General features: G+C 68.8%; 38 protein-coding genes and 2 pseudogenes. 13 read left to right on the top strand and 27 right to left on the bottom strand.

The annotated features are described in order from the left end of the window. The 3 genes and pseudogenes from AB0F10_RS09910 to hflX form a co-directional block, all read right to left on the bottom strand. Positions 1–331 (bottom strand): annotated as a pseudogene (locus AB0F10_RS09910) (Ppx/GppA family phosphatase); the annotation flags it as partial. 406 nt (positions 332–737) lie between these two features. Beyond that, positions 738–1,574, bottom strand: coding sequence for a SigB/SigF/SigG family RNA polymerase sigma factor (locus AB0F10_RS09905; protein ID WP_360621999.1), 837 nt, complete (start codon positions 1,572–1,574; stop codon positions 738–740). A gap of 235 nt (positions 1,575–1,809) precedes the next feature. Next, positions 1,810–2,937, bottom strand: a complete 1,128-nt coding sequence (hflX, locus tag AB0F10_RS09900; protein ID WP_360621997.1) for a GTPase HflX — start codon at positions 2,935–2,937, stop codon at positions 1,810–1,812. A 524-nt stretch (positions 2,938–3,461) separates the two neighbouring features. On the opposite strand from hflX, the gene AB0F10_RS09895 reads away from it, so the two are divergent. The 3 genes from AB0F10_RS09895 to AB0F10_RS09885 all read left to right on the top strand — a co-directional run bounded on the left by AB0F10_RS09895 (position 3,462) and on the right by AB0F10_RS09885 (position 4,260). Further along, complete coding sequence (locus AB0F10_RS09895) at positions 3,462–3,779, top strand: hypothetical protein (RefSeq protein ID WP_360621995.1); 318 nt, start codon at positions 3,462–3,464, stop codon at positions 3,777–3,779. Further along, entirely contained in the window at positions 3,776–3,910 is a 135-nt protein-coding gene (locus AB0F10_RS09890; RefSeq protein WP_360621993.1) for a hypothetical protein, read from the top strand. The genes AB0F10_RS09895 and AB0F10_RS09890 overlap by 4 nt, the downstream gene beginning before the upstream one ends. 185 nt (positions 3,911–4,095) lie before the next feature. Continuing rightward, positions 4,096–4,260 (top strand): hypothetical protein, encoded by a 165-nt coding sequence (locus AB0F10_RS09885; protein ID WP_360621991.1) that lies wholly within the window; start codon positions 4,096–4,098, stop codon positions 4,258–4,260. 34 nt (positions 4,261–4,294) lie between these two features. Here AB0F10_RS09885 and AB0F10_RS09880 read toward each other — a convergent pair whose 3' ends face one another. After that, the gene (locus AB0F10_RS09880) at positions 4,295–6,256 is read right to left on the bottom strand and encodes an acyltransferase family protein (protein ID WP_360621989.1); all 1,962 of its coding nucleotides are present in this window, start codon (positions 6,254–6,256) and stop codon (positions 4,295–4,297) included. Between the two features lie 48 nt (positions 6,257–6,304). Continuing rightward, entirely contained in the window at positions 6,305–6,955 is a 651-nt protein-coding gene (locus AB0F10_RS09875; RefSeq protein ID WP_360621987.1) for a GNAT family N-acetyltransferase, read from the bottom strand. Positions 6,956–6,988: 33 nt separating this feature from the next. Between AB0F10_RS09875 and AB0F10_RS09870 the strand changes: the two genes are divergently transcribed. Further along, the gene (locus AB0F10_RS09870; RefSeq protein ID WP_360621985.1) at positions 6,989–7,585 is read left to right on the top strand and encodes a hypothetical protein; all 597 of its coding nucleotides are present in this window, start codon (positions 6,989–6,991) and stop codon (positions 7,583–7,585) included. 489 nt (positions 7,586–8,074) lie between these two features. Here the strand turns inward: AB0F10_RS09870 and AB0F10_RS09865 are convergent. The 3 genes and pseudogenes from AB0F10_RS09865 to AB0F10_RS09855 form a co-directional block, all read right to left on the bottom strand. Continuing rightward, positions 8,075–8,479: pseudogene (locus AB0F10_RS09865) on the bottom strand (FAD-dependent oxidoreductase); the annotation flags it as partial. A 1,111-nt stretch (positions 8,480–9,590) separates the two neighbouring features. Next, positions 9,591–11,558 carry a glycosyl hydrolase family 28 protein gene (locus AB0F10_RS09860; protein ID WP_360621983.1) on the bottom strand — a complete coding sequence of 656 codons (1,968 nt, stop codon included), beginning with the start codon at positions 11,556–11,558 and terminating at the stop codon, positions 9,591–9,593. Positions 11,559–11,643: 85 nt separating this feature from the next. Beyond that, positions 11,644–13,833 (bottom strand): discoidin domain-containing protein, encoded by a 2,190-nt coding sequence (locus AB0F10_RS09855; RefSeq protein ID WP_360621981.1) that lies wholly within the window; start codon positions 13,831–13,833, stop codon positions 11,644–11,646. A gap of 479 nt (positions 13,834–14,312) precedes the next feature. On the opposite strand from AB0F10_RS09855, the gene AB0F10_RS09850 reads away from it, so the two are divergent. Beyond that, the gene (locus tag AB0F10_RS09850; RefSeq protein ID WP_360621979.1) at positions 14,313–15,857 is read left to right on the top strand and encodes a glycoside hydrolase family 88 protein; all 1,545 of its coding nucleotides are present in this window, start codon (positions 14,313–14,315) and stop codon (positions 15,855–15,857) included. A 78-nt stretch (positions 15,858–15,935) separates the two neighbouring features. Here the strand turns inward: AB0F10_RS09850 and AB0F10_RS09845 are convergent, their stop codons facing one another. The 3 genes from AB0F10_RS09845 to AB0F10_RS09835 form a co-directional block, all read right to left on the bottom strand. Further along, the gene (locus AB0F10_RS09845) at positions 15,936–17,978 is read right to left on the bottom strand and encodes a PQQ-dependent sugar dehydrogenase (protein ID WP_360621977.1); all 2,043 of its coding nucleotides are present in this window, start codon (positions 17,976–17,978) and stop codon (positions 15,936–15,938) included. Positions 17,979–18,114: 136 nt separating this feature from the next. Beyond that, positions 18,115–19,863 (bottom strand): alpha-galactosidase, encoded by a 1,749-nt coding sequence (locus AB0F10_RS09840; protein WP_360621975.1) that lies wholly within the window; start codon positions 19,861–19,863, stop codon positions 18,115–18,117. A gap of 417 nt (positions 19,864–20,280) precedes the next feature. Then, positions 20,281–21,432, bottom strand: coding sequence for a BNR-4 repeat-containing protein (locus AB0F10_RS09835; protein ID WP_360621973.1), 1,152 nt, complete (start codon positions 21,430–21,432; stop codon positions 20,281–20,283). A 160-nt stretch (positions 21,433–21,592) separates the two neighbouring features. Between AB0F10_RS09835 and AB0F10_RS09830 the strand changes: the two genes are divergently transcribed. Continuing rightward, positions 21,593–22,336, top strand: coding sequence for a FadR/GntR family transcriptional regulator (locus tag AB0F10_RS09830; RefSeq protein WP_360621971.1), 744 nt, complete (start codon positions 21,593–21,595; stop codon positions 22,334–22,336). A 26-nt stretch (positions 22,337–22,362) separates the two neighbouring features. Here AB0F10_RS09830 and AB0F10_RS09825 read toward each other — a convergent pair whose 3' ends face one another. The 3 genes from AB0F10_RS09825 to AB0F10_RS09815 all read right to left on the bottom strand — a co-directional run bounded on the left by AB0F10_RS09825 (position 22,363) and on the right by AB0F10_RS09815 (position 25,393). After that, entirely contained in the window at positions 22,363–23,172 is an 810-nt protein-coding gene (locus tag AB0F10_RS09825) for a carbohydrate ABC transporter permease (RefSeq protein WP_360621969.1), read from the bottom strand. Further along, positions 23,169–23,975, bottom strand: a complete 807-nt coding sequence (locus AB0F10_RS09820) for a sugar ABC transporter permease (protein WP_360621967.1) — start codon at positions 23,973–23,975, stop codon at positions 23,169–23,171. Before AB0F10_RS09820 ends, AB0F10_RS09825 begins: the two co-directional genes overlap by 4 nt. A gap of 107 nt (positions 23,976–24,082) precedes the next feature. Continuing rightward, the gene (locus tag AB0F10_RS09815) at positions 24,083–25,393 is read right to left on the bottom strand and encodes an extracellular solute-binding protein (protein WP_360621965.1); all 1,311 of its coding nucleotides are present in this window, start codon (positions 25,391–25,393) and stop codon (positions 24,083–24,085) included. 330 nt (positions 25,394–25,723) lie between these two features. Between AB0F10_RS09815 and AB0F10_RS09810 the strand changes: the two genes are divergently transcribed. Together AB0F10_RS09810 and AB0F10_RS09805 are read left to right on the top strand one after the other, a co-directional pair. Further along, positions 25,724–26,779 carry a LacI family DNA-binding transcriptional regulator gene (locus tag AB0F10_RS09810; RefSeq protein ID WP_360621963.1) on the top strand — a complete coding sequence of 352 codons (1,056 nt, stop codon included), beginning with the start codon at positions 25,724–25,726 and terminating at the stop codon, positions 26,777–26,779. Between the two features lie 97 nt (positions 26,780–26,876). Beyond that, on the top strand, positions 26,877–29,045 hold the full coding sequence (locus AB0F10_RS09805; RefSeq protein ID WP_360621961.1) for an alpha-galactosidase: 2,169 nt from the start codon (positions 26,877–26,879) through the stop codon (positions 29,043–29,045). A 19-nt stretch (positions 29,046–29,064) separates the two neighbouring features. Here AB0F10_RS09805 and AB0F10_RS09800 read toward each other — a convergent pair whose 3' ends face one another. From AB0F10_RS09800 to AB0F10_RS09790, 3 genes are read right to left on the bottom strand one after another with little or no spacing between them, the layout of a single operon-like run. Further along, positions 29,065–30,639: an aldehyde ferredoxin oxidoreductase N-terminal domain-containing protein gene (locus AB0F10_RS09800; protein WP_360621958.1), complete on the bottom strand. Its 1,575-nt coding sequence runs from the start codon at positions 30,637–30,639 to the stop codon at positions 29,065–29,067. Further along, positions 30,630–30,947: a hypothetical protein gene (locus AB0F10_RS09795; protein WP_360621956.1), complete on the bottom strand. Its 318-nt coding sequence runs from the start codon at positions 30,945–30,947 to the stop codon at positions 30,630–30,632. The genes AB0F10_RS09800 and AB0F10_RS09795 overlap by 10 nt, the downstream gene beginning before the upstream one ends. A gap of 51 nt (positions 30,948–30,998) precedes the next feature. Continuing rightward, a complete protein-coding gene (locus tag AB0F10_RS09790) occupies positions 30,999–31,586 on the bottom strand; it encodes an aquaporin (protein WP_360621954.1) in 588 nt (195 codons plus the stop codon). A gap of 155 nt (positions 31,587–31,741) precedes the next feature. Between AB0F10_RS09790 and AB0F10_RS09785 the strand changes: the two genes are divergently transcribed. Further along, positions 31,742–32,635, top strand: coding sequence for a SulP family inorganic anion transporter (locus AB0F10_RS09785; protein ID WP_360621952.1), 894 nt, complete (start codon positions 31,742–31,744; stop codon positions 32,633–32,635). Here AB0F10_RS09785 and AB0F10_RS09780 read toward each other — a convergent pair. The 10 genes from AB0F10_RS09780 to AB0F10_RS09735 all read right to left on the bottom strand — a co-directional run bounded on the left by AB0F10_RS09780 (position 32,601) and on the right by AB0F10_RS09735 (position 47,853). Further along, positions 32,601–34,154 (bottom strand): alpha-L-arabinofuranosidase B, encoded by a 1,554-nt coding sequence (locus AB0F10_RS09780; protein ID WP_360621950.1) that lies wholly within the window; start codon positions 34,152–34,154, stop codon positions 32,601–32,603. The genes AB0F10_RS09785 and AB0F10_RS09780 overlap by 35 nt on opposite strands. A gap of 42 nt (positions 34,155–34,196) precedes the next feature. Next, positions 34,197–35,777: a ricin-type beta-trefoil lectin domain protein gene (locus AB0F10_RS09775; RefSeq protein ID WP_360621948.1), complete on the bottom strand. Its 1,581-nt coding sequence runs from the start codon at positions 35,775–35,777 to the stop codon at positions 34,197–34,199. 245 nt (positions 35,778–36,022) lie between these two features. After that, complete coding sequence (locus AB0F10_RS09770) at positions 36,023–37,363, bottom strand: AGE family epimerase/isomerase (protein WP_360621946.1); 1,341 nt, start codon at positions 37,361–37,363, stop codon at positions 36,023–36,025. 139 nt (positions 37,364–37,502) lie between these two features. Further along, positions 37,503–38,768, bottom strand: coding sequence for a cellulase family glycosylhydrolase (locus tag AB0F10_RS09765; protein ID WP_360621944.1), 1,266 nt, complete (start codon positions 38,766–38,768; stop codon positions 37,503–37,505). Between the two features lie 55 nt (positions 38,769–38,823). Next, a complete protein-coding gene (locus AB0F10_RS09760; RefSeq protein WP_360621942.1) occupies positions 38,824–40,188 on the bottom strand; it encodes a lectin in 1,365 nt (454 codons plus the stop codon). Positions 40,189–40,278: 90 nt separating this feature from the next. Next, complete coding sequence (locus AB0F10_RS09755; RefSeq protein ID WP_360621940.1) at positions 40,279–41,703, bottom strand: ricin-type beta-trefoil lectin domain protein; 1,425 nt, start codon at positions 41,701–41,703, stop codon at positions 40,279–40,281. A gap of 26 nt (positions 41,704–41,729) precedes the next feature. Continuing rightward, positions 41,730–43,103 carry a PHB depolymerase family esterase gene (locus tag AB0F10_RS09750; protein WP_360621938.1) on the bottom strand — a complete coding sequence of 458 codons (1,374 nt, stop codon included), beginning with the start codon at positions 43,101–43,103 and terminating at the stop codon, positions 41,730–41,732. After that, positions 43,103–44,083, bottom strand: coding sequence for a GDSL-type esterase/lipase family protein (locus tag AB0F10_RS09745; RefSeq protein ID WP_360621936.1), 981 nt, complete (start codon positions 44,081–44,083; stop codon positions 43,103–43,105). Before AB0F10_RS09745 ends, AB0F10_RS09750 begins: the two co-directional genes overlap by 1 nt. Positions 44,084–44,114: 31 nt before the next feature. After that, positions 44,115–45,248 (bottom strand): glycosyl hydrolase, encoded by a 1,134-nt coding sequence (locus AB0F10_RS09740; protein WP_360621934.1) that lies wholly within the window; start codon positions 45,246–45,248, stop codon positions 44,115–44,117. A gap of 409 nt (positions 45,249–45,657) precedes the next feature. Continuing rightward, entirely contained in the window at positions 45,658–47,853 is a 2,196-nt protein-coding gene (locus AB0F10_RS09735) for an alpha-galactosidase (RefSeq protein WP_360621932.1), read from the bottom strand. Between the two features lie 158 nt (positions 47,854–48,011). Here AB0F10_RS09735 and AB0F10_RS09730 point away from each other — a divergent pair, with 158 nt between their 5' ends. Genes AB0F10_RS09730 through AB0F10_RS09715 form a run of 4 tightly spaced genes read left to right on the top strand, consistent with a single transcriptional unit; the run spans position 48,012 to position 52,411 of the window. Continuing rightward, positions 48,012–49,172 carry an ROK family transcriptional regulator gene (locus AB0F10_RS09730; RefSeq protein WP_360621930.1) on the top strand — a complete coding sequence of 387 codons (1,161 nt, stop codon included), beginning with the start codon at positions 48,012–48,014 and terminating at the stop codon, positions 49,170–49,172. Beyond that, positions 49,169–50,059, top strand: coding sequence for a sugar ABC transporter permease (locus AB0F10_RS09725; RefSeq protein ID WP_360621928.1), 891 nt, complete (start codon positions 49,169–49,171; stop codon positions 50,057–50,059). The genes AB0F10_RS09730 and AB0F10_RS09725 overlap by 4 nt, the downstream gene beginning before the upstream one ends. Positions 50,060–50,070: 11 nt before the next feature. Next, a complete protein-coding gene (locus AB0F10_RS09720; RefSeq protein WP_360621926.1) occupies positions 50,071–51,027 on the top strand; it encodes a carbohydrate ABC transporter permease in 957 nt (318 codons plus the stop codon). Between the two features lie 31 nt (positions 51,028–51,058). Next, on the top strand, positions 51,059–52,411 hold the full coding sequence (locus AB0F10_RS09715) for a sugar ABC transporter substrate-binding protein (protein WP_360621924.1): 1,353 nt from the start codon (positions 51,059–51,061) through the stop codon (positions 52,409–52,411). Positions 52,412–52,496 lie beyond the last annotated feature (85 nt).

Raw genomic sequence — 52,496 nt, 5'->3', positions numbered from 1 at the left:
GCCGCGCCGCCAGGAACGTCAACTTCGCCTCCTCCACCCCGGACAGCATGCCCAGGCGGATCCCGGTGGCCGACTCCACCGCGTCGAGCACCTCCCCACGGTTCGGTGCGTCCCGGACCGCGGCCGTGGCATACGCGAAGAGCTGATCGACATCGGTACGGCGGACCTCCTTCGCGGCCGCGGCCACCGCGGTGACGACGCGGCCCAGACCCTCCGCCGTGATCGTGCCGTCCCGCCGGACGGTCTGGGCCAGCAAGGTCCGCCGCTTCCACGCATGCGCCACCACCGGCAGGTCACCCCCGTGACCCACGTCCGTGTCCGCAACCACCATGTTGACGGCATTCGACCCGACATCAAGAACTGCCAGACGCATTGGCGCCGCATACCCCCGGACCGGCAGAACTCACGCCAGCCTTCAAGATCATCGACACGGCCGACCCGCCCCGCACAAGACGAGGCTTTCGTGCCGAGGCCGGTCGATCACACTGCCAGGCACCGAAGGTGGCGACGAGGCTGGACAGCACCGCGGCCACGCCGAGCACCGCAACCGGACCAGCGGCCCCCGCCGCGGCGCGGGCCACAGCAACCCCAGGAATCCGAAGATCAAATACGCCCCCCGACAGTCCGCACCGCACCTGTACGGCCTCAGGCGCGGTGCCACGACCGTGCGCCCGTGGCGCTCGTGGACCATCAGGTCAGGTGTGTTGATAGGACCCGACCGGTGACCACAGCGTGCGCTAACTCCGCAGGGCCGCGGCGCAGTCGGGGTCGAGGTGCTTGCGCAGCTTGGCCAGCGCACCCGCGAGCAGCCGGGAGACGTGCATCTGCGAGACGCCGATCTGCGCGGCGATGCCGCCCTGGGTCTGGTTGCCGTAGAAGCGCAGCGCGATGATCCGCTGTTCGCGCTCGGTCAGACAGGCCATCGCCGCCGGCATCGCGATGCGCAGTTCGGCCAGCTCGTAGCCGTGGTCCTCCGAGCCGATCATCTCGGACAGTTCGGAGCCGGGAGTCTCCCCGACCGGCGCGGACAACGAGACGGCCCGGTAGGCGCGTCCGCCCTCCAACCCTTCGAGCACCGCCTCCTCACAGACGCCCAGGTGGGCGGCGATGTCGGCGACGGTCGGTGACCGGCTCACGGTCTGGGTCAGCTCCGCCTGAGCGCGGTTGATCGCCAGGCGCATCTCCTGCAACCGGCGTGGAATACGCATCGACCAGGTGCGGTCGCGGAAATGCCGCTTGACCTCACCGAGGATGGTCGGGATCGCATAGCTGACGAAGTCGCTGCCATGGTCCGGGTCGAATCCGTCTATCGCCTTGATCAGTCCGACCGTCGCCGTCTGCAGCAGGTCGTCGAACGGTTCGCCGCGGCCCGCGTAGCGGCGGGTGAGCCGCTGTGCCATCGGCAGCCAGGCCTCGATCGCCCGGCCGCGGAGCGCGGGGCGGTCCGGGTGGTCCACAGGCAGTTCCGCCAGGGCCAGCACCAGGTCGGTCGCGTGGTTGTCGGCCTCGGTCGGACGGTGCTGGACGGCGCCCTGCGCCCTTGACCGGATCGCTGCGGTCTCGGACGTCGCCATGGTTGTGTGCATGGTGTCCTCTCGAATGCGAGAAGTCAGAAGATCTCGCGGGACAGCGAGCGGCACACGAACGTGGCTTGGGGGAACCGGCCAGGGTGCCACCGCTACGGCGTCACCGCGCGTCGGTAGTTCGGCACATTTCTTGACCGGTCCGTCCAACGTAGCCGACCGGTCGATCAATGACCAACCGAAAGTACGATTGTCATGAATCAATCTCGCGACCTGCGGTGCGAGATCAACAGACGCGCCAGTCCCCCGGACTCCGACTGCGTGCCGTCGGCCGCACATCGGCGCGCCGCCCGCGAGGGCCTCGACGGGACCCTGGTCGACCTGCGGCTCGCGGGGATGCTGCGACCGGCCTCGCGCAGGTGTATGCCGCGCCGATCCCCCGCAACACCTCATGCACCGTGGTGATCTGGCCAAGCGCATCGGGCGCAGACGCGTCGACGACGTGCAATGCCAGGTCAGCGCGGGTGACCTCGTCGAGCGTCGACCGGAAGGCCTCGATCAGCTGGTGCGGCAGGTTGCGGACGAAACCGACCGTGTCGGTGAGCGTGAACGTGACACCCTGGGCCGTCGTTCTGCACACCGTCGGGTCCAGCGTGGCGAACAGGGCATCCTGACTGAGCGCATCGGCGCCGGTGAGCCGGTTGAGCAACGCCGACTTGCCGGCATTGGTGTAGCCGGTGATCGCCACCGACGGAACCTGACGACGGGTACGGCGTCTCTGCGTACGTTCGCGGCGCCGACCCAGCTCGGCCACTCGTTCGCGCAGCCCGGCCGCCCGCCGACGCAGCCGCCGGCGCTGGATCTCCAGGCGCATTTCACCGGGACCACGCACACCCATGCCGGCGCCGCCGACCACCCGGCCACCACCGACCCGCGACATGGTGCGACCGGCGCGCTGCAACCGGGGCAGCTGATACGCGATCTGCGCCAGTTCGATCTGCATACGGCCCTCGCTGGTACGGGCATGCTCGGCAAAGATGTCCAGGATCAGCGCCGCACGGTCGACCACTGGCACACCCAGCCGGCCGTGCAGGTTGCGCGCCTGTCCCGGCGTCAGCTCACCGTCGACGATCACCACCTCGGCGGCACAGCGTCGCACCGCCGCGGCAAGCTCATCCGCCTTGCCCGAGCCGACATACGTCGCCGGATCGGGCCGGTTCCGACTCTGTACCACTGTCTCGACCGCGGTCAGCCCGTCGGTGTCGACCAGACGCTCCAGCTCCCGCAGCGACGTGTCCGTACCGGGTGCGCCTTCCTCCGTCCGGTCCTCCTGAGCGACTGCCACCAGCACCGCCCGGGGCGGCTCTTCCCGATTGTCACGGGCCTGGGCTCCCAGCAACCACGCACCAGCCATGAATTCCTCCGTCTGCCGTCGGGTCGCCACCGACTACCCATCCGGCAGCGCCTAATGCCAGACCACCGGCTCCGCGCTCCGGGCATCTGGCGCAGTTGCCCGACGAGCGCCGGCACCGGCTGGACGCGGACCTCGACCGTGAGAACCCACATCCGCCGGCTCGGCGCGACCGGGAGCATCAGCTGCAGGCCATGCCGCGCCGACCCGCCTGCGCCATGCAGCACGACCACCAATCGGTACGGCCCCGTGTCGACCGGCTCGGACACGTACGTCAGGGCCGGCAGCCCGCGACGGATCCCACGATCGGCACCAGCCCGGTGCGGGTGGCCGGTCGGAACTGGCGCGCTGAGACGAACGCTCAACCGGCCGTGCGCGTGCCCCGGTTCCTCGATGATCGGCACACTCCCTCGACGTCGCCGCACCGGGAACGAGTATCGCCAGAACGTCACGGTCCACTGACCGAAGCCATCATCGCCCTGGCGGAGACACCGAACCACGCTTCCGGCCTGGAGGAGCGCCTCACCGTGATCGCCGCCCTGGCCGCCGGCCGGGTCGCCGCTGCAGACTACGCGTCGATCACGACGCTGCACCTGGGCGGCCGTGCACCCCTCGCCCTGCTGCTGCGGCGGGTGCCGGTGCTGCCTTTGCCCCGGCCCGCCGCGGCACAGCTGGTCGCGGCGCAGGACGTTGCGGACCTGGTGGGCCGAGCCGTGCTCGCCCGCGCGGCGGGCACCTTCAACGTCGCCGGCGAACCGGTGCTGACTCCCGCGGTCCTGGCGCGCCTGCTCGGTGGCCGGCACCTGCCGGCCTCCCGCGAGGCCCTGAAGCGCTTGCCGCCGTGACGTGGCGGCTGCGGCTGCAGCGGCTGGACCCGTCCTGGGTGGATCTGATCATGGACACTCCGTTGCTCGACTGCGCCCGGGCCCGCGCCGAACTCGGCTGGCATCCCCGGTACGACGCACGCGCACGGTGATGGCGACCCGCCGGGCGGCCGCCGACGGCGCCGGTACCGCCAGTCCGCTCCTGCGCCCGTTGCAGCCGCGCGGGAGCCGGCCGCCGACATGGCGGTAACCGGGTCGCGCCCGCCGCCTGCTTCCCAGCTGAGGCGACCGGCCCGGCCAGGATGGGAGCCGGGTGACCACGAACCATGGAGGACAGATGTCGAGCAGTGCCGAGGAATACGAGGAACTTCGGGTCGCAGCGAAGGAGCGGATCGAGGACATGCCGGGTGAGACGGCGCTCGGCAACGCCGACCCGGCGGCCGGCGGGTACGGCGACCCCAGGGAGTACGAAGACGACAAGGCGTACAGCGAGGACGAATAACGATCGCAGGCAAGCGGGGAGCCGCCCTCGGTCTTCAGCTCTCCGGTCCCCGCACGGCGAGCCGGGCCAGTTGCGGGAGCAGCCACGGCGCAATGTGCCGGCGTACCCCGTCCGGAGTGAAGTGCAGGCCGTCGCTGCGGATCCGTACCTCGCCGGCCCGCCAGGTGAACTTCCCGTCCGGGCAGACCCGCCGGTTGAGGTCGAGGACCACGGCATCGTGGCGCTTGGCTGCCTCACGCAGCAGGGCGTTCCAGGAATCGGCCCGCTGCGGCTGGTCCTCCGGCCACAGCCCGCCGTCGGGCCGTTCCGCCCGGCGGGTGTAGGGCGCGGTGAGCAGCACCGGCAGCGCGCCCTGTGCGGTGACGATGTCGATCGCCAGATCCAGTTCCTTGCGCAGGTACGTGTCATAATCCGGCTGGCCGACATGCCGGTACCGACCGTTGAGCTTGCGGTCCATCAACTCCCAGCGGTCCAGCAGGATCACCGCCACGTCCGGATCGTCGGCGCGCACGTTCCGGCGCCAGCGACGGTCCCAGGTGTCGCAGCCGGGATAGTTGGTGTGCGCGAAGCCGATGTAGCGGATCTCCGGTAGCCGGGCGATGCCGCAGCCCTGCACGCCACGGGTCTCGACGTCGAGCTTCGTCTGCGGGGGCAGGTAGGTGCCGAGCGTCCAGGCGACGGAGTCACCGAAGATGCTGATCCGGGGCTTGGCGCCGGGACGGCGGCCGGGACGCCGCATCGGGGGTGGCGTCGTCGCCACGGTGCGCGGCGCGCGCGTCCGCGCTTCGGCGGTGGGCACGGCGAGGGCCTGATCGAGGTCGATGGCCGGGTTGGGAGGCACCGGCGGCGGTACGGTCGCCAGCACGGCGAGCACCGCGGTCGCCGCCATCGCGCCACCGGCCACCGTCGGTGTCAGCGCCGGCCGGTGACTCCACCGCGCGTGCCGCAACGGCTGCTCCACCAGCAGATACGACGCCGTGGCGACAGCCAGGGTGGCCCCGCACCGTGCCGCCAACAGACCTGGACCGGTCAAGTCGACACGTTCGGCGTTGAGCCACTGGAACAGCGGCCAGTGCCACAGGTAGACGCCGTACGAGATCCGCCCGAGCCAGACCAGAGGGGCGACGGCCAGCAACCGCGCCGTCGGCGAGCGGGGGCACATAACGGCGTGGGCGAGGACGGCGACGACGGCCAGCGCGGCGGCGGCGAAGCCACCGGGGTAAAGCCACGGATCGGCCCCGTCGGCGTTGACCCACAGCCAGCCGGTGACACCGGCACCGGCGCCGGCGAGCACGCCGAGCAGCCGCCCGGTCATCGGCCAGGTCTCGGTGTCGGCCGTACGCCCGGTCAGCGCGACGGCCAGCGCCGCCCCGGCCAGCAGGGCCATCGCCCGGGTGTCGGTCCCGTAGTAGGCCCGGTCCACGCCGGCCGCTTCGAACAGCCGCGCCGCGGCGAGGGCTGACCCGGCCGCACCGGCACCGCACACCACCAGCAGCACGGCTCGGCCGTGACGGCGGGCCAACACCAGCAACGCCACCACCAGCAGCGGCCAGCACAGGTAGAACTGTTCCTCGATCCCCAGCGACCAGGTGTGCTGCACCGCGGACGGCCCCGCCGTCTCCGCGAAGTAGCCGCCGCCGCGACTCAGCATCCGCCAGTTGGCGACGTAGGCGATCGCCGCGAGGACGTCCAGACGCAGCGCCGGGAGTTCCTCGGCGGGCAGCGTCCAGTGGCCGATGACCACCACAACGGCGAGGACGAGCAGCAACGCCGGCAGCAACCGGCGAGCCCGGCGCGCCCAGAAGGCGGGCAGATCGATACGCCCGGACCGCTGTTGTTCAGCGAGCAGCAAGGAGGTGATCAGGAAACCGGAGAGCACGAAGAACGCGTCCACACCCAGGAAACCACCGCCGAGCGCGCCGACCCCGCCGTGAAACAGCAGGACCGCGGCGACGGAAAGGGCTCGGACACCATCCAGAGCCGGATGATAGGACAACGATCGCGAGGATCCAGCCACGACGGTGACTTCCCCGTACGGCCGGTTCTACACCACCCGGACGCGGGCCGTCTCCGCCTGTTCGCCGGACAGGCGGTCAATCGGGTCGGTACTCTCGGTCTCGCCCGACCATGGCGAGGTAGTTCGGGTCGGAGGTGATCGGGACGGGCCCGAGCGGCGGCGGGTCGTCCGGTCCGTAGCCGGATCAGCTCGCGGGCCAGGGTGGAGACGGGCTGAGCGTAGACCCCTGGTAGATGTGTGCAGGAACGGGATTTCGCCGCGGGCACGGATACCTGCGACCGCCCGCACCAGGCGGGTGGCCAGGCCTTGGCCGCGGTGGGCGGGGTCGGTGCAGACCGCGCTGATCTCCGTCCAGCCGGGCGGGTGCAGCCGTTCGTCGGCCATGGCGACCAGCGCGCCGCCGGCGACGGCCTCGGTGCCCTTCGAGACGGGCAGGCTCTCGCCGGTCAGCGCGGACTCCGCGACGGCCGCGGCGGCCTTGCCCTCCTGCTGCAGCCCCAGGACCGCGTTGAACAGCGTCAACAGGATGCCGGTCTCAAGCTCCACCTTGCCCGCGGCGAACCTGTTCTGGCCGTACCGCGCGGTCCGCGCCTCGACCTCGGCCGCGGCACCCAGGCCCCTATGAGCGAAGACGCCGCCACCGATACCGGTCGAAGGGTAGCGTCCCTGGGGGAACATTTACTCCCATATACTCACTAGAGGAATTCGGCTATGCGTGCATCGTTCGATAAGTTGATCTCGGCTACCGGATTGTTGATCGCGGCCGTCCTTCTCGTTGCCGGGGGGCTGCTCGCCTACGCGTACGTCTACATCGGGAATGAGGTGGAGTCTCAGCTCAGCGTGCAGGACATCACCATGCCCGAGGGCGCCGCTCTGCAGTCACTCCCGCCAGCCGATCAAGACGCGCTGAAGCCCTATGCCGGCAGTCCGATGGACACCGGACCGGAGGCCAAGGCGTATGCGGACCACTACATCCAGGCCCACATGAACGCGGCCTCCGGCGGCAAGGCCTACTCGGAGGTCAGCGGCGCGTATACCGTGATGACTCCGGAGCAGAAGGCCAGCCCGGAAGGCCTGCAACTGGCAGGGCTACGCAATACCCTGTTCCAGGGCAACACCCTGCGCGGTCTGCTGCTTTACGGGGCCGCGTTCGCGACGATGGGCACGATCGCGGGTTTGGCGGCGATCGGCGCCTTCGTCGGGGCGGTGATCCTGCTGGCACTCGGGCTCATGGGCCTGCGACACGCGCGTCGCATGGAACAGGCGACCGCCGGGGATCGGCCAGACGGCAGCCTCCAAGCGTCGTGAGCCGTAAAGCGTGTGCTGTGACGGATCCGAGTTCTCGTACATGGCGTGAAGGACCCACGTGGACGCCGGCCAGCCGAGGGCAGCGAAGCCGGTCATGACCCGCCGACCCGGCATGCTGGATCATCGATTTAGCATCCGGTCCTTCCGAGGATGCCTTTTGACAGCGTGGCGTCTTCGCCGCTGAGGTGCAGGCGCAGGCCGTCGGGTTGGACGTCGACCGCCCCGTACGCGAGCCCAGCTGGCAGCGGCGGCAGCGGGTATGTGGTGGCGCCGGCCGTCACCTGGGCCAACACGTTCTTGGCGGGGAAGAGGACGCCGAACATCCGGATCTGCCGGGGCGACAGGTCGAGGGTGCTGCCGGTGATGGCGGGCTACGTGGAACACGGTGAACTCCCCCGGTAGGAGAGTGACGAAGCCCTGGTCCACCACCGCGCCGGGATGAATGCGCTCGGCCTGCAGCAGCAGGTCACGGGCCAGCCCGACGGCCTGCAACGCCTCCGGTATGCCGCGGAAGCCGTGCGCGTGGTCGGCTACGCCGGGGATCGGCAGCAACTTGTTGACGCTGCCCGCGGCCAGCACCAACCGGTGGTAGCCCAGTGTGCCCCGATTGCCTTCCGGGCCCGTCCACGACACCGTCCGGGCGTCGACGTCGACCCCGTCGGCCTGACCCAACACCAGCCGCACCCCCGGCAGCGTGTCGGCGAGCGGCACGGTGACCCGCCGCGGATCGAGGACCCCGCCGGCGACCTCCGGGAGCAGCGGCAGGTAGAGGAAGTAGTCCGTCGGGTTGAGCAGTGCCACCTCAGTGGCGCCGCGGGCCTTGCGCAGCAGGGTCCGGGCTGCGTGGAAGCCGGCGAACCCGGCTCCCACGATGACGATGCGCGCACGCCCCATTGTCCTGCTCTGATCTGTCGACCCGACCCGATACACCCTCGCGTACCCGTCGATCGGGGTGAGAAACAGCGGCCGGCCGCCGCACACCGTCGGCACAGGTCACCGCCGCGGCCGATGAACGGCGGCGACGGTGAACTACGGATGCGCCGCCCGTATCGGTGCGATGTTCCCGCCGCCATCGCGGATTCGTCGCGGCTGCCCGCTCGTCCGCGTCGGCCGCGCGATACAGGTGAGCAAGTTTGCACGCCGCCGAAAGCGTCGAGCCCCACATCGCGGAGCGCGGCGCCGAGACACATCCCGAGCACGACGGGACCGCAGCTGACGTCTCGCAGCGCGAGGGCCCCCTCCTCGCGGGGCCGGTCACGGTAGCGGCCGAAACACCATCGACGTCCGCGCCGGACACCGCGATGATCGCCAGTCGTTGCCACGGTGTGAGCGGCGGCCCGAACCGGACGTCCATCACATCATTCTGGCGACGCCGAAGCCGTCACAGGACGGCAAGGCAGCGAAGCAGCGTCGTTTCCCGCTTCGATACCCGGTCCTCACCGCTGATGGAATCGCATGCGGGGCAGGACATGCTCGCCGTAGAAATCGATCACGCGGTGCTGGTCGGCCTGCCCGGAATGCGCCATCGGGATACCGCCCGGTTCCTCGCAGCCTCGTACGGCCTCGTACGAGCTCATGCGTGGGCCAGCCAGGTGGTCACGATGCATTCTCATCGGCAATCGGGGTCGCGATCAGCCACCCGCCATAACGCTGTGTGATCAGTGGACTCGCGTCGCTTGGTGCTGGAACAGCGACAAGCTGGGCCCCTCTGACGCCGCCTCGCCCACAGGCCAAGCCGTTGCCACTGCTGGAGCTACCTAACGTCTACCTGCCGCCGCCTCCGGCACCCCGGTTGTACGGGTACGGCACGCCGGGATGCCGGCCGGCACCCGACTTCCGCCCACCGCCTGCTGTACGTACCGCCGGTCCGCCCGCCGGCCGTCTCCCGGCGCGCCCGCCGATACGGATCGTCCGTTCTTCTGAGGCTGTCCGGGACGCCACCGGACCTCCGCGGGGCCGGCGTGGCACGTGGGTGGTCCGGGGACCGCCCACGTGCCACGGTGATTCAGAGGGTCGGCACGAGGTTCAGATCGTTGGTGATGAGCACCCGGTCGAGCAGGGTGCCGTCTTCGCGGTAGGCGTAGCTGATGGTGTGCGCCCCGGCGGCGAGATTGACCACGACCGGGGTGTCGCTGCTCGCGTCGTCGGTGACGTTCGCCCAGTGCCAGGAGCCGCCCGGGGTGATGTCGTTCCAGTCGACCCAGGTGCCGCCGTCGACGCGTACCCAGAATGAGTCGTCCTTGTTGGTCGGCGCGATGACCCGGCCCCACAACTTGTACGTGCCGGCGGCCGTCACGGTGAAGGGGATCACCGACGAACCGTTGGACGGCGGCGCCGAGTTGCTGTTGTTGCCCGCCGTCACCGCGATGTACTGCCCGCCCGAGGCGTTGCTGTCGTTCTTGACCTGCATCGGCGCGATGATCGTGCCGCTCTCCGCCTCCGCCGTCACGGTGACCGTGTCCGGCGGGGTGCCGCACGACGCGGTGGAACCGGACGAGTGGATCCGGGGGGAGCCGCTGTTGGACACGCAGTACCCGGTGACCGACTGGAAGCCGAGGTCGTACGGGCTGTTGCTGCCGCGTTCCACGGTGAAGTGGTCGAACCTGAGGTTCCTGCCGTTGTCCGCGATGACCGCCGGACGGCCGTCGTTGGAGGCGAACCGTACCGAGCTGTTGTTGAACGTGATGTTGTTGGCGTTGTGGAGGTACCAGCCGTACGCCGGCCGCGTACCGATGCTGTTCGGGTTGTAGTTGTTCGGGTCGTTGCCAGGCACGCCGGTGGACATCGTGCCGTTGCCGCCGGGAACGGTCAGGTTGACGTTGTTGAAGGTCACGTCGCTGATCCGGTTACCGCCGGACTCGCCCCACAGGGTCGGGCTGAACGACGGGCTGACCCCGGTACCGGTGATGTTGTCGTAGGTGATGTTGCTGATGTGCCCGACTCCGGGACTGTTGCCGCAGCGTCGTCGGGTGCCGATCTTCTGCATGATGGGCGACCGGACGCCGGTCATCGTGATATCCCGGTAGTGCACGTCGGAGATGTCGGCGCCGTCCATCGAGACCATCCCGAGCCCGGACTTGTCGGCGCCGGTGATGGTGATCCGCTGGAATGTGTAGTCGGAGAAGTCACCGCACGTCTCAGAGCCGAACATCAGCGCGTTGCAGCAGCCCGCGGAGAGGTGTGAGTCGGTGACTCTCACGTGCCCGTTGGGCAGTTTGGCGCCCAGCGCGTAGTCGCTCTTGAACACGAGCGCGTCGTCGTTGCCGGCGATGTCGGCGTTGGTCACGGTGACGTTCGAGGCGCTGATGACGTTCCAGCCGTCCCGGTCGCTCGCGGTGTCGATGCGCAGCGCGTCGGAGGTGATGTTGTTGCAGCTGTTGGTGAGAATCGCGAAATGGCCGCCGCGGCGGAACCGGACACCGTTGAGCGTCAGCCGGTTGCACCGGGTCAACGACAGGATCTTGTCGGCCTGCCCGGAGTCGGGGTTGCCGGTGATCAGGTGGCCGCCGCCGTCGATCGTGCCGGAGCCGGTGAACGCGATGTCGGTGAGTCTGTCGCCCCACATCATCGCGTTGTGGAAGTGGCTGTGCCCGTAGTCCTGGTACTGGTCGAACGGGTTCGACTCCGGTGCGTCGTAGCCGGTACCGGACGCGCCGATGATCGTGGCACCCGCGTCGAGCTGGATCGTGATGCTGCTCTTCAGGTGGATCGAGTTGGACGACTTGTAGGTGCCCGACGGCGCGCGTACCGTGCCGCCGCCCGCTGCAGCGGCGGCGTTGATCGCCCGTTGGATGGCGGGGGTGTCGTTGCTCGAGCCGTTGCCGGTCGCGCCGTAGTCACGAATGTTGAAGGTGCCGGCCGCCGACGCGTCGCCGTCGGCGACGATCAGGGTGGCGCTGATCGCCAGTACCGAGAGCGCGGCCAGCCATCCGGCTGGGTGCCAGCCGGCGAGTCCGCGACTGTTTCTGCCCATGCTTCGCCTCCAGAGTGGATGGTTTGGTACCGGCTCCGGCGCGGTCGACCCGGCACCTTGCTGCGGGGCGAGTCGCGGCGGGCGCCTACCCGACGACGATCCGGTCGAGGTCGGGTGCGTTGGCGGTGTCGTTGAAGAACCTGATGCTGTTGGCGCCCGTGTTGAGCGAGACGTTGACCATGGCGGTCACCGGGGTCGCCCAGTCCGTTCCGGTGAGCGGGACCTGGATCGCGGGCCCGCCGTTGACCGAAACGAAGAACATCCTCGTACCGCTGACGACGCCGTGGATGGTGAGCTGGTGGCTACCGGCCGACGCGACCGTCACGCCGTTGACCGTCACCCAGTTGTTGGCGCTGTTGCCGATGAAGCGCACCTTCGAGCCGCCGGAGCATCCGGAGCACGTGTTCGTGGCGGCGTTGCCGTTCAGCGTGTTGCCGGACGCCTCCGCCTCGTACGAGCGCTGGGTCGGCGGTGTGGTTCCGCCTCCCGGGTAGTCCGAACCGATCCAGGCTTCGTCGATGCCGAGCCGCTTGTACCGCGTGCTGTCGGTGGACGCCGCATAGGTGTCGACGACCTCGAGCCGTACGTGGCGGGTGTTGGCGGCGGGCAGGTCGATGATGGCGACGCCGCGCGCGCTCGGCAGCGACCCGGTCTTGACGGGACTCCCCCAGTTGGTGCCGTCGGCCGAGAAGTAGACGCGATAATTCTTGATCCGCGCAGACTGCTCGGTCGCCGAACGGGCGTAGCTCACCGAGTCTTCCCGCTGGTTCACGCCGATGTACTGGACACGCTTGGTCGAGCCGAGGTCGAAGCTCAGCGACACCGGAGTGGTCTTGTTGCTGTTCCAGTAGGTCAGATAGTCGCCGTCGGCCGCGGCGGAAGCGGGGTGGCCGCTCGCCGACGCGCCGGCGCTCATCGTGTAAGAGGACGGCGGGTAGATCCCCGGCCGGCCGTTCGTCGTCACCGTGAACACAGTGTCGTAGGTGTCCCAGGAGCCGAGCGCGGAGAGCGTCAAGGTGCCGCCGCTCTGCGAGTAGCTGATCGCCGCTCCGGTGCGCAGATTGGTCACGCCGGTCACCACATACCCGTTGTCGCGAACCTTGAGCGTGTTCGTCGACGGCGGCGTGAGCACGTGCAGGTACTGCAGGTTGGGGTTGGCCTTGCTGATCGTGGTGACCCCGTGCGCACCGTCGTTCCAGAATCCCGGCTTGAGGCCGCCGTACATGTATCCGCCGCCCTCGGTGCCGTGCAACGAGGGCCAGATTCCCTCGAGGTACGTGTCGGCGAAGTTGTTGAACGACTCCTGGTTGCTCGGGAAGCGGCCGTTGACCTGTGCGGTCTCGGCCATCAGCGCCTTGACGGAGGAGCCGGCGTTGGTGATCAGCCGGCCCAGCGTGAGCTTGCGGTCGACGGACGGGTTGGACCCGTCGTACCACCAGGCCCCGGTCGCGGGCAGTTTGAAGTCGGCCTCGATGAGCCGCGGCGCCGCCGTGTAGACCGCCTGCGGATAGTCGTAACCGGGCGTCATGCCGCTCTTCTGCTCGTTGCTGATCATGTCCATGATCGGGGTGTCTTCGTTGTTGTTGCTGAGCGTGAAACTCGGCCGGTCGGCCCGGATCCGCTCGTAGAGTCCATGGTCGATCCAGTACTGGTTATCGTTGTCGATCCAGAAGCCGCCGAGGTTCGGATACCGCTGCATGACCTCGACGAAGTTGTCGTAGCTGAACTCACCGAAGCCGTCGCGGACGGTCAGGTCGACGGCGTGTCCCTTGTAGCTCGAGTAGGCCGACGAGTTGAGCCAGTCGCCCGACGGCAGCCCTTGGTTGTGCCACTGCGGGTCGTCGGTCATGTAGAGGATCACCTTCAGATGCTGGGTGTCGGCCGCCGTGATCAGCTCGCCGAGGAAGTCGCGTTTCGTGCTGCAGCTGCCCGGGATCGAGGAGGGCCAGGCGCGGGCATAGCCGAGGCGGCTGTGGAACGACGTGAGCACCAGGTACTGCGCGTGCAGCTTCTTGGCCTCGTTGACCCAGTAGTCAGCGGACCACCCGCCGTTGGTGACGTCGTTCTCCCACGTGGCGCAGTTCGTGTGCTGCGGCGACGTGCGCAGTCCCCAGTGCAGAAACAGCCCGGCGGTCGAGCCGCGGAGGAACTGCTGGCGCGGATGTTGCAGCTCGGCATGGGCCGCCGGGGCGCCGAACACCGCCAGCGAGCCAAGGAGGACAAGCGTGGCGATCGACGAGACGCGCAGCCTCGCCCAGAGGCGATTTCGTGTCACTGAACCCTCCCAGACGACCGTGTCACTGAGCCCTCCTGGACGACAAAGATCCGATCTATTTCGCCTTGTATCTCTTTAGGGATGGTACACATCGGTCTTATTCGATGGAAGACTTAAACATTGATCCGATGAATCGGTTGACTGTTCGGAGTCCTATCGATACGTTCCCCTCGTCGGCCCGGCTCGGACCCCTCGCCGGCCAGCCCTGGCGTGGACCTGGCACGGCGACGGGGTCCGAGCCGGCTGACCGCCGGTCGAGGGGCCACCGACCGGACGGGACCCGAACAGGGAGCGACGTCGCCGGCGCGGGCGAGACGCGGCCGGTCACGCCACGCCGTTGGGCACGGCGAGCGGTCCAGACCGCGCTCCCCGTAGCGGGAACCGTTCGATGGATGCCGGTGACCCCTCGGCCGCGCCGCCGAGCCTCGGTCCCGCGTTGCGCACACCGGGGCGTCACGACCATCGGAGAGGAACCCGGCATGACGCCCCACACCGTCGCCGTCCTGTGCGCCACCCTCCTGGCGGCCGCCGGTCCCGCGGCCGGCGCGCCCCCACCGGTTCGCGCCGCGGCGCCGTCCCCAGCCGTCAACTACGAGGCGGAGCACGCCACGATCTTCCACGGCACCGTCGACAGCGACCATGCCGGCTTCACCGGTACGGGTTTCGTGAACAGCACCAACGAGATCGGCAGCTACGTCGAGTGGAGTATGAGCGTCGCCGGGGCGGCATCCGTCACGCTGGCATTCCGGTACGCCAACGGCGGCGGCGCCGACCGCCCGGCCGCGATCACCGTCAACGGCGCCGCGGCGGGCACGGTGAACTTCGCCGCGACCGGCGACTGGACGACCTGGCGGACGGCAACGGTCAGCACGACTCCGGCCGCCGGCACCAACACGATCCGGCTGACGAGCACCGGCGCGAACGGCATGGCGAACCTGGACTCGCTCACCATCGACGACGGCACCGCCGGCACCGACTGGTCCGTCGAGATGGTGCGGTCCACGATGGCACGTTTCACGCCGAGCAGCATCGGCGGCTGGGGCTATCCGGTCGGGCTCTATCTGCTCGGCCAGTACGCGGTGTACAAACGCACCGGCAACCCGGCATACCTCACGTTCGTGAAGAGCTGGGTCGATCGATTCGTCGACAGCTCCGGGAACATCGGGCAGAGTTTCAACAACCTCGACAGCATGCTCGCCGGCCGGCTGCTCCTGATCCTGTACGCGGAAACCGGGCAGGTCAGGTACCGCACCGCGGCGACGATGATCCGGAACCGGTTGAACACCTATCCCCGTACCACCGACGGCGGTTTCTGGCACGCGACCAGCGACAGCCGGGCGTGGCAGCTGTGGTCCGACGGCGTGTTCATGGCGATGCCGTTCCTGGCCGAGTACGGCGGAATAGTGGGCGACAGCGCGTATTCGTGGGACGAGGCGACCAGGCAGCTCGTCGTCTACGCCTCGCACCTGCAACAGCCGAACGGCCTGATGAAGCACGCGTACGACGAGAAACGCGCGCAGAGCTGGGCCGACCCGGCCACCGGCCTGGCACCGGAGTACTGGTGCCGAGCGATCGGCTGGTTCGGGATGGCGACCGTGCAGATCCTCGACATCATCCCGGCCGACCACCCCAGGCGTGCCGCGCTGATCGGCATCGTGCGGAACCTGGTGCGCGGTTTCGCCACGTATCAGGATCCGGCGACCGGACGGTGGTTCCAGGTCGTCGACAAGGGCAGCCGCTCGGACGACTGGACCGAGACGTCGTGCTCGAGCATGTACACGTACACCATCGACCTCGCCGTGCAGCGCCGCTACGTCGGCGCCGGGTACCAGGTCAGCGCCGACCGTGGCTATCAGGGTGTGTTGAACCGGATCTCGCTCGGCAGCGACGGCCGCACGGATCTCACCGACATCTCGATCGGCACGAACGTCGGCGACTACGGGTACTACGTGGGCCGCACCCGGGCGACCAACGACTTCCACGGCTTGGGCGCCTTCCTCATCATGAACGAGCAGATGCGGTAGGAAAGGCCGTTCGGGTCCGGCGTCCCGCGGGATGCCGGACCCGCCCTTCTCCGGTGGTACGACAGAGCGGTACGCCGGTCAGGCGATCGTGATCCGAAAGACCTTGTCCGATCCGTCGGCCGCGCCTCCGTTGTTGTCACAGTTGGTGGTGCTCAGCCAGAGCTGGTCGGCGCCCGGCACCTTGACAACCGTGCGCAGCCGCCCGTACGTGCCGACGTAGTACGACGTCGGCGTGCCGGTGTTCTCGCCGTCCTGCAGCGGGATCCGCCACATCCGCTCGCCACGCAGCGCCGCCATGTACACCACGTCACGCACGATCGCGATCCCGCTCGGCGAGGCGGAGTTCACCGACCACTGGCGCTTCGGGTTCTCCATGCCCGAGACGCTGCAGGTGCCCTCGCAGGCCGGCCAGCCGTAGTTGCGGCCCGGCTTGACGAGGTTCAGCTCGTCGAACTGGCTGTTGCCGAACTCGGCCTCCCACAGGCGCCCCCGGGAGTCCCACGCGAGGCCCTGCGGATTGCGGTGGCCGTAGCTGTACACCAGCGAGCCGGGGAACGGGTTGCCGGGCGCCGGCGTGCCGTCCGTCTTCATCCGCAGGACCTTGCCGTTGAGCGAGTTCCTGTCCTGCGCCAGAGCGGGCGTCTGCGCCTCACCGGTGGTCGCGTAGAGGCGCCCGTCCGGACCGAAGGCCAGCCGGCCACCATTGTGGTAACGGTTCTTCTTGATCCCGGTGACCAGCGCGGTGTACCCGGTGAGCGTGCTGCCGTTGTATGTCATCCGCGCGATGCGGTTGCCCTCCGACGCGGTGTGCATGAGGTACACGAAGTGGTTGGTACTCCAGTTCGGGTCGACCGCCACGCCAAGCAGGCCGCCCTCCCCGTCGGTCTGTACGCTGTTCGGCACGGTGCCGACCCGGGTGCGTACTCCGGCGAGGGTGACCTTGAAGACCGCGAACGAGTCTCGTTCGGTGGCGATCGCGGTCTGCCCGTCCGGCATCCAGGCGATGCCCCAGGGGATCGTCCAGCCGGTGGAGATGGTGGTGATGCTGGACGGCACGCCCCCGGTACAGCCGGACGTGTGGATGGACCGGGCGTTGCTCGGCGCCGACACGTTGCCAGCCGCGTCCTTCGCGACCACGGCCAGCGTGTACGCGGTGTTACAGGCCAGTCCGGTCACCGTCGTCGAGGTCACGTTGCCGACCGTTTTGAGCACCGAGCCGCCGCTGCGTACCTCGTACCCGGTCACCCCGACGTTGTCCGTCGACGCCGTCCAGGAGGTGTCCACGCTGCTTCCCGCGGCGTTGGCGGTGGTGAAGTCGGCCGGCGCCGACGGCGCCTGCGGGTCGGAGCCCGGCAGGGTCGTGCAGGTCGCCTGCGGGCTGCTCGTCGAGACGTTGCCCGCGGCGTCGCGGCCGAAGACCGACAGCCGGTACTCGACGTGCGGTTGCAGACCGGTCAGCGACTTCGAGGTGGCGGTCCCCGCGGCCTCGCTGATCTTGTTGCCGTCGTGGTAGATGTCGTACGCGACCACGCCGACGTTGTCGGTCGACGCACCCCACGTGAGCGTCAGGCTGTTCTCGGTGACGGCACTGCAGGCGGGCTGCCCGGGCGCGGCCGGCGGGACCGTGTCGCCCGGTACCCCGGTGTCGAGTACGTCGACGTTGGGTCCGCCGTTGGCCGTGACCGCGGTGGCCCGGATCCGGTTGGTGCCGGCCGAGAGCCCGACCGTGAACGTCACCGTCTGCCAGGTGTCCCAGTCACCGGTGCTCGGGAACGACAGCCCGGTGCGCACCAGAGTGCCGTTGACGGAGATGTCCATCGGGCGGTCGACGCTGGCGCCGTTGGCCACCCCGTTGGCGTAGCGGATCGCGATGCTGAGGTTGCCCGCGGTCGTCGCCGGTACCGACCACTCGACGAAGCCGCCGACCGCGTTGTCGTAGTTGACGAACCCGGTGCCGGTGTAACCGGCGTGGTTGGACTCGACGACGCCGTGCGAGATCGTCGCGTTCTCCGCCTGATACCGGACGGCCGCCGCGTGCGCCGGCTGTCCCAGCGGAAGGATCGCGGCCACCGCGACGGCGGCCGGCAGAGCGTGGAACCAGAGTCTCGTCCTTCGTTGCATGCGCTCCTCCAAGACCTGATCTGATGTGGATGGCGTGGAGCTTGCACCGGGACAACGCGTGGCCCGGCCGACGACGGACCGGCACGAACAGCGTCCGCCGGCCCGCCATCGGCGGGTGACCGGTCCCGTCGCCGGGTCAGCCGATCGCGATCTTGTCGAGGTCGGGGGCGTACCCGGTGTCGTTGAAGAATCTGATGGTGTTGTCGCCCGCGTTGAGCGAGACGGTGGTGGTGGCACTGACCGGAGTCGACCAGCTGGCGCCGGTCAGTGCCACCTGGCCGGCGGCGGCGCCGTTGACGCTGACGAAGAAGGTCCTGGTTCCGCTGACCTCACCGGTGATGGTCAGTGTCCGGCTGCCGGCAGCGCCCACGGCGACGTTGTTGACGGTCTCGTAGTTCGCCGCGCTCTTACCGATGAAGCGCACCTTCGCCCCGCCGGAACAGGTCGAGCAGGTGGCGACGGCGGCGGCACCGGCCAGGGTGTTGCCGGCCGCCTCGGCCTCGATGGTCACCCTGCCGCCACCGGACACCGGTGTCGCCCGGATCAGCCTGGCCTCACCGGGCCGCAGGGTCGTGCTGTACGTGTCGGTGATGACGCCACGGTCCGCACCGGACCACAGGTCGGTGACCTGGGCGCTGCCGGAGAAGCCGACCTGCGACCAGTTGACGCTCACCGTCGACGAGCCGCTCGTGGCGGTGTTGAACAGGGCCACCACGTGGTCGCCGTTCGCCTCCCGCTTGCTCCAGACCTGATTGCCGCCACTGCTGACGATGCGCCTGGCGGCCACTCCGTCCTGATCGACGGCGATGAGCCGGTCGTTGGTGAGCATCGCCGTGTCGGTGGCGTCGAGATGGGTCAGGTCGGTGCCCAGCAGCAGTGGCGAGGCCGCCATCGCCCAGAGCGTGAAGTGCGACCGGCGCTGATCGACGGTCAGCCCGATCCGGTCGCCGTTACCGATTTCCAACGAGTCCAGATCGTTCCAGCCTCCCGGGCCGGCGTACGGCTGCCAGGACGCCGCCGAGCCGAACCGGGTCAGCACGTGCGACCAGTCGGTGATCGGATAGCCGCTGCCGTTCGGGCCGGGCCCGCAATAGCACTCGAGGTCGCCCTGGGTTCGCCAGCTGTTGGCGTACTGCCGCCAGGTGCTCGCATCGGCGATCGCCAGATTGTTCGACAGGGCGTAGTTGATCTGACGGCCCGAGGCGCGCAGCGCGCTCGCCCACGCCCGCACATCGGGGATGTCCTGGCTGCCGACGCCGTCGATCTTCAGATAGTCGACTCCCCACGAGGCGAACTGGGCTGCCCACGAGTTGATGAACTCCTGCGCGCCGGCCTTGCTGTAGTCGATGTAGTACATGTGCCGGCAGTTGTAGTTCTTCTCGGTTTTGCTGGTGTCGGCGATATCCGCCGCGTGCCGGTCGGTGCCGGCGATCACCGTGTTCTGCATGACGGCGTTCTGGGCGATGCCCGGCGTGACATAGAGACCGAACTTGAGACCGTCGTTGTGTACGTAGTCGGCCAGCGCCCTCATGCCGCTCGGAAACCTCGCGGTGTCCACGACCCATCTGCCGAAGCTGTCGACCATCGGGCCGTTGCTGTCGCACCTCATCCAGAAGTCGTCGAGATTGATGTACACGAAGCCGTGCGCGGACAGACCGCTGTTCTTCATCGCGTCGGCCTGCGCCTTGATGACGGCCTCGGTCGGCGTTCGCCGGACGAAGCTCCAGCTGCTCCAGCCCATCGCCGGCCGGATCGACAAGCCGTTGTCCGACGCCGCCGCGGGCCGAGCGCCGGCGACGACCACCGTCGTCAAGCCCACCGCTACCGTCACCGCGGCCAGCCAGGCGAGTAGTCGCCGGGCCCGGTACCTCCACTGTGGATGCATCCTGTCTCCCTCGAAAGCATGGTGGATTTCACGCTCGCGGCGGGGGTCGCCGAGCACGGGACGCGGACGCTGACACGTCCGTCCCGGGCTCAAGGACGGCAGACGACGACCGAGGGTGTGCGGGATGCTCGCGCGTGAGAATGGCGGCGCACGGGACGGCTCGGGTGGGCGGATCGAGTCGGTCCGGCGCTCCGTGGGTCATCGCCCCGACTTGGACGGCACCGGAGCAGAATCATCAAACCTCGCCACGTTCGTTTACGTCAAGGTTTGTTCGTAATGCGCGGAGAGCCACGCACGGTTGACACATATGGCCACACAAAATGTCCCTACTGAGCACGGCCGCACGATCAGCGCGGCACAGCACCCACCGGCCGCGGGGCCCGGCCGCGCGGGAGACAACCCGGAAATGCGGCGAACCTACCCCGACGGCGCGTCCTCGAGCCGATGCCGGTCGGCCCCCGGCGTCGCGGAGGCCGACTCGAACCGCCAGTCCCTGCCGGCGGTCAACCGGTACGTCGCGATGCCGGGTGCGCCCGCGTCGTCGGTGCCGTACACCCGCCAGGTCTGCCCGTCGAGGCGTTCCATGTCCCGGACCCGGACGCCGGTGGCGACCTCCCTGGTCCGCCAGCCGCCGAGCGGTGACCAGAGCGCGACCCGATCGCGCACCCGGCCGTCCGGGCCGGGCTCCATCCACACCACGAACGGCCAGGCGGCCAGCGTGCTGCCGACGAGGCTGATGTGGTCGGGTGAGCGGAGATCAAGCCTCCGCGGCGGGGTGTCGACGACCTTGAGATAGGCCTCCTGGCTCGCGTCGTCGACCGTGGTGCCCAGATCACGCCCGTCGGCGGCGTGGAAGTGCAGGTCGGCCGGCGTGAAATGGGTGTAGTAGAGGTTTCGGCGGTGCCGGTCGTGCAGGCGCCCCTCGGGGCCGCAGCCGGCCAGCGTGTAGACGATGGCGACCCGCTCCGGGTACAGCGGCGTCGCGGGCTCGTACCGGAGCTGGCCGACGTGGATCTCATTCATGTGGTCCGCCCGATCGAGCGACGCGATCGCCCGGCGGTGGCCGGTCAACGACGCGGAGCTGCGCCAGGTCCGGCCGTGGTCGGTGGATCGGACGAACGTCACCGGCCGGGTGCCGGTCGGACGGCCCCGGTCGGGGTCGCCGGCGGTCTCCCGGATGAACACGAAGATCGTGCCGTCGCCGGTGCGTAACGGCATCGGGTACGTCGCACCCTGCCCCGCACCGATGGTGATGTCCATCCACGTGCCGTCGATCGCGCGCGGCCGTGCCGAACGGGCCATCCGGAGTTGCCCGTCGCGCAGGCCGCGAAAGACCAGCAGGTGGCCGTCGGCAGCCTGGATCATCGTCGGATGACCGGGCGGGTCGTCGCCGCCCGCCACTCGCACGGGCGCCGACCAGGTACGGCCGTGATGGTCGTACGCCTGCACGTAGTCGTCCTCGCGGTGGCCGCCCCGGCAGACGAAGGTCTTGCCGGAGACAGCGTCGTACAGGCCGTCCCCGACGGGAAGCCGGTCGCCGCACACGGCGACCGCGGTCGGCGGCGTCATGGCAGTGCCGAGACGGGCGCCGGGTTGGCCACGAGTGCCTGGGTGCGCATAGCAAACTCCCATCAGCGATCGAGAGGGCGGGACAGGGCCGCCCGGGACAGGGGTCGAACAGCCGCCCGCCGACGCCGGACCGGTGACCCGGCCACCTATCCTTGGCTTCATGGCCCTGACGGACGAGGCGATCGAGCGAATAAAGGCGATGATCGTCTCCGGCGAGTTGCGCCCGGGCGACCGGTTGCCGAAAGAAGCGGATCTGGCCGGCCGCCTCGGTCTGTCCCGCAACTCGTTGCGGGAGGCGGTGAGGGCACTCTCGCTCATCCGGGTGCTGGACGTACGCCAGGGCGACGGCACGTACGTGACCAGCCTGCGACCCGAGGTGCTGCTCGACACGATGGGGTTCGTCCTGGACTTCCACGGCGATGACAGCGTGCTGCACCTGCTGGAGGTACGCCGGATCCTCGAACCGGCGGCCACCGCGATGGCCGCCCTGACGATGAGCGACGACGACATCGAATCGCTGACGACCCTGATCGCGGTGACGGGTGACGGACCGGACGCCGACGACGTCGACGGCCTCAACGCCCTCATCGCCGCGGACCTGGAGTTCCATCGGCGGATCGCCGTCGGCTCCGGCAACCCGGTGCTCGCCTCGCTGATCGAGAGTGTCTCCGGGCCGACGCTGCGCACCCGGGTGTGGCGAGGGCGGACCCAGGAGCACGCCGTCGACCGTACGCTCGAGCAGCACCGGGCGATCCATCAGGCGCTCGCGGCGCGCCAACCCGAGCTGGCCCGGTCGTGGGCCACGGTGCACATCGCCGGCGTGGAGGACTGGCTGCGTCGCGCGCTCGGAGCGGACGGCAACGTCGGCGAGGCACTGAGGCGGCTGAAACCCGGCCCGCGGTAGCGGCGTCCTGCGTGGTCCACATGTGTCTATCCCTTCGTCGCTCCGCCGGTGAGACCCTTGACGAACTGTTTCTGCAGCAGCAGGAAGAAGATCAGCACGGGCAGGGTGGCGAGGAACATGAAGGCGAAGAGCGCGCCGAAGTCCTGCTGATACTGGCCGATCGAGCGGTATATGCCGGTGGTGATGGTCGTGCCCAGGGACGGGCCGAGGATGATCAGCGGATTGAGGAAGTCGTTCCAGATCCAGACGCCCAGGAAGATGAGCACGCTGGCGGTGGCGGGGCGCAGCAGGGGAAACACGATGCGCCAGAAGACCTGCATGCGGGTGGCGCCGTCGATCGAGGCCGCCTCCTCCAACTCGACGGGAATCGAGCGGATGAAACCGGTGAAAACGAAGACACCGAAGGGTACGTAGTAGCCGACGTTGAACAGGATCAGGCCCGGCAACGTCGTCATGAGGCCGATCTCGCGCAGCACGTCGGTGGCGGGTTTGAGGATGACCTGGGGCGGAATCATCAGTCCACTGAGGAGCACTAGGGTCAGCCATCGCGCCCCACGGCCGGCCGTACGGGCCAGGTAGTGCCCGAGCATGGCGGAAAGGACGGTGAGGATGCCGATCGACAGCGAGGTCACGATGAGGCTGTTGGTGAGGCTGACCCAGAAGAGATGGTCGGTGCGGGTGAACACCGCCTCGACGTTGTCCAACGTCGGCGGGATGGGCAGCGAGGCCGGAGACGGGGCGATCAGCCGGCCCCGCTTGAAAACGTTGACCAGCGCCATGTACAGCGGCACGAAGAAGAGTGCTGCGACGGCGGCCGCCAGAGCCTTGCGCCTCATAGGTTGATCTCCCTGCGCTGGAGGACCTTCAGCGCGGCCGCGGCGGCGGTGGCGATGATGAGCAGCATGACGATCGCCTCGGCCGACGCATAGCCGGGGTGGTCGGACACGAAGGCCTCTCCGAGGATGACGTAGGCGATCGTCGCGGTCGTACCCGTGCCTGGCCCGCCGCGGGTGATGATCTGCACGTGGTCGAAGACCTTGAACGCCGAGATCAGCAGGATGACCGTGTTGACGGTCAATGCGGGCGCGAGCAGCGGCCAGGTCACCCGCCAGAACCGCTGGAACGCGCCGGCTCCGTCGATGGCCGCCGCTTCGGTCAGTTCGGTGGGTACCCCTTGCAGGCCGGCCAGATACACCACCACGCAGAACCCGAGCATCTGCCAAGAGATGATGGCGCCCAACGAGTACAACGCATAGTGGGGATCGGACAGCCATCCTGGCGGATCGTCGATCCCGAGTCCCCGCAGCGCCTGGTTGAGCAGTCCGTCGTTGTCGAGCAGGCGGGTCCAAATGACGCTCACGACGACCGAACTGAGCACCACGGGCACGAAGAAGACGCTGCGCAGCGCGTTGTAGAACCACCCGGGCCGATCGAGCAGCGCGGCGATCGCGAGGCCCAGTACGTTGGGCACCACCACCACGATAAGGGTGAGGATCGTGGTGACGCGCAACGACGTGCGGAACTCCGAATCCGCGAAGAGCAGCCGATAGTTGTGCAACCCGACCCACTTGGTCGGCGGGTTGAACGGGTTGTAGTTGGTCAGGCTGTAGGCGGCGCTGATCAGGATCGGCAGCAGCACGAACGCGGCGTAGACGCTGACGGCAGGCCCGCCGAACGACAGAAAATGCCATGGATTTCGTCGGCGCACGGCGGATCTCCCTTCTTGCGGTGCAGGCGGAGTCGGAGCTAGCCGGCGGCCTTCTGCCACTCACTGTCGAGGAACGAACAGACCTGATCGACGGTCTTGGTGCCCGACACCAGATCGACCAGGGAAGAGTCCACTCTGGCGCCGACGCCGGGCAGGAAGCCGTCATCGCCGGCCTCGAAGCCCATCGAGGGAACGACGGCCTTGGCCGCCAGCGCCTTGGCGTACAGGTCATAGCCGGCCTTGAAGGCAGGGCCGACGTCCGACGGCGGGCTGAAGCCCTTGACCGCTACGAACAGGCCGTCGTTCTTGGCGGAGGCGTCCATGTTGGTCTTGTCGGTCTGGAATGCGAGCGCGAACTTCCGCGCCGCGTCCAGATTCTTGGCCTTGGCGTTCACGAGCAGGCCACCGCCGGTGAACGCGGGCACGACCATCGTGCCGTCGTCGGACGGCCAGGTGAGCTGCCCGACGTCGAAGGCCGGCCTGGTCTTGGGATCATCGAGCGCGCCGGCGAACCAGTTGCCCATCGGGTAGATCGCGCCTTTGCCGTCGAGGAAGGCCTGCTGCGTAGCCGCGTAGTCGCGCGAGACGTCACCCTTGTTCACATAGCCCTTGGCGGACAGGTCGGCCAGCTTGGCCGCGGCGGCTTTCCAGTCGGCGTCGCAGAACTTCACCTTGCCGGCCCGGCGGTCGGCCATCCAGGTCGGATTCTTCGCGTAGACGTCCGTGCCGGCTATCCCAGCGAACAACACGCCGAGGTTGTCGTGCACGCCGCCGGTGACGAGCGGCTGGATGCCCTTGGCCTTCAGCTTCTGTGCCGCGGTCAGAAACTCCGCATAGGTCTTCGGCTCAGCCGTGATGCCCGCGGCGGCGAACTGCTTCTTGTTGTAGTAGACGACCGGGATCGTCTGCGTGTTGGCGGGCAGCTGATAGACCTTGCCCTTGACCGCTCCGTTGTTGGGAAACTCGAAGTCCTTGAGCTCATCAGGGTTGAACGCGTACAGCTTGCCGGCCTCGGCGAAGCCGGCGGGTGACACCGCGATCATCACGTCCGGCAGTTGGCCGGTGGAGTCGAGCTGCTTGGCGTACCTGGTGCGGTCCTGATCCGGCGAGACCAGCTTCTTCACCGTGATGTCCGGGAACTTGTCGGTCACCCGCTTGATGGCCGCGTCCCAGTATGCCGGGGTCAGGTTCGGCGTTTCGAAGACCAGGAAGGTGATCTCCTTCTTGCCCGCCGAAGACGCGGAGTCAGTGGCGGAACAGGCGGCCGACGCGAAGATCACCAGGGCGGCCGCGACCGCGCGCGCCAGCAACCTTGGAGCAGTGGATCCGATGCTTCCAGGTGAATTCATGGGATTACCTCTCGACACGGGTCTCAGACAGCAAGATTCATGCGGATGACTACCGTCGGCGAGGTGCGGTGGAATGTGGATCGTTCATGAACGCGCGTTCTTGGTGGAGTGATGGCGAAGCTACGCCTGCCGTCGGCAGGGGTCAAGAGATTGACGTTGTGGGCCTGCGGCAAGCAGTTTCGGGCTCATTGACAGTGCTTTGGATGCCCCGCATGATGGTGCGTACCGCAAGAACGCGTGTTCGCGCCGGATTCGGGCGAGCACGGCGGAACCCTGCCATCGGGCCAGGGCGGTGCACACCTGCACTCTCTACGGACGAAAGGTCGGATCGTGGCCACCAGTGCGGACGTCGCGCGCCTGGCCGGCGTCTCCCGCGCCACGGTGTCGCGCACACTGTCCGGCAACGCCAACGTCAACGACGACACCCGGCGCCGGGTCGAGGCGGCGGCAACCAGCCTGGGCTACGTGCCGGACATGGCCGCGCAGTCACTGTCCGGCGGGCCGTCGCGGACCATTGCGCTGGGCTTCTTCGCCGACGAGATGTGGGCGCTGTCGCAGCTGACCAAGCCCAAGCACTACTTCTATCTCAATGTCCTGCGCAGCATTGAATCGGGCGCCGCGGCGGCCGGTTACGACCTGCTGCTGCCCTCACGCCCGAACGAGGCCGAGACCCGCAGCCACAGCTACCTTCGGCGGCTCCGGGCGCGCCGGGTGGCCGGCGCGATCATGGTGGCCTGCCCGCCCGGCGACGTGCGGATCCAGGCACTCGTGGAGGCTCGGTTGCCGACGGTGTTCATCGACGCGGTCGCCTCCGGTCCCTGCGCCACCTGGGTGGCCTCGGAGAACACCGAGGGCGCGCGGGCGATCACCGAGCATCTCATCGCACTGGGGCACCGCCGCATCGCGCGGATCACCGGCACCGAGACCGACCCGTCCGGGGGCGATCGTCTGCTCGGCATCCGGGCGGCGTTCGCGGAGGCCGGGATCGCCGAGGATCCCGGGTTGGCGCGGCGATCGGACTGGTCGACCGAGGGCGCGTACCAGGCAGCCAACGATCTGTTGGATCGGCGGCCCGACCTCACCGCGATCATCGCGGAGAGCGACATGATGGCGATCGGCGTGCTGCGGGCGGTGCACGAGCACGGGCGGCGCGTGCCCGACGATGTCTCCGTCACCGGGTTCGACGATGTGGACCTGTCCGCCTACACGCAACCTTCGCTGACCACCGTCCGCCAGGACACCGACGCGATGGGGGCGGGGGCCGTGGCCGCGCTGCTGGATCTCATCGAAGGCTCGGCGGCCACGGTCGGCCGGGCGCCGGCGCCGTTGCGTCTTCCCACCGAACTGGTGGTCCGCGGCTCGACCGCGCCGCCGCGGGTCCGCTGACGGCACCACCTCGCGGCCACTGCACCGGCCCGCACCGACCCACCGGCCGATGGGCGCACGACGGCCGACCGCTCGACCACCTCGGAAGGTTTCCGCCATGCCCGAACAGCCTCGCATATCGGTCCTGACCGCCGCCGGATCGGCACTGATCCTGGATGCCACGGGGCCGGGCCTGCCCCGGATCCTGCACTGGGGTGGCGATCCCGGGCTGCTGGACACCGCCGATCTGACCGGCCTGCGGGCGGCCGTCGCGCCGTCGGTCGAGTCGCGGATGCACTTCACTGTCGTCCCGGGCCAAGCGGACGGCTGGCGCGGGCGTCCCGGAGTGTCCGGGCACCGCGACGGCGAGTGGCCGCATCTGCGGTTCGCGGTCGACGAGTACGCGATCGAGGGAAACGCGTTACGGATCTCGGCCCGGGACGCCGACGCCGGAGTCGCGGTGGCGGTCCAGATCGTCATGGAACCGTCCGGGGTCGTCCGCATGCGCATCGAGGTCCGCAACGAGGGCGACTCCGTCTTCACCCTGGACGCGGCGTCCTGTCAGCTGCCCGTCGGGGGGCAGGCGACCGAGGTGCTGGACTTCACCGGACGGTGGGCCGCCGAACGGAGCCCGCAACGCGGGCCGGTGCGCCACGGCATCACCCTGCGCGAGTCGCGGCGCGGCAAAACCGGCCACGACGCGACCGGCCTGCTCGTCGCGGGGACTCCGGGATTCGGGTTCGGCGCCGGAGAGGTGTGGGCGGTGCACGCCGGATGGAGCGGCGATCACGTCCACTGGCTGGAACGCCGGCCGGAAGCCGCACCGGTGCTGGCCGGCGGCGAGTTGTTGGGCCCCGGTGAGATCCGGCTCGCGCCGGGCCGGACGTACCAGAGTCCATGGATCTTCTTCGCCTGGTCCGGCACCGGCCTGGACGGGCTCGCCGCCCGCCTCCACGAGCGGCTCCGTGCCCGGGCCGGCCATCCGCGCACACCTCGCCGCGTCATCCTCAACACCTGGGAGGCCGTCTACTTCGACCATGACCTCGGCAAACTCACCGAGCTGGCGGAATGCGCCGGGCGGCTCGGCGTGGAACTGTTCATCCTGGACGATGGCTGGTTCCAGGGCCGGCGCGACGACACCGCCGGGCTCGGCGACTGGACCGTGGACCGAGACGTCTGGCCCGACGGGCTGCACCCCCTGGTCAAACGGGTCCGCGAACTCGGCATGGCGATGGGATTGTGGGTCGAGCCGGAGATGGTCAGCCCGGACTCCGATCTGGCCCGGGAGCACCCCGAGTGGATCCTCGCCGCACCCGGCCGACTGCCCGAACCCGAACGCAACCAGCTGGTCCTCGACGTCGCCCACCCCGACGCCCACGCCTACCTGCTGGACCACCTGGACCGCCTCGTCGCCGAGTACAGCCTCGACTACCTGAAATGGGATCACAACCGGGACCTGCTGGAAGCCGTCCACGACGGCCGGGCGGGCGTGCACGAGCAGACCCACGCCGTCTACCGACTACTGGAAGAGCTTCGCGCCCGCCACCCCGGCCTGGAAATCGAGTCGTGCGCCGGCGGCGGCGCGCGCATCGACTACGGCATTCTCGAACGCACCGACCGCGTCTGGACCTCCGACACCAACGATGCCCTGCAACGCCAGGCGATCCAGCGCTGGACCGGGTTGCTGCTGCCGCCGGAACTGCTGGGCAGCCACGTCGGCGCCGACCGCGCCCACATCACCGGCCGCGTCGCCGACCTGCCGTTCCGCCTGACGACCGCCCTGTTCGCGCACGCCGGCATCGAATGGGACGTCACCCGATGCTCCCCCGCCGAGCTGGACGCGCTGACCGCATGGATCGCGGTGTACAAGCGGCTCCGCCCCCTGATCCACTCCGGTCGCCGGGTCAACGCCGACCACCCGGATTCGCGGGCGTGGCTGCACGGGGTCGTCGCGCTCGATGGCCGGCACGGCGTATTCGCCTACGCCCAACTGGACATCGGCGTCGACCCGGCCCCGCCGCGCCTGCGCCTGCCCGGCTTGGACCCCGGCGCGATCTACACCGTGACGCCGTGCCCGGAGATCGCCCTGCCGAGGGCGGATGTCGCAGAACGGGCACCGTGGCTGGCGTCGCGGCCGGTGCGGGTTCCGGGCGCGGTGCTGGCGACCGTCGGGCTGACCGCGCCGTTCCTCGACCCGGCGCAGGCGGTGCTGTTCGAGGTCCGCGCGGACGGGCAGGTCGATGGAGGAGATTCGACCATGATCACCGGCGGGCCGAGAAGGGAATGACCGTGGTCGAATGAGCCCGTCATCGGCCTTGCCGCCGAGGATCGGGATGGCCGGACGCCGAGGGCTCGGCGTCCGCGCCGAAACCGAGCATGCGGCGCAGTTCGGTGGCCGCCGCGGTGAAGGCGGTCCGGTCCAGGACCGCGCCCGCGTACCGGCCGGTGCGCACCGGTTCGGTGAAGAACAGGTCCGGCAGCGTCTGCTCGTCGCCGCGCCCGAGCCGCCGGTTGACCTGGTGCTGGAGCACGAGGCGGGTGGCGCCGAGCACCAGCACGTCGGGCCGCCGCCCGTCGACCGCCTCGACCAGGTCGGTCACCCGGTCCAAGGACAGCGGGCGGGTCGGCGTGGCGGCGAACAGGCACACGCCGAGCGCGTCCAGCCCGCTCCACAGCCGGATGAGCTGCGCGGTGCGCCAGACGTCCAACTCGCCCCGGGGGCGCGGCACCCGGGCACCGAGCCGGCGCAACTCGGGATAACTCGCCGGCAGCCCCTCGTCGGGGTCGAAGTCCAGGTCGTGCTCGACCATGTCGTAGCGCGGCCCGATCGGCGCGACCGCGTAGGCCAGTCCCAGGTTGGGTTGCACCCGCGGATCGAACGGCGGAATCGCCACGTTCCGCACGGTCAGCGTGCCGCTGGCCGAGACCGGGTCGGTGCCCTGCTGCTCGTGGCGGCTCAGCTCCGGCCAGGGGTCGGGGTTGCCGAGGTTGGGGCCCAGCATGGCCAGCGCCTCCTGGTGCAACCCGGCGCCGGCGTAAACCTTGATGCAGTCGGTCGGGCAGCTCGGGCAGGGAGCGATCGTGGCGGTGCGGGCGATGTGCTCGGGGACGGTGCCGACGCCGCCGCCTCGGGTGGTGTCGGTGAACTGGTCGACCGGGGCGTACCCCGGCTCGCCGCTCCAGACGCCGAAGCCCGGCCGGTCGCGCTGCCACACCGAGAGACGGTCATCGCGGACGTCGCGGGCGTACTGCTCCGCGACGACCCGTACCCGGTCGGGGTCCGCGACCGGCGGCACGGCCTGCCCGACGCAGACGACCGCCTTGACGAACTTGGCGCCGAGCACGGCGCCCAGGCCCAGTCGCGGCAGCGGATGGTGCCGGCAGGTGACGATCGACGCGTACGGGACGCCCTGCTCGCCGGCCGGCCCGATCACCGCCACCGCGGCGCCGGGTCCGTAGCGCTCCAGCAACCGGTCCGTGGCCGGTCCGGTCGCCAGACCCCAGAGGTCACCGGCCGGCTCGAGCCAGGCCGCACTCCCGCTCACCACGACACAGACCGGAGCCGGCGCCCGCCCGTACAGCACGATCCCGGTGACCCCGGCGGCCCGCAGACCCGCCGCGTACGGTCCCTCGGCCCGCGTCTCGGCCACGCCGCCGGACAGCGGCGACAGGCCCACCGCCGCGCAGCGTGCGGTGCCGGGTGCCCCCGCGCCAGCCACCGTGCCGGCGACGAGCGCCAGCGGCGCGTCGGCCGGATCGGTCGGTCCGGTGACCGACGCGAGCAGGTGCCGCAGCGCCGCCACCGGGCCGTCGTAATCACCGTCGACGACGCTCGGTCCGGTGACGAGGCCGCCGTCCAGGCTGACCGTGATCAGGCCCATGCGGACCCGCCGGGGTAGCCGTGCCGGTGCGGTGACGACTGTTTCATCTGCCCCGAGAAACCGGGCATGGACCGCGCCCGGTACGCCCCGTGCCGGGTCTCCACCGGGTCGACGAAGTGGTCGTGCAGGTGCTCCACGTACTCGATGATCCGGTCCTGCGTGGTCCCGGAGACCGCGACGTAGTCGAACCTCGGCAGGTGCTGGACCGGCTCGCAGAGCCCGACGCCGCCGGCGTGCGGGCAGACCGGCTTGCCGAACCTGGCGGCCGGCAGCAGGATCGCCATGACCGGAAACTCCCAAGCACTCATCACTGCCATGCGAGAACCGCCGAATATTGCCGGGCTGCGAAGTTCGCGGCCTCACACTACCGGCCGGCGGCACTGTAGGTGCTCCACCGAGCGCTCCGGCCGCCGGGCCGACATGCCTCGGGAGACGCTCCTGCTGCCGGTCGGCGTGATCGGTAGCCGAGGTCCGGCTCGAAAGCCGCGGGCGGTCCATCCGGCGAGCATCCCGCCGACTACGGGGGCGATTAGGTAGACGGCGAGCAGACGGGCCTCGCCGGAGAAGAGCGCGGGGCCCAGCTGCCGTACGGGGTTGGCGGAGCCGCCGGTGAGTGTTCCGAGGGCAGCGCCTTGCAGCCCGAACATCCCGCCCACGATCCAGGCTAGGTGCCAGGCCGGGCGGTGGGCCGTCACCCAGCACATCGTTGCCACGACGACCGCCAGAGTCGCCGCCCCGGCGACCGCGACGGACGTACCGGTCCAGCCTGGTCCCGGCTGCACGACCGACCACCGGACGGCTGGTCCGGACACCGCAGGGCCCCACATGAGCCGCGTGATGGCGGCCGCGGCGATCGACCCGGCTGCCTGGGCCGTCAGGTACGGCACAACCCGCCGAGCCGGCACGGTTCCGGCCGCGAACAGGCCCAGAGTGATCGCCGGATTCATGTGGGCGCCCGCTGAAGCGTCCCGGCGGCGAGACCGCGAACCCGACGATGATCAGGCCGACCAGCGCGGACACGACGACGACCCGGCCGCGCATCTCGGTGACCGTGGCCCCGGCGGCCATCGTGCCGGTCCCCCACCGAACGAGGCCGAAGACAGTGGCCAGGAATGCCGTGGTCAGGCCGCGGGTGGCGGGCCTGTTGCCGCTGCGCGCGGACTGGCTGGCAGTGCGGCGGTCCCCGCGCCGTGACCTGCTCGCCGGGCTAACCGTCGCGGTGGTGGCATTGCCCCTGGCGTTGGCGTTCGGGGTGGCCTCCGGGCTCGGCGCGCAGGCCGGGCTGGTCACCGCCGTGATCGCCGGCGCGGTCGCGGCCGTCTTCGGCGGATCGAACCTGCAGGTGTCCGGGTCGACCGGGGCGATGGCCGTGGTCCTGGTGCCCGTTGTCGCACGTTTCGGCACCACCGGGGTTCTGATGGTCGGTGCCATGGCCGGGGTATTGCTGATCGCCCTGGCGGTGGCGCGGCTCGGCAGCTACGTCCGGTACCTTCCGGCGCCGGTGATCGAGGGCTTCACCGCCGGTATCGCCGTGGTGATCGCCCTGCAGCAGGTCCCGGCCGCCCTGGGCGTCACCGACGCGCACGGTGAGAAGGTGTGGGCGGTGGCCGCCGATGCCGTGGCCCGTTTCGTCGCGCACCCGCATCCCGGCTCTGTCGCCGTTGCGCTCGGGGTGGCAGCGGTGATGCTGATCGGCGGGCGGTGGCGTCCCGGCGTCCCTTTCTCGCTGATGGCCGTGGCCGCGGCGACGGTCCTCGCGCAGACCACGTCGCTGGACCTGGCCCGGATCGGTGCGTTGCCTGCCGGGCTGCCCGCGGCGTCTCTGGGTTTTCCTCGCCGAGGGCGCAGCGCGGGTATCCGGTCGCCGGCCGGCCAAGCCGGTGACCGGATACTGCCGCGCCGTCGCGGAGACGGGCCCGTCCGCAAGCCAGCCAGATTGCTCGCCGCGGCCGTCTCGCCCGTCAGGGTGTCCAGGCGGTCCCGGCTATCCAGCTGACGTCGTTGGCCCAGGCGGTGGCGGAGTCGAACGCGTTGGTCCCGCCGTTGCTCGCTGTGTAGACGAGGTTGGTGTAATGCCTGATGAAGCGGTCGGGGAAGTTCACCGAGGCAAACGAGTTGCCCTGGCCGTTACGCCCGGCCTGGGGGCAGAACGTGGCGTCCTGAGCGAACAGGGAGCTGCCGTCGTTGGCGTTCAGGTAGAGCTGGTAATTCTGGTGACGCAGGTAGTTCCCGGCTGTGTTTCGTGATTCGAAGGACACGCAGGCGTTGTTGGCCAGCCCGGCCCGGACGATCCAGGACGCGTTGGCCTTGGTCGTCGAGGAGCTTGACGAGCTGACCACGGCGGTGTTGACGGTGCTGCCGGAGTGGGAGATGTACCGGGTGGTGCAGCAGGCGGTGGTGGCTCGCAGCGAGACGCTCGTGCCCGGATTCAGTACAGGCCCGCCGCCGGTCACGGTGGTGGTGTAACCAGCCGCGGTGATGTTGGCCTGCACCGCGTTCTCGGTGGCGTCGCTCGGATAGCCGGAGGTCATCACGCCTTCGTAGAAGGTGCCGGCACCGCTGATGCTGTTGTCACCGCCGATGCCCAGAATGATGGCGCCCTCCTTCTTCATCGGGTTGTATCCCGGCACGTTCGGGCGTACCCCGTTGTAGAAGGTGGACAGGCCGCCCGATTGGGCGTTACCGCCGCGGATCGACCAGTGGTTCGGCTCGCCCTTCACGATCGCGGTCAGGAACCGGTGACTGATGCTCGGGTCGCCCGCGTTGTTGCGCTGATTGACTCCCGAGAACAAGCCGTTCTCCAGGTCGGCCATGATCCAGGGACCGTTGCCGGCACCGGAGCCCCAGATGGTGTTGTTGCCGAAGTAGATGGTTTCCATGGTGCCGTTGCCGTTGTCACGGCTGTTGGTCTCGGCGTTGCCGTAGTCGAAACAGCAGCCGTTGTTGTAGTGCGTGCCGTCCAGGATCGCGTACATGCCCTCCGGTCGGTCACCCGTGGCTACCCCGTTGGTGTTGTTGTTGCGGTATCCGGTTCCCGGTGCGACGAAGACGCCGTAGGCCTTGTGCCCGCCGACCGAGATCGGTGCCGAGGTCGCGTTGGCGAGGTTGTCGTACCCGCCGGCCGCCGGCCCTCGGAAGCCCCCGGGTGGCGCCTGGGTGAGCCGGTTGTTGCGGCTGGTCTGGTCGTAGATGATCGTGATCAGGCAGCTGGTACCAGCGCAGAACGAGTCCTGGGTCGTGGCATCGGCGACACCACCGGCGGTGAGCACGCCGACGTCGCGGGTGGTGTTGTCGGAGGCGCGGCGGACCTGGTACAGCGGGCCGCTGTAGGAACCGAACAGTGCGCGGGTAGTGCTGTGTGCAGCGACGCAGGGGGTTCCCCCGGCGGCATAGATATCGCATGGGCCGCTGGCGGCGGCCTGGGCTGGTGCGGCACCGGTGAGCAGTGCCGCCACGAGGCTGCTCGCGGCGACGGCCCCGAGCAGTGTGGCCCGTAGGCGTGGTCCTGTGGTCATCGTCTTCCTCCGCTGGTGTGGACCTGTAGGTGCTGTCGCCGGCTACTGCCGGGTCCATTTCTGGTTGCTGCCGCCGTTGCAGTCCCAGATCGCCACCGGGGATCCGTTCGCTGTGGCGGCGCCGGTCACGTCCAGGCACCGGCCGGAGGCCACGCCGACGATGGCTCCATCGGATGCTGGTCGCCACTGCTGGTTGGCGCCCCCGTTGCAGTCCCAGATCTGCACTGCCGTGCCGTTGACGGTCGCCCCGCCGGCGGCGTCGAGGCACTTGCCGCCCGGGGTACGAAGTTCCGTGGCGGCAGTGCTCGTCCACTTCTGGTTGCTTCCGCCGTTGCAGTCCCACAGGGCCGGCAGGGTGCCGTTGGTCTGGCTTCCGCCGGGCACGTCCAGGCAGCGTCCCGAGCCCTGACCACGCCAGGCCGAGGTCGTACCGGTCGGCGGGGTTCCGCCGCCACCGGTGACGATGTACATCGCTGCACCGTGGGATGGCACAGAGGCGCTGATGGTCGGGCCGGCGGTGCTCGTGGCGTGTGCCCACAGGTCGCGGACCGAGTAGCTCGACGCGCTACCGAGGCCCAGCTGGGACGCCGTGGTGCTGATGTTCGCGGTGCTGCTCCCCCGGTTGAGCAGGACGACGGCGGCCGAACCGTTGGCCATCGGCTTGGACCACACCTCGGTGTTGCCGTTGTCGACGATCCGGTTTCCCTGCCGGCCGCCCCAGTCCTGGTTGACGCCGATGACCTCGGTGTTGGTCAGGATGCTCCGGGTCGCCGTGCTCATCGTCCGCAGGTCGTTGCCGGCGATCAGCGGTGCGTTCAGGAGGGCCCAGAGGCTGAAGTGGGCCCGGGACTCGGTGTCGGTCAGGCCGTTGCCGACCTCCAGCATGTCGGGGTCGTTCCAGGCGCCGGGCTTCGAGAACGACGCCCAGCCTGGCTGGCTGTCCAGGATGCCCATCACCGAGTTCCAGTTCCCGGCGATGTCGCCCGTGGTCCGCCACGAGTTGCCGGTGGCGGCACCCCAGGAGCCGACGTTGTCGTTGCCCCAGTTGCACAGCGCGTACAGGATCGACCGGCCGGAGTTCGCCAGAGCGTCGCGCATCGCGGTGTAGCGCTGCTGACCGGTCCGGCCCTGGGTGTCTCCGCAGTTGTCGTACTTAAGGTAGTCGATACCCCAGGACGCCCACAGCCGGGCGTCGCGTTGCTCGTTACCCAGGCTGGCCGGATACCCGGCACAGGTGGTCAGACCGGCGGAGGAGTAGATGCCCAGCTTCAGTCCCTTGCCGTGGACGTAGTCGGCCAGGGACTTCATGCCGTTCGGGAACTTCTGCGGGTCCGGCACCAGATCGCCGCTGCTGTTGCGGCTCCTCAGCGACCAACAGTCGTCGATGTTGACGTAGGTGTAGCCGGCCGCGGCCATCCCACTGGAGACCATGGTGTCGGCCGTCTGCCGGATCAGGCTGTCGGTGACGTTGCAGCCGAAGGTGTTCCAGTCGTTCCAGCCCAGTTGCGGGGTACGGGCGAGGCCGTTGTCCAAGGCCTGGGCCGGCGCGGCGAAGGCCAGGACGACGGGTACGGCAGTGGCTACGAGCATCGCGGCCAGCGCGACGCGGAAGGGTTTGCGCACGGGATTCTCCTTGCTGTGGGGGCGGGCAGGAGTCGCGGCACGGGTGAGAGACCACCGTCGGTGCTGACCGCCCGGCGCAGGGCGTAGCTGTCCCCGCTCCGGTTCGGCGTCTCCTTGAGGCGGCGCAGCGGGCAGATCGCCCGAAGTTACGAAGGCATTGCGGAAGGGTTGAGTCCTTGTTGATTCTGTGATGTTACCGTTCACATCATGCCTGTCAATACTTACATGTATGGATGCCTTGGCACTCAGCGGTATAGCCGTCCAGGACACGGTGGCCGGCCACCGTCGGCCTCCTGCAGCGACGGGACGAGCAGCCCCGACCGTAGAGCCCGGGCGAGCGTGGGCGCGAGCGGCAGGCGCGGCAACAGCACGGCCTGCACCGCGTGGTAGACGTCAGGTTTGCCGGGCCACACGGTCGTGGCGGGCGTGTTGCGCGGGTCGAGTTCGTGCCACCATGAGCCGCCCGTGCGGTCGAGCAGGTGACGCTCAGCGTAATCCCACCAGGCGGCGTAGCTGTCGGCGTACCGCCGCTCGCCGGTGCGTCGGTGCAGTGCCGCGGCGGCGGCGATCGCCTCGGCCACCACCCAGTGCATCCGCTGACGCACCAACGGCGTGCCGTCCCAGTCGGTGGTGTAGACGAAGCCCTCCGCGCCGTCGGCGCCCCAGCCGTCGTCGACGGCCCGGTCGAACAGCTGCACCGCCGCTGTGGCGAGGGCGTCGTCGGTGCCGGTCGCGGCCTCGACGTTCAACAGCAGACGTGACCACTCCAGGCCATGTCCCGGTGTGGCTCCGTACGGTTTGAAGGGGTCGTCCGGTTGGCTGCGGTTGAAGCCGAGATCGGGGGCCCAGTCCGGCCCGAAGTGTTCGGGCAGGCGCCCGTCATGGGCGGCGGCGAACTCGACGACGAATCGTGCCGACCGCGCGGCCCGGTGCCGCCAGGCGGCTGCTCCCCCGCCGATGGCGGGCGCACCCGGGGCCTCGAGCACCTCGACGGCGTCGGCAACGGCGAGCAGCGCCTCGACAGAGTGCATCGTGGCGTTGAGGCCGCGGTAGTCAGCGAGCTGCGTGAAGTCCGCGTCCCAGGTGTCCACCGGGCGGCCGGCGTCGTCGTCCCAGAAGCGCTCGAGGTAGACGTCGGCGGCGTCGGCGAGCAGCATGGTGCCTCCGGGCCGGCCGGCGAGCGCCGCGGACGACGCGGCGAGCAGCACGAAGGCGTGGTCGTAGCAGGACTTGCCGGCGGTGCGGTCGGGGGCGCCGTCGGGTCCGAGGGCGTGGAACCACCCACCGTGCTCGGTGTCGCGCAGTCGGCCGGTCAGGGCCTTGAGCGCGGCGTCGGCGACAAGGGCGCTGCCGGGCACGCCGAGCAGCACGCCGAGCGAGTACGCGTGCGTGGTGCGGGCAGTGATCCAGGTGAGCACGCCGTGCGTGGGATCAGGCTCGCCAGTGGTGTCCAGGTAGGCGGCGCCGCCGTCGGGCAGCGCCGACCGCGCGCCGAAAGCGAGTAACCGGCGGCACTCGGTATCCAGCCACGCGTGGTGGGCGGGTAGGGCGAGCAGATTCACGGGGACGGCCGGGGTGGCGGTCATGGAAGGGTCCTCTCCGACTGGTCCGGGAGCGACCGTCAACCTCCTCGTCGAGCTTGTCGGCAAATACTTGCCCAAGGAAGTTAAGTAAGTCAATGGGCGGTCGGCGCCCGCTGCTCGACGAGCGAGCAGCGGGCTGATCTCAATGATCCGCTCGGCCGCCACGCAGGACGCAGGAGGCGCTGTTCTCCCAGCCCCACCCGTCACCATCAGGATCACTGCCCGCACTCGCGCAGTACGGGAACCCGTTCGGCGCAGTAGCAGGCGAAGTCGGCGTGCTACCGGTGTCTGCCCGGCCACCACGCACCACGCACGACTGGCTGTTCTCCCAACCCCAGCCGTCACCATCAGGATCACTACCCGCACTCGCGCAGTACGGGAACCCGTTCGGCGCAGTACCGCCACCGACCGGCGGCGTGGTCGGGTTCGTGGTACCGCCGTAGACCGACGCCTCGCGCGACGTGGCCCGGATGCCGTTGGCACCGTTGATGATCCGTTGACCCCAGGCGGTGAGGCTGGCGGCGTTGAAGCCGTTGGTCATGTCGAGGTATTCCACCGGGCTGCCGTTGCCGCTCCAGGACCAGCCGAGGTAGCCGATCCCCTTCTGCTGGGCGGTCGCCATGATGGTGTTCTCGTCGACGTCGCCGTCGGAGTGGTTGTTTCCGAACTCGCCGACGATGATCGGCAGGCGCGCGCTGATGAAGGCGTTGAGGTAGTTGTTGATGGTGGCGGCCTGGCCGTACACGCCGTACATGTGGATCGAGAAGACGGTGTTGCGCAGCGTGTCAGCGGCGAAGACGGACGGCGCGTTGGACCGCATGGTGTTGGACCAGTCCTGGCCCCAGTTCGGGCCGTCGACCACCAGCGTGTGCTGCAGGCCGGCATTGCGGATGGTCCGGATGGCGCCGGTGGTGGAGCTGGTCCAGTTGCCGGCGTTGTTGTTGCCGAGCGGCTCGTTCCCGATGTTGATCAGCACGTACCGTTCCTGGCCGGTCAGGACGCTCCGTCGGGATACCCAGAAGTCGGCGGCCTGCGCCAGGGTGGCGTTGCCGCCGCCCGAGTCGCCATAGCCGGTGGTGTTGTGGATCTCCAGCATGCAGATCAGCCGGTTGGTCCGGCACAGGTTGATGATGGTGGTGATCTCGCCGGCGGACACATTCAGGTCGAGCACGACCCGGACGGTGTTGGCGCCGGTCCGCTTGATGTCGGCGAACGAGCTGTCGCGCTCCTTGTACCAGGCGTACGCGTGGTTGACGCCGCGCATGACGAAGTCGTTGCCGTTGGCATCCAGCAGACGTCCGTTACTGACGGAGAACCCGGTGGCGGCCTGCGCGGGTTGAACGGCGGGCACGATCGACGCCACGACTGTGGCCAGGGCAGCGCCGGCGAAGGCGAGCTTTCTCAACATGGCTACCTCGGTGGATTGGTGGTGAACAGGAACGGACGGATGCACGTTCCTCGGGTCAGCGGGTGACCCATCGCTGGTTCGATCCGCCGGTGCAGGTCCACAGGATCACCCGGGTGCCGTTGGCGGTGCCGGCGGAGTCCGCGTCCAGGCACAGCCCGGACTGGGCGCTGGTGATCGTGCCGCCGGGGTCGACGTTCCATCTCTGGTTGGCGCCGCCGGTGCAGTCCCAGATGATGGCCCTAGTGCCGGGGGTTGTGCCGTTGCCCTCGGCGTCCAGGCACTTGCTTCCGTAGACCCGCAACTGCCCGGCGCTGGTGCGTTCCCATCGCTGGTTGGACCCGCCGTTGCAGTCCCAGAGCGCCACCGCGGTGCCGTTGGCCTGTGCTGCGTTGACCACGTCCACGCATCGTCCGGATGCCGCGCCGGCGATCGTGCCGCTGGACGACGGCGGCGGGGACGAAGGGTTCGTGGGTCCGTAGGGGCATTCGCTCAGGTACCGCGAGACGCCGGTGGAGTCCGCCAGGGACGGGCACAGGAACTGCCCGTACCGGCTGTCGTTGTCGAGAAAAATCTTCAACCACGGGATCGTCCGCCGGGTGACCTGTGAGTTGCCCCAGGTCGGGAATCCGTGGCCCCCGCCGGTCAGCTCGACATAGGCGCCCTTGGTGGCGGCCGGCTTGCTGGCCCACAAGGTGTTGAGCGAGGACGGAGTCACCGTTCCGTCGTCGCGGGCGCCCATCATCAGCGTCGGCACCCGTACGTCGGACAGGCTCTGGGAGAACGACGCCGGTGCCATCGGCAGGGCGGCCTTCAACGAGGGCCGGCGCATGGCGGCGCTGATGGCGCCGCCACCGCCCATGGAGTGACCCAGCACGGCCAACCGGTTCGGATCGACCCGGTCCCGTACCGCACTCTGCCCGGTGAGGTAGTCCAGCGCGGCCAGCAGCTGGGTGCCCCGGGCGGTGTCGAAATCGGTGGGACTGTTGGTGTCGATGCCGATCACGACAAATCCGAAGGACGCCAGCCAGGGTCCCATCCACGCCCCTTCAGCGGCCCAGGACGCGGTGTAGCCGGGTACGGCCGCGATCGCGCCCCAGGTGCCCTGGCTCGTGTCGGTCGGGTAGTAGATCTTTCCGCCGTTGAACCCGAAACCACGCGGCACGGTGATCTCGGCGGTGGCGAACGTGCCTCGGCCGGCCGCCACGCTCTGCACTGTGGGATCCGGCCCGCGCTGATAGGAGTTCTCGGCCGCCGAGGCGGAACCGGTCAGGACCGCGGCTGTCGCCGTGATCACGCCCAGCGTGACCGCGACCGCGACCGCGGCCGTGGCGAGGCGTCGAACCGGCCGGTGCCGGGGCTCGCGTTCCGGCTGGTGGTCGTGTGCTCGGTCGCCGTGTCCGGCGCCCAGGTTCGCCTTCATGATCCTCACACCTTTCGTGTCGTCGCGCGGTTCATCGGCGTACCGGCCGGGTGGCGCGTTCGCGTCACCCGGCCGGCGGCGTCCGCACCGCTATCGCCTGGTCCATTTCTGGTGGTCGGCGCCGGTGCAGGTCCACAGGCCGACGGCGGTGCCGTTGGCGGTACCGGCACTGGTGACGTCGAGGCAGAGGCCGGACTCGCGGCCGACGACCGTTCCGTCGGGGTTGAGGTTCCACTGCTGGTTGGCGCCACCGTTGCAGTCCCAGATCGCGACACCGGCGCCGGGTGTGGTGGCGTGGTTGGTCACGTCCAGGCACTTGTTCCCGTAGACCTGCAGCGCACCGTTGGACAGCGAGGTCCACGTCTGGTTGGCGCCGCCGTTGCAGTCCCAGATGACCGGCGAGGTGCCGTTGGCGGTGCTGCTGTTCGGTACGTCCAGGCACCGGTTGGAGCCCACACCCCGCAGCACTGCCGCCGAGCCGCCGCCGGGCGGGGTGGTACTGCCCAGGCCCCAGCCGTACCGCAGCCGGTCGAGTCCTGACTGGTTGGTGATCGTCAGCGAGAGGTTCGTGCCGCTGCCGTTCAGTGACGTGATCGCACAGGACGCGTTGAAGCAGGGACCCGGCCCTTGGGTCTGGCCGGCTTCCTTGATGCCGGTCCACAGCAGTGAACCCATGCCGAGGCTGCGTACGGTGTCGGTGAGTGCGTAGAAGTACGAGACGTTGTTGTTGCCGTCGCGGGGGCCGTTGTAGTTGACGCCGGTGTTCATCGGAACGCCGAACTCGGTGAGCACGGCACGATCGGCGTATCCGCACAGCCGGCCTTTGAAGCTGGCGATCCAGTCGTTCTCGGTCGGGTGCGTCTCGCCGCCGAGGGTGTACATGTGGATCGACAGCAGCGTGCCGGTCAACCGCGGGTCGGCCCCGACGGCACACAGGTCGATGTCCGACCAGAGGCCGGGCACGACGATCCGGCCGCGTGGGATGGTCGAGTACCGCTGGAGGAATTGAGCGGCGAGGTCGGTCAGCTCCGTGGCGCTGTATCCCCAGGGCTCGTTGACGATGTTGAAGTAGAACCGGCTGTTACCGCCGTACTTGCGGATGACGACGTCCCACATCGCGTAGAACGCGTTCATGTCGCTGATCCGGCCGCCGGTCGGCGGCCACGGGGCGATCATCACGTTCATGCCGAGCGCGTCGGCCGCGTCGTAGGCGGCGACCAGGCTGTTCCACCACGACGACGACGTGGTTTGCGGGTTGATACCGAACCGGACCGTGTTCGAGCCGAAACTCTGGAACCCTTTGAGGATCGCTGTGGCCTTCGTGTACGTGGTCGCGTAGGTGTCCGACCTCGACAAGCCGACCGGGACGTTCGGATCGGTGAGGAAGTTGTCCCGGGGATCGGCCCAGTTGACGCCGTGGAACTGGTTGGTCGCCGCGTGCGCCGGCGTGCCACCGGCGACGCTGATGCCGAAGGCCCCCAGCAGCAGGAAAAGGGCCAGACCGGCTGATGACATCCGCCGCAGGCGGCGTCCGCTTGTCCTCATCGTTCCTCCGGAGCGTTCGGGCTTTGGTTTCCGGTCAGTGCGGGTAGTGCGCGGGCCCATCGCTGGTTGCTGCCGCCGTTGCAGTTCCAGATCTGCACCGGGGATCCGTTCGCCGTGGCAGCGCCCGTGACGTCCAGGCACCTGCCCGAGTTCACGGCGACAACAGTGCCGTCGGAGTTCAGCCGCCACTGCTGGTTGACGCCGCCGTTGCAGTCCCAGATCTGCACCGTGGTGCCGTCGGTGGTGGCGCCGCCGGCAACGTCGAGGCACTTGCCGCCCGCCGTGCGAAGTTCATTGCTGGAGGTGCTGGTCCAGTTCTGATTGCTGCCGCCGTTGCAGTCCCACAGCGCCGGCCGGGTGCCGTTGGCCTGGTTGCCGCCGGGCACGTCGAGGCAGCGCCCCGAGCCCTGGCCGCGCCAGGTCGACGTCGACGGCGGCGTCGTGGGAGACGTGGCGTCGAGCCCGAAGAAGTGGATGGTCTGGTCGGCGAGGATCTGCAAGTTGTGCGGCTGACCGGTTTCCTGGATCGCCTCCACCTGGCTGCCGTAGCGGGTACGGGTCCAACCGGACCGCGGCTGGTTCTGCTCGGTGGAGGTCGGCGTCTGGCTGACACCGTGCACGTTGGTCCATTGCTTGATCTCCTCGCCGAAGTTGGCGAAGCGCAGGACGTCGTCCGTGGTGCCGTGCCACAGCTGCATGCGTGGACGTGCGCCGGAATAGCCGGGATAGGCGGCCCGCACCGCGTCTCCCCACTGCTGTGGTGTCCTGCTGATCTGGCCGTTGGCGCAGGCGGAGTTCCACGGGTCCGGGCCGGCGAAGCATCCGAACGGGACCCCGGCGTAGGCGGAGCCGGCCCGGAAGACGTCCGGATACGCGCCGAGAAGGACGTTGGTCATCATACCGCCGGAGGAATGACCGGTCACGAACGTGCGGTCGGGGTCGGCGCCGTAACGCTGCCGGACGTAATTGACCATGGACACGATGCCGAGGGAGTCGCCGCCGCCGTTGTGGGTCAGCGACGCGGTCGAGTGCACGTCCCAGCAGCCGTCGCTGCTGGGTGCGGACGGATAGATGACGATGAAGCCGTACCGGTCGGCCAGCGAGGCATATCCCGTTCCCTGGTAGAAGTCTTGTGCGGTGCCGTGACACCAGTGCACGCCGACCAGGACCGCGGGGTTGGGTTTGACGCTGTCCGGTACGTAGAGAAACATCTTGGTGCCGGTGGGGTTGACGCCGAAATTGGTGATCTGCTGCAGTGACGCGGCGGCGGCCGGTGGCGCGGCCACAAGGGTGCCGAGGGCGGCGGCGGCGAGGGTGGTCAGTGCCGCGATGACGGCGCGGAGCCAGGTGGTGGTGCGGCTTCTGCTCATCAGTGGTCCGCCCTACCGTTGCGGACGACGCAGGAGGCGTTGTTCTCCCAGCCCCAGCCGTCACCGTCCGGGTCCGACGACGATCCGTTGGCGCAGTACGGGTAGCCGTTCGGCGCCGTGCCCCCGGAACTCGCGCCGGGATCGGCTTTCGAGCCCCGGACGACGCAGGAGGCGTTGTTCTCCCAGCCCCAGCCGTCACCGTCCGGATCCGACGACGATCCATTGACGCAGTACGGGTACCCGTTCGGCGCCGTGCCGGGCGGGGTCGGAGTGGTCGTCGAGCCGAGCAGCCCGGTCAGCGCCGGATAGAACCTCGCCTCCAGCTTGCGGATGCCGGTGCCGTCGTTGGGATGCACGCCGTCGACGGTGTCCTGCGCCGGGTTGAAGCCGGTGTACTGGTCGACCACCCGGACGGGCGAGCGGCTGGTGCTGTTCGCGGAGGCCCAGCCGGGGATGGCGGCGTTCAGGTTCTGCACGTTGGCGTTGCAGTTGCCGCATCCGCTGGGCGCCATCGGCAGGATCTGCGCGATCAGCACCTTGACGTCGGCGTTGTTGGCCCGCATCTGACCGAGCAGCTTGGTGTACGCGGCGAGGATCGCGGGCGTTCCCCTGTTGCCCCAGACGTCGTTGGTGCCGAGCATCATCACCACGATGTTCGGGTTGGTCGCCGACAGCCAGCCCGGAAGCTGATTGTTGTCGGCGATACCGGTCGCCGTGTAACCGCCGTGGCCTTCGTTGTCGGCGTCGAACGAGCCGGAGCAGTACGTGTTCCGCAGCGTGCCGACGAAGTCGACGTTGGTGTGTCCGCTGGACTGCAGATGCTGCCAGAGCAGGGCGCGCCAGCAGCCGTTGGAACCGGTGATCGAGTCGCCGAGCAGCATGATCCGCGTCGGCGCGGCAGCGTTCGCGGCCGGCGTCACGAGCAGGACCGACGCTACGACGGCAGCCAGGGCGACGAGCAGGCCCAAGAGTTTCTTCACTGTTCTCACTCCCTTCGGTACGGCCGCGTTTCTACCTGAGGCTCGGCAGTTCATCCCGGGTCAGGACGTAGGAGCTGGTGTAGAAAGTGCGGATGTCATTGGCGGAGTTCTTGCTCGTGTCGGTGATCCAGCTGCTGTGCCAGGTGTTGAACAGCACCCACTTGGTGCCGCTGGACTGCAGCTGCGCCGGATTGGGGATCGGCCCGTTCTCGTGCAGAGCGATCGGCATGGTGCTGCCGTAGATGGACCTGGCCGCGTTGTACATCGAGGTCTGCGGGCCGTGGTCGCCGGCATAGGTGTCCGCACCACCGATGTCCACGTACTGCTTGCCGGGATACCAGGCAGCAGCGGGGGCGCCGTTGAACGGGTGCAGATACACCAGGTTGTGGACGCCGGCATTGCGCATGAAGTTGTACGTGTAGATCCATAGGCGGTTGTACTGGCTCGCGCCTTCCTTGCTCCACCAGAACCACGTGCCGGATGCCTCGTGCCACGGGCGGAAGATGACGGCTCCGCCGCCGTTCTGAATGACCTTGAGTTGATCGGCCCATTTCCTCAGACGGGTGTTGAGCCGGTTGTTGTCGGCGGTCCCGGAGGCCAGCGCGGCGCCGATGTTGGCGTTCATCTGTGAGCCGGCATAGCCGTCGGTGTCCTGTGCCGGTGAGCCCATGTGGTAGCCGACCATCGGGATTCCGCCGGCGTTCCACCAGGACAGTCCGCGGGCGCCGAAGTCCGGAGAGTCACCCATGTCCTGCCCCCGGATCGCCGGGTATTTCTTGGCGATGTTGTAGATGTAGTTCATCTCGTAGTCCGGGCCGCCGTTCCAGGTGGACTCCTGCTGGCCGGAGAGAATGTGGTTGCCGTAGACGTTGTAGAGGTAGCACAGCAGGCGCCGGGCCGAGGTCGTGGCCGCCGGGTCGGCCGGGGCCACCGAGCACGACGTGTTGCCGGCGCCGGGGTCGGCCGCGGACCCTCGGACGACACAGGAGGCGTTGTTCTCCCAGCCCCACCCGTCACCGTCCGGATCCGATGACGATCCGTTGACGCAGTACGGGTATCCGTTGGGGGCCGTGTCGGCTGCCTGGGCCACGGGTGAGGCCAGGAGTGATCCGCTGACCAGCAGGCCGGCTAGCACTGTGAGCATCATGGTCTTGCTTCGTCGCATGGTTTTCCTTCCGGGGACGGGGTGACTGCCGGATACGGCAGCCGGACCGGAACGCGAGCCTCGCAACGGCGCCACCGGACGGAGTGAATCGGCAATGTGCTTTCTTGTCACCTGCCGAATGGCCCGGTCCGCACCGGTCGATCGGGGTGGTATCGGCCAGGCGGGAGAAGTCCGGCCACCGCGATGACGACGTTTCTCCACGCCGTCCATTGTTGCTGATTCGTAAACCTACGACCTCGGTGCGACCGGGTCAAGACATTGATATAAGTAAATGTAAATTACCGAGAAACGGGAATGCACGCACGCCGGGCCCACCCCGCGGAATCGGAAAGAACCGATACCGCACGAGCAGGCATCCGTTCGTCGGCCGATATTCGAATGGGAGAGCGGCAACTACGGCACTTTTCTGTCAGGCAGTGCGTACCCGGTGGAGGACCACGAGATCGCTGCGATAGTCGGCGCCGATCGGCTCCCACGCCGCGGGCCGGATGCCGACGGACATGAGAACGCTGCCGTACCACCGTGACCGGTGGGTGAGCCGGCCGTGCGCCGGCCCGGCGACGCCACCTGCCACCACCTCGTAGGTAGCGTCCGGATCCAGCCCGGCGAGCCGGAGCCGGCGAGGACCGCTCTTGGCGTTTCCGAGCGGGTTGTGGACCAGGACCACCACCTCGGCACCGAGGACGTATTGCACCGCCGACCGCTCGGCGCCAGGGGCACCACCGAGCCGGTACTGGCGACCCTGCTGCACAGTTGGCCGGACCTGCTTGTACGCGTCGACCAGAGATCGCGCCTCGGCCAGTTCCTCGGCGGTCCACCGGCCGACGTCGGCACCGATGCCGAGTACCCCGGCCATCGCGACGTGGAACCGATAGCGCAACGGCATGTCGCGATCGGTGTTCGGATTGGGCGTGTCCGTAACCCAGGCGCCCATGGCCGACGCCGGGTACAGCTGGGAGAAGCCGTGCTGCGCGATCTGGCGATCCTTGGCATCGGTGTTGTCCGATGGCCACACCTGGTCGACGTGCTGGAGAATGCCCAGGTCGACGCGGCCGCCACCGCCGGAACACGCCTCGATGCGCAGCGCCGGGTATTGAGCGCGCAGGTCGTCCATCACCCGGTAGACGTTGCGGGTGTGATCGATCCACAACAGATCCTGGTCCGCGGGCCGCTCCGGCCAGCCGGCCTGGGTGAACGGCCGGTTGACGTCCCACTTGAGGTAGTCGATCCCGAGCTCCGCGACAAGCCGGGTCAGCCAGCCGAGCGCCCAGTCGCTGACCTCCGGACGCGCGAAGTTCAACACCAGCTGCTCGCGTTTCGTGTCGCGCCGCCGGTGGTCCATCCGCAGCACCCAGTCCGGATGAGCGCGATGGAGCTCACTGTCCGGGCTGACCGACTCCGGCTCGACCCAGAGGCCGACTCGCATGCCGAGGTTGCGGATCTCGTCGAACAGCACACCGAGTCCGTCCGGGAACCGCTCCGGATGCGGCCACCAGTCACCGAGGGAGGACGTCGCGTCGTCGCGGCGCGCGAACCATCCGTCATCGATGACGAACAGCTCCGCCCCGAGGGCCGCCGCGGTGCGCGCCAGCTTGAGCTGGCCCTGCGCGGTCGCGCCGAAACCGGTGGCTTCCCAGGAGTTGTAGAGCACCGGCCGCAGCTCATCGGCGGACGGCAGCACGTACGCCCGCGTGTAGTCGTGCCAGGCCCGGCTGGCCGCACCGAATCCGCCTTCGCAGTACAACCCGAGCGTCGGCGGACTGACCAGTTCGGTGCCGGGTGACAGTGGCCAGCGCAGGCCCTCGTGCCCGAATCCGGCCGCCACGGCCGCGCCGCCTTCCGGACGGCGGGTGGCGGTCATTCGCCAGCTGCCGCTCCAGACCAGCGCCATGCCGAAGACCGCACCCTCGGTCTCGGTGGCGGTGCCGGCATCGATCATGAGCCAGGGGTTGGACTGATGTCCGGTGATGCCCTGACGGCTCGTGTAGGTCAGCTCGCCGACGGGCAGCCGGCCGCGTTGCAGCTGGAACTCCTCGGCCCAGGCACCAGCCACGCCGGTGTAGCTGTAGTCGTCCGCGTCCGGCAGGAACCAGCTGCCCGAAAGGAGCCGGGTGATGGTGATGCCAGAGTCCGAGCCGGGCAGAGCGGTGTTGCGAAGTGTCACCCACCGCTCGATCACGTCGCTGTCGGGCCGGGCCCGGAAGGACAGCACCACTTCGAGCGGGAAGTGCCGATCAGCCAGGCTCAGATCGAGGCGCTCGTCGTCGGCCTTCGCCGACTGGAACTGCAGCTCCACCGAGCGGACCGCGCCGAAGGAGACTTCGAGGGCAGCCGGTCCCCAGCGCCGCCCTCCGGTCACCGGCAACAGTTCCTCTATCTCCACCGGCTCGGCGAAGCTCGTCACGTGCCGCCCGGCTCCGTCGGGTGTCGACGGGCCCCGGCTGAGGCCCACGACCTGGTGGGCGGCGTCCACGGTGAGCGCGGGTCCCCAGTACTTCTGCAGGACGGTCGCTTCCCCGGTCCGGGCGTCGGTCTCCACCGCGACGACGTAGCACGAGCCGGGCGTGCGCAGACACCACGAGTCGTGGTTCGGGCTGAGCGGCATCACGGACACAGTGACATCCCCGATCATCGATGGAGTACCGGAACCGTAACCTGGTATCTACATGACGTCAACAAAAGAGACCGCTATGTCGGAACCGGACCGCCGTAAGGCCCCAGTCAGCCGTCTTTTACTTGACACTGTGAATAAACCGAGTGAGCATGTCTGACGTGTTACACATCGATGCCACCCGGACCGCGAGCGTGACCGACGCCATGCGATCAGTGTTCGTCGAGCTGCTGGTGCACGGACCGATGTCGCGGGCAGAGGTGGCGCGCCGGCTCGACCTGTCCCCCTCGGCGTTGACGAAGCTGACCAAGCCGTTGCTCGAGAACGGCTACCTGCGGGAACAGCCCGTCGAGACCCGCAACACGGTGGGCCGGCCCTCGCTGCCGTTGACCGTGGACGCGAGCCGGGCGCAGTTCGTCGGCATCAAGCTCACCGCAGACGAACTGTTCGGCGTCCGGACCGACCTGTCGGCCACTGTGCAGTCGGAGACCCGGCTGTCCCTGCCCAACCACGATGTCGAAGCGATCGTCGAGCAGATCGCGACCGCCGTCCGCCAGCTCAGCGATCCGGGCCACCGCATCGCCGGCCTTGGGCTGAGCCTGGCCGGCGTCGTCTTTCCCGGCGATCCGGTGGTGCACGCCTCCCCGTTCCTGGGCTGGCGGGACGTGCCCTTGGCCGATCTCGTGCGAGACCGGACCGGGCTACCCGTCGTCCTCGACAATGACGTACGCGCTCTCACCGCCGCCCAGCACTGGTTCGGCGCCGGCGTGGGGCAGCGTTCCTTCGCCCTGATCACCGTCGGCGCCGGCATCGGCTGCGGACTGGTCATCAACGACCGGCTCGCCACCGGTCACAGCCGGGCCACCGGCCTGATCGGTCACCTCGTCATCGACGACCACGGGCCGCTCTGCGAACAAGGTCATCGCGGCTGCGCCCGCGCCTACGCCACCTCGACCGCGGTGCGGCGCAGCATCCGGTCAGCCCTCGACCGGCCCGACCTGACCTTCGAGGACTGCCTGGCCCTGGCGAGGGACGGCAACATCGTCGCCCGCCGGGTCATCGACGACGCCGGTCGTGCGCTCGGCCAGGTTGTCGCCACCGTTGCCAACCTGACCGGCCCCGACGTGGTCATCCTCTCGGGTGAGGCGATCACCATGATCAATATCGGCGACGCCGCGTTCCACGCGTCCCTCGACCAGCACACCCATTGGACCGCTGCTCCGGTACCCGTGGTCATCAGGCCCTTCGCGTTCAACGAATGGGCCCGGGGCGCCGCGGTTGCCGCACTGCAGTATCAGGTGATGGGCGAATGAGAACGGCGGCACGGAGTAGACGCCTCCGGGACGTACCCGCGGCCCTGATCTTCCTCGGCCCGGCGGCCGTCGGTTTCCTCACCTTCTACCTGTGGCCGGCCGTCCGCGGGCTCTACCTGAGCTTCACCGACTACAGCCTGCTGAGCGCCCCGGAGTTCATCGGGCTGGAGAATTACGAGCGCCTCATCGGCGACCACCTGTTCTGGAACGCCCTGGCGGTGACCCTCGAGTACGTGGTCATCAACATCGCCGTGCAGACGGTGTTCGCGGTACTGCTCGCCGTGCTCATGCACCGGCTGACCAAGTCGCTGACGATCCGCAGCATCATCCTGCTGCCCTACCTGATCGCGAACGTCATCGCGGCGCTGGTCTGGTACTCCATGCTCGACTACCAGACCGGTGTGGTGAATCAGCTCCTGGAGTGGCTCAGCATCGACCGGGTGGCGTTCTTCGGCGAGACCACCACGGCGATCCCGACCATCGCCCTGGTGAACACCTGGCGCCACGTCGGCTACACCGCCCTGCTGGTCTTCGCAGGCCTGCAGGCCATTCCGAAACAGGTCTACGAGGCGGCCGCGATCGACGGCGCTTCGGAGTGGAAGACGTTCTGGCGGGTCACGCTGCCGCTGCTGCGCCCGGTCATGGCGCTGGTGCTGGTGCTGACCGTCATCGGCTCGTTCCAGGTCTTCGACACGGTCGCGGTCACCACCACCGGCGGGCCGATCAACGCGACCCGGGTCATCTACTACTACATCTTCGAGCAGGCCTTCGCCCGGTTCGATTTCGGCTACGCCTCAGCGCTGTCGCTCGCTCTGTTCATCATCCTGGCCGGCGTCGCGTACGCGCAGCTGCGGTTGACCCGCGCCTCCCACTCCGATCTGTCGTGAAAGGCCCAGCCATGGCCATCGCCAGTGCGCCACAGGCCGGCGCCGATCTCACTGCCGCCCCGCCGGACCGGCCCTCCGTGCGACCGGGCCGGCGCGGTTTCCCCTGGGGCCGTACGGCCGGGTGGGCCACGCTCGTCGTCGTCATGATCGTGACGTTGGTCCCCTTCTACTGGATGTTGCGCACCTCGCTGTCGAACACCCGGTCGCTGGCCGCAGGCTCCGGCGAGCTGCTCCCAGTGGACTTCACCCTCGGCGCGTACAAGCGAGTGCTCGGGCTTTCCACCACCGCGGAGGCGATCTCCGAAGGAGGCTCCGGCGCTTCCGTCAACTTCTGGCTGTACCTGCGCAACTCAGTCATCGTCGCGACGCTCGTCACGGCCGGCCAGGTCTTCTTCAGCGCGATGGCGGCGTACGCCTTCGCCCGGCTTTCCTGGCCCGGTCGCGACAAGGTGTTCTTCCTGTTCCTCAGCGCCCTGATGATCCCGCCGATCTTCACCACGCTGCCCAACTTCATCCTCATCAAAGACCTCGGCCTGCTGAACACCTACCTCGGCATCGTTCTCCCCGGGCTGCTGATGACTCCGTTCGCGATCTTCTTCCTGCGGCAGTTCTTCCTCAACGCCAGCCGTGAGCTGGAGGAGGCGGCGCGCATCGACGGCGCCGGGCACGCCCGCATCTTCTTCCGGATCATCGTGCCGCTCAACCAGGCACCGATCACGACGCTGGCGATCCTGACCTACATCACCGCGTGGAACGACTACTTCTGGCCGCTGCTGGTGGGCAGGTCGGAGAACGTGCGCGTGCTCACCGTCGCGCTCGGGGTGTTCCAGTCGCAGACCCAGCGGGGCACGCCCGACTGGGCCGGCCTCATGGCCGCCACCCTCGTCGCCGCGCTGCCGATCATGGTGCTGTTCGCCGTTCTCGGGCGCCGGGTCATCAACTCCATCGGATTCACCGGCATCAAATGACATCCCCTCACCCCTTGGAACGGAAGACACCATGATGAAAGCGCGACGCGCTCTCGCCGCCGCAGCAGCCGTGGGGCTGCTCGCGGCCGGCGGCTGCACGGGCAGCGACGACAAATCCGCATCGGCTTCGGGCACCATCACCTACTGGCTCTGGGACACTTTCCAGCAACCGCAGTACCAAGCGTGCGCGGACGCGTTCCACGCGGCCAACCCCCAGTACACCGTCAAGATCACCCAGTACGGCTGGGACGACTACTGGAACACGCTGACGCCGGCCTTCGTCTCGGGCACCGCGCCTGACACGTTCGTCAGCCACCTGAGCTACTACCCGCAGTACGCCGCCCAGAACCAGCTTCTCGACATCACCGAGCGGGTCGCCAAGGACGGCGTCGACCTGGCGCAGTACCAGACCGGTCTCGCCGATCTGTGGGTCGACCAGCAGGGCAAGCGGTTCGGCCTGCCCAAGGACTTCGACACCGTCGCGCTGTTCTACAACACCAAAAAGGTCGAGGAGGCCGGCGTCAAGCCCGCCGACCTGCAGAACCTCACCTGGAACCCGGCCGACGGCGGCACCTACGAAAAGCTGATCGCCCACCTCACGGTCGACAAGTTCGGCAAGCGCGGCGACGAGCCCGGCTTCGACAAGAGCAAAGTCGCCACCTACGGCCTGGGCCTGAACAGCTCCGGCGGCGGCTTCGGACAGACCGAATGGAGCCCGTACGCGTTCTCCACCGGCTGGACGCATGGTGACAAGACCCCGTGGCCGACCGCGTTCAACTATGGCGATCCGCGTTTCAAGCAGACGATCGCCTGGTTCCACTCGCTGATTGACAAGGGCTACATGCCGACGCTCGCCATCGCGAGCTCCGGCGTAAACCAGCTGGACGCGTACGGCGCCGGAAAGTATGCGATGGTCACCGAGGGCAGCTGGAACACCAAGTCCTACTGGGACCTCAAGGGCGTCAAGTCCGGAACAGCCCCGACCCCTGTCGGTCCGAGCGGCAAGCGGGCCAGCATGATCAACGGTCTGGCCGACAACATCTACGCCGGCACCAAGAACCCCGAAGGCGCCTGGCAGTGGGTGAAGTTCCTCGCCTCGCCCGCCTGCCAGCAGGACATCGTCGCGAAGCAGGGCATCGTCTTCCCCGCCATCAGGAGCGCGACCGTCGAGGCGGAGAAGGCCTTTGCCGCCAAACAGATCGACGTGGCGCCGTTCACCGTGCACCTCAAGGAGAACACGACCACCCTGGCGCCGATCGCCGATCACTGGGCGGACATCTCCGCCCTGATGATGGAGACGATGGACTCCATCATGTCGGGCAAGAGCGGCGTCGACTCCCTGGACGGCGCCAACCGGAAGGCGAACGACCTCCTCAAGAAATAACACCTCGTCCCCGGACGAGAAACCCGGTCGGGGGCGGGGGGGGTTGGAGCGAACCGACCCACCCCCCCGCAGCACCCACCACCCC

The sequence above is a fragment of the Actinoplanes sp. NPDC026623 genome, from assembly GCF_040638275.1.
Taxonomy (GTDB): Bacteria; Actinomycetota; Actinomycetes; order Mycobacteriales; family Micromonosporaceae; genus Actinoplanes.
Note: the sequence above shows the minus strand (reverse complement) of the source record. Positions and strands in the feature narration are given on the sequence as shown.

Coding starts and splice junctions, on each gene's coding strand:
- AB0F10_RS09905 (WP_360621999.1), bottom strand. CDS start 1,574: ATGGCGACGTCCGAGACCGCAGCGATCCGGTCAAGGGCGCAGGGCGCC.
- hflX (WP_360621997.1), bottom strand. CDS start 2,937: ATGGCTGGTGCGTGGTTGCTGGGAGCCCAGGCCCGTGACAATCGGGAA.
- AB0F10_RS09885 (WP_360621991.1), top strand. CDS start 4,096: ATGTCGAGCAGTGCCGAGGAATACGAGGAACTTCGGGTCGCAGCGAAG.
- AB0F10_RS09875 (WP_360621987.1), bottom strand. CDS start 6,955: ATGTTCCCCCAGGGACGCTACCCTTCGACCGGTATCGGTGGCGGCGTC.
- AB0F10_RS09870 (WP_360621985.1), top strand. CDS start 6,989: ATGCGTGCATCGTTCGATAAGTTGATCTCGGCTACCGGATTGTTGATC.
- AB0F10_RS09860 (WP_360621983.1), bottom strand. CDS start 11,558: ATGGGCAGAAACAGTCGCGGACTCGCCGGCTGGCACCCAGCCGGATGG.
- AB0F10_RS09850 (WP_360621979.1), top strand. CDS start 14,313: ATGACGCCCCACACCGTCGCCGTCCTGTGCGCCACCCTCCTGGCGGCC.
- AB0F10_RS09845 (WP_360621977.1), bottom strand. CDS start 17,978: ATGCAACGAAGGACGAGACTCTGGTTCCACGCTCTGCCGGCCGCCGTC.
- AB0F10_RS09840 (WP_360621975.1), bottom strand. CDS start 19,863: ATGCATCCACAGTGGAGGTACCGGGCCCGGCGACTACTCGCCTGGCTG.
- AB0F10_RS09835 (WP_360621973.1), bottom strand. CDS start 21,432: ATGACGCCGCCGACCGCGGTCGCCGTGTGCGGCGACCGGCTTCCCGTC.
- AB0F10_RS09830 (WP_360621971.1), top strand. CDS start 21,593: ATGGCCCTGACGGACGAGGCGATCGAGCGAATAAAGGCGATGATCGTC.
- AB0F10_RS09825 (WP_360621969.1), bottom strand. CDS start 23,172: ATGAGGCGCAAGGCTCTGGCGGCCGCCGTCGCAGCACTCTTCTTCGTG.
- AB0F10_RS09815 (WP_360621965.1), bottom strand. CDS start 25,393: ATGAATTCACCTGGAAGCATCGGATCCACTGCTCCAAGGTTGCTGGCG.
- AB0F10_RS09805 (WP_360621961.1), top strand. CDS start 26,877: ATGCCCGAACAGCCTCGCATATCGGTCCTGACCGCCGCCGGATCGGCA.
- AB0F10_RS09800 (WP_360621958.1), bottom strand. CDS start 30,639: ATGGGCCTGATCACGGTCAGCCTGGACGGCGGCCTCGTCACCGGACCG.
- AB0F10_RS09795 (WP_360621956.1), bottom strand. CDS start 30,947: ATGAGTGCTTGGGAGTTTCCGGTCATGGCGATCCTGCTGCCGGCCGCC.
- AB0F10_RS09790 (WP_360621954.1), bottom strand. CDS start 31,586: ATGAATCCGGCGATCACTCTGGGCCTGTTCGCGGCCGGAACCGTGCCG.
- AB0F10_RS09780 (WP_360621950.1), bottom strand. CDS start 34,154: ATGACCACAGGACCACGCCTACGGGCCACACTGCTCGGGGCCGTCGCC.
- AB0F10_RS09770 (WP_360621946.1), bottom strand. CDS start 37,363: ATGACCGCCACCCCGGCCGTCCCCGTGAATCTGCTCGCCCTACCCGCC.
- AB0F10_RS09765 (WP_360621944.1), bottom strand. CDS start 38,768: ATGTTGAGAAAGCTCGCCTTCGCCGGCGCTGCCCTGGCCACAGTCGTG.
- AB0F10_RS09760 (WP_360621942.1), bottom strand. CDS start 40,188: ATGAAGGCGAACCTGGGCGCCGGACACGGCGACCGAGCACACGACCAC.
- AB0F10_RS09755 (WP_360621940.1), bottom strand. CDS start 41,703: ATGTCATCAGCCGGTCTGGCCCTTTTCCTGCTGCTGGGGGCCTTCGGC.
- AB0F10_RS09750 (WP_360621938.1), bottom strand. CDS start 43,103: ATGAGCAGAAGCCGCACCACCACCTGGCTCCGCGCCGTCATCGCGGCA.
- AB0F10_RS09740 (WP_360621934.1), bottom strand. CDS start 45,248: ATGCGACGAAGCAAGACCATGATGCTCACAGTGCTAGCCGGCCTGCTG.
- AB0F10_RS09735 (WP_360621932.1), bottom strand. CDS start 47,853: ATGCCGCTCAGCCCGAACCACGACTCGTGGTGTCTGCGCACGCCCGGC.
- AB0F10_RS09730 (WP_360621930.1), top strand. CDS start 48,012: ATGTCTGACGTGTTACACATCGATGCCACCCGGACCGCGAGCGTGACC.
- AB0F10_RS09725 (WP_360621928.1), top strand. CDS start 49,169: ATGAGAACGGCGGCACGGAGTAGACGCCTCCGGGACGTACCCGCGGCC.
- AB0F10_RS09720 (WP_360621926.1), top strand. CDS start 50,071: ATGGCCATCGCCAGTGCGCCACAGGCCGGCGCCGATCTCACTGCCGCC.
- AB0F10_RS09715 (WP_360621924.1), top strand. CDS start 51,059: ATGATGAAAGCGCGACGCGCTCTCGCCGCCGCAGCAGCCGTGGGGCTG.